Annotated in this window: 52 protein-coding genes (2 of these 52 only partly in view); 26 read left to right on the top strand and 26 right to left on the bottom strand. The window is 70.6% G+C overall.

Annotation, left to right across the window (positions count from 1 at the left end; translation table 11 throughout):
• The 6 genes from mltA to gmk all read left to right on the top strand — a co-directional run.
• Nucleotides 1-848, top strand: the 3' portion of a protein-coding gene (gene mltA, locus AC3IF1_RS07290) for a murein transglycosylase A (protein ID WP_489216872.1). 337 nt of this gene lie to the left of the window's left edge; the window shows 848 of its 1,185 coding nt (coding positions 338-1,185); the start codon falls outside the window, past its left edge; it ends in the stop codon at nt 846-848.
• Complete coding sequence (locus tag AC3IF1_RS07285; RefSeq protein WP_489216870.1) at nt 845-1,480, top strand: Smr/MutS family protein; 636 nt, start codon at nt 845-847, stop codon at nt 1,478-1,480. Before mltA ends, AC3IF1_RS07285 begins: the two co-directional genes overlap by 4 nt.
• 110 nt (nt 1,481-1,590) lie before the next feature.
• A complete protein-coding gene (gene mutM / locus AC3IF1_RS07280; protein WP_489216868.1) occupies nt 1,591-2,484 on the top strand; it encodes a bifunctional DNA-formamidopyrimidine glycosylase/DNA-(apurinic or apyrimidinic site) lyase in 894 nt (297 codons plus the stop codon).
• Nucleotides 2,485-2,635: 151 nt separating this feature from the next.
• Nucleotides 2,636-4,060, top strand: coding sequence for an endolytic transglycosylase MltG (gene mltG / locus AC3IF1_RS07275; protein ID WP_489216866.1), 1,425 nt, complete (start codon nt 2,636-2,638; stop codon nt 4,058-4,060).
• 149 nt (nt 4,061-4,209) lie between these two features.
• Complete coding sequence (locus AC3IF1_RS07270; RefSeq protein ID WP_489216864.1) at nt 4,210-5,085, top strand: YicC/YloC family endoribonuclease; 876 nt, start codon at nt 4,210-4,212, stop codon at nt 5,083-5,085.
• Nucleotides 5,086-5,134: 49 nt separating this feature from the next.
• The gene (gene gmk / locus AC3IF1_RS07265; RefSeq protein WP_489216862.1) at nt 5,135-5,797 is read left to right on the top strand and encodes a guanylate kinase; all 663 of its coding nucleotides are present in this window, start codon (nt 5,135-5,137) and stop codon (nt 5,795-5,797) included.
• Between the two features lie 21 nt (nt 5,798-5,818).
• Here gmk and AC3IF1_RS07260 read toward each other — a convergent pair whose 3' ends face one another.
• On the bottom strand, nt 5,819-6,103 hold the full coding sequence (locus tag AC3IF1_RS07260) for a hypothetical protein (protein ID WP_489216860.1): 285 nt from the start codon (nt 6,101-6,103) through the stop codon (nt 5,819-5,821).
• Nucleotides 6,104-6,304: 201 nt separating this feature from the next.
• On the opposite strand from AC3IF1_RS07260, the gene AC3IF1_RS07255 reads away from it, so the two are divergent.
• Nucleotides 6,305-8,476, top strand: coding sequence for a hypothetical protein (locus AC3IF1_RS07255; RefSeq protein ID WP_489216858.1), 2,172 nt, complete (start codon nt 6,305-6,307; stop codon nt 8,474-8,476).
• A 53-nt stretch (nt 8,477-8,529) separates the two neighbouring features.
• On the opposite strand, the gene AC3IF1_RS07250 is transcribed toward AC3IF1_RS07255, so the two are convergent.
• Complete coding sequence (locus tag AC3IF1_RS07250; RefSeq protein ID WP_489216856.1) at nt 8,530-8,976, bottom strand: DMT family transporter; 447 nt, start codon at nt 8,974-8,976, stop codon at nt 8,530-8,532.
• 99 nt (nt 8,977-9,075) lie between these two features.
• On the opposite strand from AC3IF1_RS07250, the gene AC3IF1_RS07245 reads away from it, so the two are divergent.
• A complete protein-coding gene (locus tag AC3IF1_RS07245) occupies nt 9,076-9,963 on the top strand; it encodes a LysR family transcriptional regulator (RefSeq protein WP_489216854.1) in 888 nt (295 codons plus the stop codon).
• 11 nt (nt 9,964-9,974) lie between these two features.
• Here AC3IF1_RS07245 and AC3IF1_RS07240 read toward each other — a convergent pair whose 3' ends face one another.
• The 11 genes from AC3IF1_RS07240 to AC3IF1_RS07190 all read right to left on the bottom strand — a co-directional run bounded on the left by AC3IF1_RS07240 (nt 9,975) and on the right by AC3IF1_RS07190 (nt 24,276).
• Nucleotides 9,975-10,574 (bottom strand): biliverdin-producing heme oxygenase, encoded by a 600-nt coding sequence (locus AC3IF1_RS07240; protein WP_489216852.1) that lies wholly within the window; start codon nt 10,572-10,574, stop codon nt 9,975-9,977.
• Complete coding sequence (locus AC3IF1_RS07235) at nt 10,571-13,189, bottom strand: histidine kinase dimerization/phosphoacceptor domain -containing protein (protein ID WP_489216850.1); 2,619 nt, start codon at nt 13,187-13,189, stop codon at nt 10,571-10,573. The genes AC3IF1_RS07240 and AC3IF1_RS07235 overlap by 4 nt, the downstream gene beginning before the upstream one ends.
• A 75-nt stretch (nt 13,190-13,264) precedes the next feature.
• Nucleotides 13,265-14,659, bottom strand: a complete 1,395-nt coding sequence (locus AC3IF1_RS07230) for a dihydrolipoyl dehydrogenase (protein WP_489220340.1) — start codon at nt 14,657-14,659, stop codon at nt 13,265-13,267.
• 102 nt (nt 14,660-14,761) lie between these two features.
• Nucleotides 14,762-15,778, bottom strand: coding sequence for a tRNA pseudouridine(55) synthase TruB (gene truB, locus AC3IF1_RS07225; RefSeq protein WP_489216848.1), 1,017 nt, complete (start codon nt 15,776-15,778; stop codon nt 14,762-14,764).
• Between the two features lie 66 nt (nt 15,779-15,844).
• The gene (gene rbfA / locus AC3IF1_RS07220; protein WP_243973622.1) at nt 15,845-16,270 is read right to left on the bottom strand and encodes a 30S ribosome-binding factor RbfA; all 426 of its coding nucleotides are present in this window, start codon (nt 16,268-16,270) and stop codon (nt 15,845-15,847) included.
• A gap of 105 nt (nt 16,271-16,375) precedes the next feature.
• Nucleotides 16,376-19,318 (bottom strand): translation initiation factor IF-2, encoded by a 2,943-nt coding sequence (gene infB / locus AC3IF1_RS07215; protein WP_489216846.1) that lies wholly within the window; start codon nt 19,316-19,318, stop codon nt 16,376-16,378.
• Between the two features lie 76 nt (nt 19,319-19,394).
• Nucleotides 19,395-20,117, bottom strand: coding sequence for an RNA-binding protein (locus AC3IF1_RS07210; RefSeq protein ID WP_489216844.1), 723 nt, complete (start codon nt 20,115-20,117; stop codon nt 19,395-19,397).
• A 25-nt stretch (nt 20,118-20,142) separates the two neighbouring features.
• Nucleotides 20,143-21,768: a transcription termination factor NusA gene (gene nusA / locus AC3IF1_RS07205; protein ID WP_489216842.1), complete on the bottom strand. Its 1,626-nt coding sequence runs from the start codon at nt 21,766-21,768 to the stop codon at nt 20,143-20,145.
• Nucleotides 21,769-21,831: 63 nt separating this feature from the next.
• Nucleotides 21,832-22,596: a ribosome maturation factor RimP gene (gene rimP / locus AC3IF1_RS07200; RefSeq protein ID WP_489216840.1), complete on the bottom strand. Its 765-nt coding sequence runs from the start codon at nt 22,594-22,596 to the stop codon at nt 21,832-21,834.
• Nucleotides 22,597-22,911: 315 nt separating this feature from the next.
• Nucleotides 22,912-23,181, bottom strand: coding sequence for a type II toxin-antitoxin system RelB/DinJ family antitoxin (locus AC3IF1_RS07195; RefSeq protein WP_243973627.1), 270 nt, complete (start codon nt 23,179-23,181; stop codon nt 22,912-22,914).
• Between the two features lie 84 nt (nt 23,182-23,265).
• Nucleotides 23,266-24,276 (bottom strand): aldo/keto reductase, encoded by a 1,011-nt coding sequence (locus tag AC3IF1_RS07190; protein ID WP_243973628.1) that lies wholly within the window; start codon nt 24,274-24,276, stop codon nt 23,266-23,268.
• A 201-nt stretch (nt 24,277-24,477) separates the two neighbouring features.
• Here AC3IF1_RS07190 and msrQ point away from each other — a divergent pair, with 201 nt between their 5' ends.
• The 3 genes from msrQ to AC3IF1_RS07175 all read left to right on the top strand — a co-directional run bounded on the left by msrQ (nt 24,478) and on the right by AC3IF1_RS07175 (nt 26,402).
• Nucleotides 24,478-25,425 (top strand): protein-methionine-sulfoxide reductase heme-binding subunit MsrQ, encoded by a 948-nt coding sequence (msrQ, locus tag AC3IF1_RS07185; RefSeq protein ID WP_489216837.1) that lies wholly within the window; start codon nt 24,478-24,480, stop codon nt 25,423-25,425.
• Nucleotides 25,426-25,477: 52 nt separating this feature from the next.
• The gene (locus AC3IF1_RS07180) at nt 25,478-25,852 is read left to right on the top strand and encodes a hypothetical protein (protein WP_243973630.1); all 375 of its coding nucleotides are present in this window, start codon (nt 25,478-25,480) and stop codon (nt 25,850-25,852) included.
• A 169-nt stretch (nt 25,853-26,021) separates the two neighbouring features.
• On the top strand, nt 26,022-26,402 hold the full coding sequence (locus tag AC3IF1_RS07175; protein WP_489216835.1) for a hypothetical protein: 381 nt from the start codon (nt 26,022-26,024) through the stop codon (nt 26,400-26,402).
• A gap of 11 nt (nt 26,403-26,413) precedes the next feature.
• Here the strand turns inward: AC3IF1_RS07175 and AC3IF1_RS07170 are convergent, their stop codons facing one another.
• Nucleotides 26,414-26,590, bottom strand: a complete 177-nt coding sequence (locus AC3IF1_RS07170; protein WP_243973632.1) for a hypothetical protein — start codon at nt 26,588-26,590, stop codon at nt 26,414-26,416.
• A gap of 215 nt (nt 26,591-26,805) precedes the next feature.
• The gene (locus AC3IF1_RS07165) at nt 26,806-27,201 is read right to left on the bottom strand and encodes a DUF4174 domain-containing protein (RefSeq protein WP_489216832.1); all 396 of its coding nucleotides are present in this window, start codon (nt 27,199-27,201) and stop codon (nt 26,806-26,808) included.
• Nucleotides 27,202-27,324: 123 nt separating this feature from the next.
• On the opposite strand from AC3IF1_RS07165, the gene AC3IF1_RS07160 reads away from it, so the two are divergent.
• Nucleotides 27,325-28,341 carry an NADP-dependent oxidoreductase gene (locus AC3IF1_RS07160; RefSeq protein ID WP_489216830.1) on the top strand — a complete coding sequence of 339 codons (1,017 nt, stop codon included), beginning with the start codon at nt 27,325-27,327 and terminating at the stop codon, nt 28,339-28,341.
• 168 nt (nt 28,342-28,509) lie between these two features.
• Nucleotides 28,510-29,073: a single-stranded DNA-binding protein gene (gene ssb / locus AC3IF1_RS07155; RefSeq protein WP_243973635.1), complete on the top strand. Its 564-nt coding sequence runs from the start codon at nt 28,510-28,512 to the stop codon at nt 29,071-29,073.
• A 126-nt stretch (nt 29,074-29,199) separates the two neighbouring features.
• Here the strand turns inward: ssb and AC3IF1_RS07150 are convergent, their stop codons facing one another.
• Nucleotides 29,200-30,078, bottom strand: coding sequence for an SDR family oxidoreductase (locus tag AC3IF1_RS07150; RefSeq protein ID WP_489216828.1), 879 nt, complete (start codon nt 30,076-30,078; stop codon nt 29,200-29,202).
• A gap of 289 nt (nt 30,079-30,367) precedes the next feature.
• Complete coding sequence (gene xth, locus AC3IF1_RS07145) at nt 30,368-31,177, bottom strand: exodeoxyribonuclease III (protein WP_489216826.1); 810 nt, start codon at nt 31,175-31,177, stop codon at nt 30,368-30,370.
• A 174-nt stretch (nt 31,178-31,351) separates the two neighbouring features.
• On the opposite strand from xth, the gene AC3IF1_RS07140 reads away from it, so the two are divergent.
• On the top strand, nt 31,352-32,086 hold the full coding sequence (locus AC3IF1_RS07140) for a lysophospholipid acyltransferase family protein (protein ID WP_243973638.1): 735 nt from the start codon (nt 31,352-31,354) through the stop codon (nt 32,084-32,086).
• Nucleotides 32,087-32,098: 12 nt separating this feature from the next.
• Here AC3IF1_RS07140 and AC3IF1_RS07135 read toward each other — a convergent pair whose 3' ends face one another.
• Nucleotides 32,099-33,010: a LolA family protein gene (locus tag AC3IF1_RS07135; protein WP_243973639.1), complete on the bottom strand. Its 912-nt coding sequence runs from the start codon at nt 33,008-33,010 to the stop codon at nt 32,099-32,101.
• A 212-nt stretch (nt 33,011-33,222) separates the two neighbouring features.
• Nucleotides 33,223-36,510 (bottom strand): DNA translocase FtsK, encoded by a 3,288-nt coding sequence (locus tag AC3IF1_RS07130; RefSeq protein WP_489220339.1) that lies wholly within the window; start codon nt 36,508-36,510, stop codon nt 33,223-33,225.
• Nucleotides 36,511-36,772: 262 nt separating this feature from the next.
• Here AC3IF1_RS07130 and AC3IF1_RS07125 point away from each other — a divergent pair, with 262 nt between their 5' ends.
• The 4 genes from AC3IF1_RS07125 to AC3IF1_RS07110 all read left to right on the top strand — a co-directional run bounded on the left by AC3IF1_RS07125 (nt 36,773) and on the right by AC3IF1_RS07110 (nt 40,926).
• The gene (locus AC3IF1_RS07125; protein WP_489216822.1) at nt 36,773-36,994 is read left to right on the top strand and encodes a hypothetical protein; all 222 of its coding nucleotides are present in this window, start codon (nt 36,773-36,775) and stop codon (nt 36,992-36,994) included.
• 434 nt (nt 36,995-37,428) lie between these two features.
• Nucleotides 37,429-39,567: an NAD(+) synthase gene (locus AC3IF1_RS07120; RefSeq protein WP_489216820.1), complete on the top strand. Its 2,139-nt coding sequence runs from the start codon at nt 37,429-37,431 to the stop codon at nt 39,565-39,567.
• Between the two features lie 116 nt (nt 39,568-39,683).
• Entirely contained in the window at nt 39,684-39,914 is a 231-nt protein-coding gene (locus AC3IF1_RS07115) for a hypothetical protein (protein WP_243970273.1), read from the top strand.
• A 604-nt stretch (nt 39,915-40,518) separates the two neighbouring features.
• On the top strand, nt 40,519-40,926 hold the full coding sequence (locus tag AC3IF1_RS07110) for a PilZ domain-containing protein (protein WP_489216819.1): 408 nt from the start codon (nt 40,519-40,521) through the stop codon (nt 40,924-40,926).
• A gap of 16 nt (nt 40,927-40,942) precedes the next feature.
• Here the strand turns inward: AC3IF1_RS07110 and AC3IF1_RS07105 are convergent, their stop codons facing one another.
• Nucleotides 40,943-41,380, bottom strand: coding sequence for an HIT family protein (locus AC3IF1_RS07105; protein ID WP_243965160.1), 438 nt, complete (start codon nt 41,378-41,380; stop codon nt 40,943-40,945).
• A gap of 173 nt (nt 41,381-41,553) precedes the next feature.
• On the opposite strand from AC3IF1_RS07105, the gene AC3IF1_RS07100 reads away from it, so the two are divergent.
• The 4 genes from AC3IF1_RS07100 (at nt 41,554) to AC3IF1_RS07085 (ending at nt 46,726) form a co-directional block, all read left to right on the top strand.
• A complete protein-coding gene (locus AC3IF1_RS07100; protein ID WP_243965162.1) occupies nt 41,554-42,513 on the top strand; it encodes a cation diffusion facilitator family transporter in 960 nt (319 codons plus the stop codon).
• Between the two features lie 650 nt (nt 42,514-43,163).
• The gene (locus AC3IF1_RS07095) at nt 43,164-44,105 is read left to right on the top strand and encodes a glycosyltransferase family 8 protein (protein ID WP_243965185.1); all 942 of its coding nucleotides are present in this window, start codon (nt 43,164-43,166) and stop codon (nt 44,103-44,105) included.
• 278 nt (nt 44,106-44,383) lie between these two features.
• Nucleotides 44,384-45,712 carry a UDP-glucose dehydrogenase family protein gene (locus AC3IF1_RS07090; protein WP_243965163.1) on the top strand — a complete coding sequence of 443 codons (1,329 nt, stop codon included), beginning with the start codon at nt 44,384-44,386 and terminating at the stop codon, nt 45,710-45,712.
• A 66-nt stretch (nt 45,713-45,778) separates the two neighbouring features.
• Nucleotides 45,779-46,726, top strand: coding sequence for a UDP-glucuronic acid decarboxylase family protein (locus AC3IF1_RS07085; RefSeq protein ID WP_489216815.1), 948 nt, complete (start codon nt 45,779-45,781; stop codon nt 46,724-46,726).
• A gap of 333 nt (nt 46,727-47,059) precedes the next feature.
• On the opposite strand, the gene AC3IF1_RS07080 is transcribed toward AC3IF1_RS07085, so the two are convergent.
• The 3 genes from AC3IF1_RS07080 to AC3IF1_RS07070 all read right to left on the bottom strand — a co-directional run bounded on the left by AC3IF1_RS07080 (nt 47,060) and on the right by AC3IF1_RS07070 (nt 49,613).
• Nucleotides 47,060-47,914 (bottom strand): SDR family oxidoreductase, encoded by an 855-nt coding sequence (locus AC3IF1_RS07080; RefSeq protein WP_489216813.1) that lies wholly within the window; start codon nt 47,912-47,914, stop codon nt 47,060-47,062.
• A gap of 10 nt (nt 47,915-47,924) precedes the next feature.
• Entirely contained in the window at nt 47,925-48,104 is a 180-nt protein-coding gene (locus AC3IF1_RS07075) for a DUF1328 domain-containing protein (RefSeq protein ID WP_243965167.1), read from the bottom strand.
• Nucleotides 48,105-48,233: 129 nt separating this feature from the next.
• Entirely contained in the window at nt 48,234-49,613 is a 1,380-nt protein-coding gene (locus tag AC3IF1_RS07070; protein WP_489216810.1) for a chloride channel protein, read from the bottom strand.
• Between the two features lie 272 nt (nt 49,614-49,885).
• On the opposite strand from AC3IF1_RS07070, the gene AC3IF1_RS07065 reads away from it, so the two are divergent.
• Both AC3IF1_RS07065 and AC3IF1_RS07060 read left to right on the top strand, forming a co-directional pair.
• Nucleotides 49,886-50,437: an RNA polymerase sigma factor gene (locus AC3IF1_RS07065; RefSeq protein WP_243965170.1), complete on the top strand. Its 552-nt coding sequence runs from the start codon at nt 49,886-49,888 to the stop codon at nt 50,435-50,437.
• Entirely contained in the window at nt 50,434-51,144 is a 711-nt protein-coding gene (locus AC3IF1_RS07060; protein ID WP_489216808.1) for an anti-sigma factor, read from the top strand. The genes AC3IF1_RS07065 and AC3IF1_RS07060 overlap by 4 nt, the downstream gene beginning before the upstream one ends.
• A gap of 90 nt (nt 51,145-51,234) precedes the next feature.
• Here the strand turns inward: AC3IF1_RS07060 and AC3IF1_RS07055 are convergent, their stop codons facing one another.
• The gene (locus AC3IF1_RS07055) at nt 51,235-51,804 is read right to left on the bottom strand and encodes a fasciclin domain-containing protein (RefSeq protein ID WP_489216806.1); all 570 of its coding nucleotides are present in this window, start codon (nt 51,802-51,804) and stop codon (nt 51,235-51,237) included.
• 168 nt (nt 51,805-51,972) lie between these two features.
• Nucleotides 51,973-53,361 (bottom strand): deoxyribodipyrimidine photo-lyase, encoded by a 1,389-nt coding sequence (locus AC3IF1_RS07050; RefSeq protein ID WP_489216804.1) that lies wholly within the window; start codon nt 53,359-53,361, stop codon nt 51,973-51,975.
• A 553-nt stretch (nt 53,362-53,914) separates the two neighbouring features.
• Here AC3IF1_RS07050 and AC3IF1_RS07045 point away from each other — a divergent pair.
• On the top strand, nt 53,915-55,033 hold the full coding sequence (locus AC3IF1_RS07045; RefSeq protein ID WP_489216801.1) for an NHL repeat-containing protein: 1,119 nt from the start codon (nt 53,915-53,917) through the stop codon (nt 55,031-55,033).
• Nucleotides 55,034-55,104: 71 nt separating this feature from the next.
• Nucleotides 55,105-55,602, top strand: coding sequence for a peptide deformylase (locus AC3IF1_RS07040; RefSeq protein WP_489216800.1), 498 nt, complete (start codon nt 55,105-55,107; stop codon nt 55,600-55,602).
• Nucleotides 55,603-55,642: 40 nt separating this feature from the next.
• On the opposite strand, the gene AC3IF1_RS07035 is transcribed toward AC3IF1_RS07040, so the two are convergent.
• Nucleotides 55,643-56,277 carry the 3' portion of a TRAP transporter substrate-binding protein gene (locus AC3IF1_RS07035; protein ID WP_489216798.1) on the bottom strand. Its footprint extends 493 nt past the window's final position, so the window shows 635 of its 1,128 coding nt (coding positions 494-1,128); its start codon lies off the right edge, out of view — the gene reads right to left on this strand; it ends in the stop codon at nt 55,643-55,645.

Raw genomic sequence — 56,277 nt, 5'->3', positions numbered from 1 at the left:
CGGATGCGGGGCGGACCGGCTTCCTGACCGGCTATTTCGAGCCCGAACTGACGGGCTCCCTCGAACCGGGGCCGGACTTCCCGACGCCGGTCCTCGCCCGCCCCGACGATCTCGTCTCCCTCGGCCCCGGCGAGACCCGTCCGGGCCTCGATCCCATCCTGCGCGCCGCCCGCGCGACCGCGGAGGGGTTCGCGCCCTATCCCGACCGCGCCGCCATCGAGGACGGGGCGCTGGGCGATCATGCCCGGCCGATCCTGTGGCTGCGCGACGCGGTCGATCTGCTGGTCCTCCAGGTCCAGGGCTCCGGCCGCGTCCAACTGCCCGACGGGTCGGCGGTGCGGGTGCTCTACGACGGGCGCAACGGGCGGCCGTATACGGCGGTGGCCAAGCTGATCGTCCAGGCGGGGCACCTGCCCCTCGAAGGCCTGACCCTCGCCCGCTGGACCGGGTGGCTGCGCGACCATCCCGAAGCGGCCAAGCCGCTGATCCGGGGGAACGCCGCCTACATCTTCTTCCGCCTCGCCGCCGTGGCGGATCCAGCCCTCGGTCCGCCGGGGGCGGCGAACGCCCCGCTGAGCCCAGGCCGCAGCCTCGCGGTCGATGCCGCCCTGTGGCGCTACGGGCTGCCGTTCTGGCTGGCCGGCCCGCTCCCGGGCGGAGCGCCCGACGAGGCCGGGCGCCTGGTGATCGCCGCCGATACGGGATCGGCGATCGTCGGCCCGGCCCGGGGCGATCTCTTCCTGGGCACCGGCGCGCCGGCCGGCGTGGCAGCGGGGAACCTCCGCGATGCGGTCGGCTTCGTGGTCTTCCTGCCGAAGCCCGCCGCTTCGGCCGGGGGGGCCCGATGAGGCCGCCGCGCCGCGGGCGCCGCCTCACCGCCGGGGAGGCCCGGCTCTGGGACGCGATCGCCCAGCTGGTGACGCCGCTGCCGAGCCGGGCGGCCCCGCCGCCCGAGGCCGCCCCCAATCCGGCGGCGCCCGCAGCGACCATGCCGCCGCTCACGGACCCGATCCTGACGCCGGGCGCGCCGCCGGTCACCAAGAGGCCGCGCCCGAAGCGTCCGCCGAAGCCGGCCATGGAGCCGCCCCACGCGCCGACCGCCGCACCCTATCAGGCCCCGCCGCAGCGCCACGGGCCGAGCCCCGGCCTGGACCGGACCGCCAAGGTCGGCCTGCGCCGCGGCCGTCTGGCGATCGACGCGCGGATCGACCTGCACGGGATGGTGCAGGCGCAGGCCCATGCCGCGCTCACGGGCTTCCTGCTCCGGGCGCGGGCCGCCGGGCATGCCTACGTGCTGGTCGTCACCGGCAAGGGCGGCCCGGATTATTCGGAGGCTTTTGCCGAGCGCGGCGTGCTCCGCCGCAGCGTGCCGCACTGGCTCCGGGGACCGGAGTTGCGCGGGATCGTCCTCGGTTTCGAGGAGGCCAGCCGCCACCATGGCGGGGGCGGGGCACTCTACGTCCGGCTGCGGCGGCGCTGAGGAGCCGCTGCGCGGCAAACCGCACCGGGCCCGCGCGGTTGCGGCCCGGCCCGATCCCGCCGATATCCAAAGCTGGCGCATCTGGCGCCCTGCACACAGCCGCGAGACAGATGCCGGAGCTTCCCGAGGTCGAGACGGTGCGGCGGGGCTTGGCGCCGGCCCTGGTCGGTGCCCGGTTCAGCCGGGTCACCCTGCGCCGGACGAACCTGCGCTTCCCGTTCCCGGAGCGCTTCGCCGCCCGGCTGGAGGGCCGTACCGTGACCGGCCTCGCGCGCCGGGCGAAGTACCTCACCGCGGCCCTCGATTCCGGCGAGACGCTGATCATGCATCTCGGCATGAGCGGCCGGTTCGACGTGGCGCTGGCGGACGGCAGCAACCTCTCGCCCGGGGATTTCTACCTCGAGGGCGCGCTGGGCACCCCCAAGCACGACCACGTGGTCATGGCGATGAACACCGGCGCCACGGTGACCTACAACGACGCCCGCCGCTTCGGATTCATGGATCTCGTCCCGAGCGCCGATCTCGCCGCCTGCCGCCACTTCGCCCGGATGGGGATCGAGCCCCTCGACGGGCAGCTTTCGGGCGCGGTGATCGCGGGGCTCTTCCGCCACAGGATCGCGCCGCTGAAGGCCGCGCTCCTGGACCAGCGCCTCATCGCGGGGCTCGGCAACATCTACGTCTGCGAGGCCCTGCACCGGGCGCGCCTGCATCCGGAGGCGCCGGCCGGGAGCCTCGCCCGGCCCGATGGCCGGCCGACGCCCAAGGCCAACGCCCTGGCCAAGGCGATCGTGCAGGTGCTGGAGGAGGCCGTGAAGGCCGGCGGCTCGACCCTGCGCGACTACGCCCATACGGACGGGAGCGCCGGCGCCTTCCAGCATGCCTTCCGGGTCTACGACCGGGTCGGCCTGGCCTGCAGCCGGCCGGGCTGCGGCGGCGCGGTCACTCGGATCGTCCAGGCCAACCGCTCGACCTTCTTCTGCGCCGCCTGCCAGCCCCTCGGCTGACCGGGACGATCCGCGCATCCCGGCGGGGCCGGACGGCATTTTCGCCACAAACCCGGCTAGGGTCGCAGCCCTCGACGTGCGCACCCGGCTGCGGGCAGCCGATCCCGGCCCGCGGCGCGTGGCGGGTCGCACGGCCCCAGACAGGATCCCGATGTTCTTCCGCCGCCCAAAGACGCCCGCGCCCGAGGTCATCACGCGGGATCCGACGGACGAGCCCGCCCTGCCGCAGCGGCTCTCGCCGCGCTCGCCCGGCGAGGCGATCAAGCCGACCGTCGCCCCCCCGCCCCCGGAGCGTCCCGAGCGCGAGCGGAGCGGCTTCATCGGCATCATCAGCGGAGCGCTGACCTTCGCGGTGGTCATCGCCATCGCGGCGATGATCGGGATCACCCTGTTCCAGCGGCAGGTGCGCGAGCCGGGACCGCTCGGGGCCGACAAGGTCGTGGTGATCCCGACCCACAGCGGCACGGGCGAGATCGCCGACACGCTGAAGCGCGAGGGCGTGATCGATCATACCGGCCTGTTCGAATTCGCCGCCCGCTTCGGCGGCCGTCCGGCGCTGCGGGCCGGCGAGTACGTGTTCAAGGCCCATACCAGCATCGCCGAGACGCTCGACACGATCGCCACCGGCCGGCAGGTCCAGCACGCGATCACCTTCCCGGAGGGCCTGACCTCCGAGCAGATCGTGGGCCGGCTCAACGACAACGACGTGCTCACCGGCGAGATCAACGAGATCCCCGCGGAGGGCACGCTCCTGCCCGACACCTACAAGTTCGAGCGCGGCGCCACCCGCCAGCAGATCGTCAACCTGATGAAGGCCAAGCAGCGCGAGGTCCTGAACCAGATCTGGCTCCGGCGCAGCGCCGACGTGCCGGTGCGGACCCCGGCCGAGATGGTCACCCTCGCCTCCATCGTCGAGAAGGAGACCGGTCGCGCCGACGAGCGGCCGCGGGTGGCCGGCGTCTTCATCAACCGCCTGAACAAGCGGATGAAGCTGCAATCCGACCCGACGATCGTCTACGGGCTCGTGGGCGGCCGGGGCACCCTCGGCCGCGGGATCCTGCGCTCCGAGATCGACCGGCCGACGCCCTACAACACCTACGTGATCGAGGGGCTGCCGCCGGGCCCGATCGCCAATCCCGGCAAGGCCGCCCTGGAGGCGGTCGCCAACCCGTCCCGGACCAAGGACCTCTACTTCGTGGCGGACGGGACCGGCGGCCACGCCTTCGCCGATTCCCTGGAGGCGCATCAGCGCAACGTCGCCCGCTGGCGGGCGGTGGAGAAGGGCCGTCAGGCGCCGCCGGACGCGGTCGACAAGGTCGAGCCGGGCCCCGATCCGGCGACCCCGGGGCGCGCCTCGGCCTACGCGCCGGGCGGCGTCCCCGCGGGCGCGGACGGCACCAACACGAACGCGGCCTTCGCCCTCGACACCGGCGCGCCGGCCGGCACGCGGGCCTTCGATGCCTCCGAGGGCACGCGCCTCGATCCGCTGAAGAACCGCAGCTACGACCTGGGCTCGCCCAAGACCGTGCCGTCCCTGGCCGATCCGGCGGCCCCCGCCCCGCGCAAGCGGCGGTAAGCGGCAGCGGCCGAGCTTCGCCCGGGTCGTGGGACGGCCTCCGCCGTCGCAGCCCGACAGCCTCGCCCGCCCCGGACCGCCCCATCACCGCTTCCCACCGAGGCGATCCGTGCTACAGGCCCCGATCTTCTTGAGGACGGGGGGTCGGCATGGCCCAGATCGCGAGCATGACCGGCTTCGCCCGGTCGGCGGGCACGACCGGATCGGTCCAGTGGGCCTGGGAGGTCCGCAGCGTCAACGGGCGCGGCCTCGACGTGCGCGTCCGGGTTCCGGCGGGCCAGGACGGGGCCGGTGAGATCGCCCGCGCAGCCCTCCAGAAGGCCCTCGCCCGGGGCCAGTGCCAGCTGACCCTGACGGTGACGAAGCCGGAGACATCGACGCGGGTCCGGATCAACGAGACGCTGCTGGCGAGCCTCGCCCAGGCCGTCGCGCGGGTGCCGATCCCCGCGGGCGTGGCCCCCGCCACCCTGGACGGGCTGCTCGGCGTGCGCGGCGTCGTCGAGATCGAGGACGAGGCGCCGGAGACCGGGGCGCTGGCCCAGGACATCGCCGCGGGTGCGGTCCGGCTCGTGGCGGATCTCGTCGCGGCCCGCCGCGCCGAGGGGCGCCAGCTGGAGCAGGTCGTCACCGCCCAGGTCGACCGGATCGCGGCGCTGACCCAGGCCGCGGAGGACAACCCGGCCCGGCAGCCCGCGGCGGTGCGCGCCCGGCTGGAGGCGGCCGTGGCGGCGCTCGGCGGCAGCGGCCTCGATCCGGACCGGCTCCACCAGGAAGCGATGCTGCTCGCCGGCAAGGCGGATGTGCGCGAGGAACTCGACCGGCTCCGCGCACACATCGCCGGCGCCCGCGAACTCCTGGCGGCCGGCGGCGCCATCGGCCGCCGCCTCGATTTCCTGGCCCAGGAATTCGGCCGCGAGGCCAACACCCTGGGCGCCAAGGCCAACGACATCAGCCTGTCGCGGATCGGGCTCGATCTGAAGGCCGTGGTCGAGCAGTTCCGCGAGCAGGTCCAGAACATCGAATGACGCGTCGAGACGGGAAGCTACGGATGCGCAACGCCGCGGAGCCACGCCGATGACCCAACCGGTGGGAAGCGCCCCGGAGACCATCGCCCGGCGCGGGTTGATCCTGATCCTGTCCTCGCCCTCCGGGGCGGGGAAGACCACCCTGACGCGGGCGATCGCGCAGGATCCCGCCTGGGCGCTCGACCTGTCGATCTCGGTCACCACCCGGGCCCGCCGTCCCTCCGAGATCGACGGGCGGCACTACCACTTCATCGACCGCGAGGCCTTCGAGGACCTGCGCAGCCGCGACGACCTGCTCGAATGGGCCGAGGTCCACGGCAACTATTACGGGACGCCCCGCCGGCCGGTGGAGAAGGTGCTCGGGGCCGGCCGCGACATGATCTTCGACATCGACTACCAGGGCACCCGGCAGGTGCGCGCCAAGCTCGCCGAGGACGTGGTGACGGTCTTCATCCTGCCGCCCAGCCTGGCGGAGCTCCGCCAGCGCCTGGAGCGCCGGGCCGAGGATTCGGCCGACACGATCGAGAAGCGCCTCGCCAACGCCCGCACCGAGATCCAGCGCTGGGTCGAGTACGATTACGTCATCGTCAACGATGACCTGCAGAACGCCTTCCGGGCCCTCCAGGGGATCCTGGCGGCCGAGCGGCTGCGGCGCGGGCGCCGGACCGGCCTCGCGACCTTCGTGGATGGGCTGCTGGCCAAGACGCCGTAGGGTCCGCCGGCGCTCGATCGCTCATCGTCCCCCGCCCAAGGGCATCAGGCTCTTGGGATCGATCTCCGGCATCTTCGCCATCTGGTCGAAGGGCACGACCGCCATCACGAGGCCGTCCGGCATCTTGATGAGGTTGAATCGCTTGCCGGTGGCCTTGTCGGTCGCCATCGCGACCATGAGCTGCATCGGCTCGAACGGCGTGACGACGAAGTCATGCCCCCAGGCGCCGACGAGGCTCGACAGGGACGCCGTGGCCACGCCCGTGCCGGCGAGGAGCGCGACAGCGGGCAGAAGTGCGCGCATCATGATGGATCTCCCCCGGTTCGACCGGGGGGACTTCGCCGTCCTGGGCGTGGCGGTTACCGGGACCGGATCACCGTCGCCTGCCACGTAACGGGGGGCCGACGGCGAACGAAGGGCGGCAGGGCGGAGGGAGATTGCGATGACGCCGTCTGCGGTCCGACTGAAGCGGCGACCTGCGGTGCCCGCGATCAGGATACGGCCGCGATGAGCGTGGGACGGGTGACCGCGCCGGGCGCACGGCGGCGCCTGGTGCGTCGGGCAGCCTTCAGGCTCCTTCGCGGGGTCTCGTACACGGTGCGCATCACCGCCCGGATGGCCGGCGCGCTCGTCCTCTCGGCGCTCGGGATCCTGTTCCTGAACTACGTCGTGCTCTCGACCGACAAGGCGCACGCCTATCGCAACCTCGACCCGAGCCTCGCCGAATGCCGCGACGGGCTTGCGAAGGGCTGGACGATCCTGGCCGATACCGGGCGCGAGACCCTGCGGGCGACGATGCCGTCCGACGGGGACGGCTGGGTCGATGCCAGCAACGATGAGGACGCGGTGATCGCGGCGGATGCGGGTTGGGCCACGCGGCTGCGCTGCGCCCTGCAGCGCCACGTCGTCCGGGCCCGCGATCCCGGCGGGCGGGACCTCGCCTACCACCTCGGCTTCATCGAGTTCCAAGAAGACGGCGAACCCTACGCACTGGTCTCGCGCGAGGGGGCGAGCGACACGGCCATCGACAGCGCGATGCTGCGCCACGCCATGGACAACGAGATGCGCGCCAAGGGCGTGCCTGCCACGATGGTCAAGCCGGTCATCACCCAGCTCGACGCCCTGAAGACGCATCTCTCGACCGGTTCGCACTACGTGATCGCCTTCGTTCACGGCTGGCGGCACGACGCGCGGATCGGCGACGGCAACGTGGCGGACCTGCGCCTCTACGCGGCCCACGCCGCCCGTTTCCTCGCGCAGCGCTGCCCGAGCGACCCGAGCGTCTGCGACATGGACGTCACGGCAATCTATATCGGCTGGCGCGGGGCGCGGGTCGACGAGCGCGGCCTGCGGCTCCGGTTCGGCGACGCGATCGGCGGCTTCTTCGGCAACCTGTCGGCCGGTGCCACCCTGTTCGACCGGAAGCCCGTGAGCGAGGCGATCGCGCCCGCGGCGATCTCGGCACTCCGCACGATCGAGACCACGCTCAGCGCGCCGGGCGCACACAACAAGCTGATCGTCGCGGGACACAGCCTCGGCGGCAACATGCTCGCGAGCGGGCTCAAGGACGACCTGGTCAAGGCGGTGCGCCGCCATCGGTTCGGCGACACGCTCCCGCCGGTGCTCGGCAATCTCGTGGTCCTGATCAACCCGGCCTCCGAGGCGAGCAAGTGGACCGCGATTCAGCGCGAGGTCTGGATGAAGCTCGCCGACCATGCCGACGCGCATACGCCGGCCTCCGAGGTCGTGCGCGACGACGGGTACTTCCCGGCCGACCAGCGGCCGGTCCTGATGTCGGTGACCGCGGCTCTCGCCTTCCCGGCCGGCGGGCTGAGGCCCGGGGATTGCGCGTGGATCGGCCTCGATGCCGAGGATCGCTTCGCCGCGGCCCGTCGAAAGATCCGGAGCCGGCTCGCCGCCACCGACAGCATGTTCGATGCGGGCGTCGACTACGATTGGGCGACGCACGACCTGTTTCCGACCTTCAAGTTCGATTTCCGGCCGGCCGCCAGCTTCCTCGACCGAGTGGCGGCGCGGTTCGAGGGCCGTCAGCCCCGCGGCGAGAGCTGCACCCCGCCGCCGCCCGTCGACCTGCTGGCGGGATTGCTGACGCTGCCGCTCCGCACCCTGTCGCTGCTGGCCGCGACCTTCCCGTTCCAGAACAGCGCCCGGGAGGATTCGCACACCATCGGCAACCTCGACCCGCCGCGGCCAGCGGCCGGCGTGCTCGCCGATGCCCAGCCGTCGGCCGCCCCCTTCGGCACGACCCACGAGCTGCTCGGACTCGATGCTCCGGGCCTCGAACGGCACCACCCCTACGCGACGCTGGCCGACGCCGCCATCGACTGCCCGCGCTCCGATCACTGGCTGACCCGGGCCCGGCTGGCGCGTGCCGACCGGCGCGGCAACTTCTGGGACAGCACCGACCTCGCGCCCGGCGGGTCCGGCGAGAACGGACCGGCCGCCCGCTTCCTACACGGCCTGCAACTGACCGGCCTTGCACCGATTACCCGTCCCAACGACCCGTTCTGGAACGTCCGGGCTTTCGACAACGCCCTCTCGCGCCACGACGGCTACCGGCTGTCGTCGTTCATCTGCGCCCTGAATCAGCTCGTCATGGACGACATCACCGATGCACCGTCGTCGATGAGCGATCACCGGGATACGCAGATCCCGTAGGGCTTCCGTTGAACGTCCGGATTTCCAGCCTGGGCCCCGAACCGGCCCCTCCCCTACCGTCGGATCAGCACGACGCCGCCGATCAGCAGCCCGATCCCGGCGAGGCGCGGCAGGTCGATGGGCCGCTGCGCGAGGCCGAGCAGGCCGACGTGGTCGAACACCACCGAGGCGAGCATCTGGCCCGTCACCAGGAGGGCGAAGAAGGTCGCCGCCCCGAGCTTCGGGACGAGCAGGATGGCGAGCCCGATGAACAGGGCGCCGAACAGGCCGCCGCTCCAGGTCCACCACGGGATGCGCCCCGCCGCGCTCGCCGCCGGCAGGGGATCGCGCAGGGCGGCGGCCAGGAGCGTCATGCAGGCGAGGCCGACGAAGTAGCTGGCAAACCCAGCCCAGGCCGTCGAGGCGAGCCCCGCGCGCAGGTTCGCGTTCAGGATCTGCTGCACCACGAGGCCGGCGCCCGCCAGCACGGCGAGGAGGGCGGAGAGCGCGAGGGCGAGCATGGGCGGGCCTGTTGTCGAAGTGAAACCGGGCTGTGATTGACAGCCCCTCCGCGTCATGCCGTCAAATGCCGCCCTTTCTTGACTCCATGCAGGATCGGCATGACCAACCCGGCCCATCTCGATCTGTTTCGCGCCGTGATCCGGCATGGCGGCATGACGCGGGCCGCGGAGGCGCTGGGCGTCGGGCAGCCGCATGTCAGCCGCGCCATTGCGCAGTTGGAGGCCGATCTCGGTTTCCCGCTCTTCGTCCGCGGCCACGGTAGCGCGGTCCCGACCCAGGAGGGCGAGGCCTTCGCCCACGAGGTCGCGCAAACCTTCGCCGGCCTCGACCATCTGCGCCACGCCGCCCGCCGGATCCGGGACCGGGGCACCGGCGCCCTGCGCGTGGCCTGCCAGCCGTCCCTGGCCGCCCGGCTCCTGCCCCGGGCGCTCCGGCGGCTCGATGCGGAATGCCCGGGCCTGCGGGTCTCGGTCCATGTGCCGAGCCCCGACACGATCTGGTCCTGGGCAGCGTCGGGCCAGTGCGACCTCGGCCTGGCGCGGCCGCGATCCGGCTATACGGGGGTGACCGCGGAGCCGTTCCTGACCGTGGCGGCCGTCTGCGCGCTGCCGCGGCGCCATCCCCTCGCCCGCAGGCGGGTCGTCACCGCGGCAGATCTCGCCGAAATCCCGCTGATCTCCGCGGGATCGAGCCCCGTCCAGGCGGCCACGGAGGCGGCCTTCGCGGAGGCCGGCGTGAGCCCGCGCTTCGTCCTCATGGCGGAATACACCGCCGCGCGCTGCGGGCTCGTGGCCGAGGGTCTCGGCGCCGCCCTCGTCGATCCCGTCCCGGCGCGCGACATGACCGGTCTGGCGATCGTCCTGCGCCCGTTCCAGCCCGGCATCCCGATCGAGACGCACCTGCTGTACCCGGGCGGGCGGCCGCCGGGCCGCCTCGCCGGGCGGCTGATCGCCCATCTGAAGGCGGAGCGGGACGCGCTGGGCTGAGCCCGCGCGGGTCAGTCCGCTGCCGGCGCGGTGCAGAGCCAGTCCCGCATGGCCGCGAAGGTCGCCACCGCCGCCGCGGTGAGGGTGGCTTCCGCGACGGGATCCGCGGCGAAATCCTCCAGCCGCAGCCGGAAGGCGCCCCACATCGCGCCGGCCCGGGGGCCGTGGGCCCGGTAATAGGCGAGCCCCGTCTCGCTGAAGCCGTGCAGCCCCGCGATGTGCCGACCGATCAGTTGTCCGCCCAGGGTCGAGCCCTCGAGCACGTAGAGTGCCCCCATCGCCGCCGCAGGACCGTCGAGAATGACGGGCGCGGGCCGCGGCAGAGCCGCGACCGTCGCCGGCGTGAAGCCGAGATGGTCGAGATCCGCGACCAGCAGGGCGAGGCGCCGCCGGGGCCCGAGGAACGGCTCGTCGGAGAGCTGCGCCCCGATCGCCGCTTCCCAGACGGCATGGAAGCCGTGGAGCCGGGCCAGAAGATCGCGGTAGCCCGCGCGGCTCGCGACCCGCGCCCGCCAGTCGAGCCCCGCCTCCAGCGCTTGGTGCGCCGGATCGGTGGCCATGCGCAGGCGGGCATGCAGGCCGTCGCGGCGCGTCGGAGTGACGGCGGTCACGCGGTGATCGTGAAACAGGCGCCCGGCGTGTTGGCGACGTCGAGCCGGGCGTTGATCTGGTCGAGCATCGCCCGGATCAGCTTCATCCCCAGGCCGGTGCCCCGGCTGCCGCGGGCCTTGGCGTCGGCCCAGTCGTCCGGCAGGCCGGCGCCGTCGTCGCAGACCCGGAGCTGCACCTCGCCGGGGCCGGAGGCCGAGACGGTGACCTCGACGCGGCCGCCGCCGGCCGGGTTGGCGGCGTATTTGAAGGCGTTGGTGACGAGTTCCGTGGCGATCAGCGAGAGCGCCACGGCCTTGCGGTAAGGCACCATCAGGCCGGGCTCGGCGGTGAGGTCGACGGCGTGGCCCTCCCCGGCCAGCTCGGCCAGATCGTTGCACAGGCTCTCGAGAGTCTGTCCGAGATCGACCTCGTCCACGCGTTCGGCCTGGTAGAGGCTGTCGTGGACCCGCGCGACGCTCATCACCCGGGCCGAGGTGTCGGCGAAGGCCTGACGGGCTTCGCCGTCGGCGATCTGCCGACGCTGCATCTGCAGGAAGGCCGAGACGATCTGCAGGGAGTTCTTGACCCGGTGGTCGATCTCCCGCGTGAGCAGGTCCTTCTGCTCCAGCAGGCGCTCCTTCTCGGCCAGCAGGCTCGTCAGCTCGTCGATCTTGCGGCGCTGGCGCAGCACGACGCCCTCCACCGCCTCCGCCAGGGAGGCCGCGAGCTGGGTCTGCCATTCGGCCCAGGGGGTGGCGAAGCCGGTGCGCTCCTCGACCCAGCGCTCGAAGGAGCGCCGCGGCAGCACCGCCACGGGGCCGCTGCCGGCCAGCACGGGCTTGCGCGGATCGCCGCCCCAGGTGACCGTGCTGGGCACCTCCGGGCGGAACCACAGGAGCAGGGTCTCGCGCGACTGGTCCACGAAGGCGGCGAGCACCCCGCTGGCGCTCTCGCGGTGCGGGGCGGCCTCCGGGTACTCGGCGGTGAAGCAATTGCTGCTGTAACTGAACTCGCCCTCCGGGATGCGTGCCCGCAGCCAGGCGGCAATCGCCGTCACCCTGTCCGGCGGAGGCGTGCGGCCGATCAGCGTGACCCGCTCCCCCGCGACGATGCCGGCGCCGGTGGCGCTGAACAGGTCGAGCAGCGTGGTGTCCCCGGCGGTCAGCGCCGCCACGAAATCGTCGGAGCGGGTCAGCCCGCGCACGAGCCGGCCCTCGACGTCGAGATGCGCCTGCCGCTCGGCCCAGAGCCTGCGGGATTCGATCTCCTGCACCCGCATGGCGAAGGCGTCCGTCAGCACGGTCGCGGCCGAGCGGGTCTCCGGGGTGACGTAGTGCGGGCGGCGATGGTGGCCGATCATCAGGCCCCAGAGGCGGTCCTCGACCATGATCGAGATCGACATGGAGCCGTTCACGCCGAGATTGCGCTGGTACTCCAGGTGGATCGGCGACAGCGTCCGGTGCTGGGCGAAGGTCAGGTCGATCGGGCCGTTGCCGGCGCCCGGCGCGGCCACCAGCCCCACCGGGACGCTGTCGCGATCGATCACGAAGCGGCTCTTGGCCTTGGTGTAGAGCGCGCGCGCCTGGGCGGGGATGTCGGAGGCCGGGAAGCGCAGGCCGAGCAGGCTGCGCGACCAGTCGCCCGCCTTGTCCTCGGCCACCGCCTCGCCGTTCCAATCCGCATCGAAGCGGTAGACCAGCACCGCCTCGAACCCGGTCAGCGCGCGGATCTCCAGGGCCGCGATCCGGGCCGCATCCGCCAGCGTCTCGGCCTCCCGCAGGCGCCCGACCGCGAGTTCGGTATCGACCTGGCTGGCGGTGGCGAAATCGTCGGGCGAATCGGGCTCCTGTTCCAGCTCGACGATCAGCCGTCCGGCATGGGTGTGGGCGACGGCGTAATAGCGCGCGTCGCAGCCCGGGACGGTGAGCCGGGCGCGGACCGAGCGCCCGTCGCTCAGCGTTCCCTCGGCCAGCCGGCTCTTGATCCGCTCGACGAAGGCGGTCGGCAGCACCTCCGCCAGGGGGCGGCCCGCCAGCGGCGGCTCGGCCGGGTCGACGATCTCGGCGATGTTGGCCGAGTGGGCGAACACCAGGAGGGTGCCGATATCGGCCGCGATCATCACCGCATTGGGCTGGATCGAGCCCGGGATGTGGATCGGCTCACGCGCGCACAGGCTGGCATCCACCGGCTCGGCCCGGACCCGGTGCCCGATCGCCGCGAGCACCGCCTCCCGGGGCAGGCCGGCGCCCAGAGTTTCCTGTGGATCGATCGTCAGCCACGTGACCGGAGGCCCGCCCGCGATCGTCCCGTGGCGCATGTGAACCCGGGCCCGCAGGGGCTGCGGCACGCGGCCGAACACGTAGTCGAAGCGCTCGTCCAGAGCGCCGCGGCGGGCGCCGGCGAGGAAGCGCCCCCGGAAACCCGGGACGTTGGCCCCCGGCATCACGTCGCGGAAGTAGTCGCGTCCGAGCACCGCCTCACGGGCAAGTCCTGAGATCGTGCTCGCGCCCTCGCTGAAGGCCACGACCGCGCCCGCCGCATCCAGACCGATGACCCCCTGATCCAGGCGGTCGATCGCGTCGGGCGCGAGCGCGTCGAGGTCGATATCGCTATCGAGCACCGGACCCGGCATCATCAGGAACCAAACCAGCTCATGCTTCGGGTATGGCGGTGAGATCGGGGAAGCGCAATGCTGGGGATTCCGACACGATCAGCACTTGCTTGTCGACTGAACGATCTTCGACATCGCCGTTTTTAATCCCTCTTCAACTGTAGGATGATAAATCGGTCGCTCGACCGCATCCCGGACCGTGAGTCCGTCCGCGACCGCGTCGGCGAGGCGGTGGGCCAGATGCTCCACGGCGGGCCCGAGCATCTCGCCGCCCAGCAACCGCCCGTCCCGATCGGCCCAGACCCGGATGCCACCCCGGTTGTGTCCCTCGACCCGGGCGCGGCCCTGGTCGGAGAAGTCCGTGGCGCCGATGAGGCGATCGCCGGCCTCCGGGGCGTAGGGCGCGCCGATCGCGGCGGCCTGCGGATGGGTGAACACCATGGCGAGGCGCGTCCAGGGCGTGACCGCCTGGACCGGACGCCCCGCGGCCAGGGCGGCGGCGTTGGCCCCGGCGATCCTGCCCTGGCGGCTGGCCTCGTGAAGCACCGGCCGCCAGGCATCGGCGTCCCCCGCGATCAGGATCGGCCCCCCCGGACAGACCAGGGTGCGGTGGTCGAAATCGGGCACGCCGTTCTCGCCGGGACGCAGGCCCGCGGCGGCGAGATCGAGGTCATCAAGATTCGGTGAGCGTCCCGCGGCGGCCAGCACCCGGCTCGCCCGCGTCACCTGTGCGCGCCCGTGGCGATCGGTCCAGTCGAGGCGCACGCCGTCGCCCTCCGGTATGGCGGCCCGCAACCGGGCGCCGAGATGCAGGTCGAGTTCCGCGCCGAAGATCGCGGTGGCCTGGCGGGCGAGGTCCGGCTCGCGCAGGCCAGCCACGGTCTCACCGGCGTCGATCACCGTCACGGCGACGCCCAGCCGCGCCATCGCCTGGGCGATCTCGATCCCGACCGCGCCAGCCCCCAGAACGGCCAGGGAGGGCGGCAGATCGGGAATCTCGAACAGGCTGTCGGTGGTCAGGACGCGGGCGCCTAGACCGCGCAATGGGTCCGGCACGATCGGGCTCGACCCCGTGGCGATGATTGCGGCGCGGAACCGGATGCGCGCGTCCTCCCCGACCAGGAGTGTGCCGCCGTCCGCGAACCGGGCGCTGCCGGCGATCCGGCCGTCCTCGGGCAGCGCGTCCACGCCCTCGAGGACGCCGCCGACGAAACGGTCGCGTTCGGCCCGGACGCGCGCCAGCACAGCGGGTCCGTCCACCGAGACCCCCGACACCCGGATCCCGAACAGGTCGGTGTTGCGCGCGGCATGGGCGGCGGCCCCGGCCGCGATCAGCAGCTTGGAGGGCATGCACCCGACCCGGGCGCAGGTTGTGCCGCCGGGGCCGCGCTCGATCAGGACGGTGCGCGCCCCGGCCGCGGCGGCGGCGCGACGCGCGGCGAGACCGGCCGTCCCGGCCCCGATCACCGCCACGTCGCACGCGAGTTCGCGCATCATTCACCCCGGACCATCCGCCGGGCAAAGCGGCACGGCTCAGGTTCGGTTCCCCCTGCGCGCACGCGTCTCAGACCGGTGGGACCCCGGGGGCCCCGCGCCTCAGGCCCCGCGGCCCGGCGCCGTACCGCCAAGGTGGAACACCCGGTGCGGCACCAGCTCGCCGCGCTCCACGTCGCCTACGGCGACCAGGATCCCCGCGCAGGTGGCGAAGGCCTTCCCCTCCACGGGGGCGTCCCGGCCGCGCAGGATTACCGGCTGGCCACGCATCAGGCGCAGGCCGAGGTCGCGGGAGACCGCGACCTCGGGGATCGCGTCGAGGGCGGTCTCCACCGGGCGGAGATGGGCCAGCGCGGCCTCGGGGGTTCCCTCGGAGAGGCTGGCGACCGAGCAGGAATCCGCCTCGGCGAAGGGCCCGACCCGGGTCCGGCGCAGGGCCGCGACGTGGCCGTAGCAGCCGAGCATCCGGCCGAGATCGCGGGCGAGCGCGCGCACGTAGGTTCCCTTGCCGCATTCCGCCTCGATCACCGTGCGCGCGCCGTCATGCTCCATCACCGCCAAACGGTCGATCTGCACCGGCCGGGCGACCAGCTCCACGATCTCGCCTTCCCGGGCGAGGTCGTAGGCGCGCTCGCCCTGGATCTTGATGGCCGAGTAGCGCGGCGGGACCTGCTCGATCGCCCCGACGAAGGCCGGCAGGGCGGCTTCGACCGCCGCGCGGTCCGGCCGGGCCTCGCTGGTCGCCACGGGGCGCCCCTCGGCGTCGTCGGTGTCGGTCTCGACACCCCATTGCACGGTGAACCGGTAGGCCTTGCGGCCGTCCATGACGAAGGGGACGGTCTTGGTCGCCTCGCCCAACGCGATCGGCAGGATGCCGGAAGCCAGCGGGTCGAGGGTGCCGGCATGGCCGGCCTTCTTGGCGTTGAAGGCGCGCTTCACCACCGCGACCGCGTGGGTCGAGGTCATGCCGACATGCTTGTCGAGGATCACCCAGCCGGACACGTCCTTGCGCTTCGGCCGGTCGGGACGCGGCCCGCGCTGCGGACGGCGCTCCTCCGGGGCCCGGCGCTCGGCGCCCGGCGCGGGCGCCGCGCGCTCGGCCGGCGGCAAATCTTCCATGGAAACCGTCATGTCCGCGTGTCCCCCGGGGTCGATGCCCCGTCCAAGTCCGTCCGGTTCCGGGACTCAATGTCCCGTCCCGGTCTCCGGTTCGTCGTCGGGTGCGGAATCGAGGTCGCGCTGCACGCGCTCGTTCCGCAGCAGCCTGTCGATGCGCGCCGCCTCGTCGAAAGTCTCGTCGCGGCGGAAGCGCAGTTCGGGCGCGAATTTCAGGTTCACCCGCCGCGCCACCTCCTGGCGCAGCACCTTCCGGTGGCGCTCCAGCGCGGCGATCACCGGCGCCTCGTCGAGGCCGCCCAGCGGCATCACGTAGGCGGTGGCGAGCTTCAGGTCCGGCGACATCCGCACCTCCGGCACGGTCACGACATGCGTGCCGAGCACCGGATCCTGGATGTCGCCGCGCTGGAGCACCTCGGCCAGTGCGTGGCGCACGAGTTCGGCCACGCGCTGCTGGCGCTGCGAGGGGCCGGTGGAGGTCGGTTTCTGGGCCATTCTGTCTCGGGCCGGCTTCGCCGGGGCGGCCGGTTCACGTCCTGAAAAAAGAAAAGACGGCCGCGGCAGGTGCCGCGGCCGCCCGGTCCGGATGAGTCCGGGTTCTCAGAGCGTGCGGCGGATCTCCTCGACCCGGTAGCACTCGATGACGTCGCCGGCGCGCATGTTCTCGAAGTTCTCGAAGGCCATGCCGCATTCCTGGCCGGAAGTGACCTCCTTGGCGTCGTCCTTGAACCGCTTGAGCGTCTTCAGCTTGCCCTCGTGGATCACGACGCTGTCGCGGATCAGGCGGACATGGGCGCCCCGCTCCACGATGCCGTCCTGGACGCGGCAACCGGCAACCTTGCCGACCTTCGACACCTCGAAGACCTCCTGGATGGTCGCCTCGCCGAGGCGCTCCTCCCGCAGGGTCGGCGGCAGCATCCCCGACAGCGTGGCTTTGATGTCGTCCACGAGGTCGTAGATGATGTTGTAGTAGCGGATCTCGACGCCCGCCCGCTCGGCGGCCTCGCGGGCCTCCTTGAGGGCGCGCACGTTGAAGCCGATCACCACGGCCTTCGAGGCCTGCGCCAGGGTGATGTCCGATTCGGTGATGCCGCCGACGCCGGACAGGAGGATGCGGGCCGCGACCTCGTCGTTGCCGAGCTTCTCCAGGGCGCCCGAGATCGCCTCGACCGAGCCCTGCACGTCGCCCTTGATGACGACCGGCAGTTCCTTGCGGCCCGCGCCTTCCTTGAGGTCGCGCATCATGTCGACCAGCGAGCGGTTGGCACCGCCGGTGCGGGCATTCTGCCGCTCGCGCTTCTGACGGGCGCGGTACTCGGTGACCTCGCGGGCCCGCGCTTCGCTCGGCACCACGGTCACCCGATCGCCGGCATCGGGGGTGCCGTTGAAGCCCAGCACCTCCACGGGCACGGACGGACCGGCGTATTGGACGTTCTCGCCGAGATCGTCGATCAGGGCGCGCACGCGGCCCCACTCGGCGCCGGCCACGACGATGTCGCCGGTGAACAGGGTGCCGCGCTGGACCAGGATGGTGGCCACCGGGCCGCGCCCACGGTCGAGCTGGGCCTCGATCACCGTGCCTTCGCCGTCGCGCTTCTCGTTGGCGCGCAGGTTCATGATCTCGGCCTGGATCTGGATGCCCTCCAGCAGCTCCGGCAGGCCGTCGCCGGTCTTGGCCGAAACCTCGAATTCCAAGGTCTCGCCGCCCATCGACTCGACCTGGATGTCGTGCTGGAGCAGTTCCGTGCGGACCCGCTGCGGGTTCGCGTCCGGCTTGTCGATCTTGTTGACCGCGATGATCATCGGGACGCCCGCCGCCTTGGCGTGCTGAATGGCCTCGATGGTCTGGGGCATCACGCCGTCATCGGCCGCCACCACGATCACCACGATGTCGGTGACCTTGGCGCCGCGGGCGCGCATCGACGTGAAGGCCGCGTGGCCCGGGGTGTCGATGAAGGTGATCATGTCGCCGGACGGCGACGCGACCTGATAGGCGCCGATGTGCTGGGTGATGCCGCCGGCTTCGCCCTCGACCACGTTGGCCTTGCGGATCGCGTCAAGCAGCGAGGTCTTGCCGTGGTCGACGTGGCCCATGATGGTGACCACCGGCGGACGGGGATCGAGATCCTCCTCCAGATCCGGCTCGTCGGAGGACAGGCCCTCCTCCACGTCGGACTCGGCGACGCGCCGCACCGTGTGGCCGAGCTCCTCGGCGATGAGCTGGGCGGTGTCCGAGTCGATCACGTCGGTGATCTTGTGGATCTGGCCCTGCTTCATCAGCATGCGGATCACGTCCACGGCCCGCTCCGACATGCGGTTGGCGAGTTCCTGGATGGTGATCGTCTCGGGGATCGTCACCTCGCGGGACAGCTTCTCCTTCTGCTCCACGTGGCCGCGGCCGCTCATCCGCTGCTGGCGGCGGCGGAACGAAGCGACCGAACGCGTGCGCTCGTCCTCGCCCGACGTGGCCGTGGCGATGGTCAGGCGACCGCGGTTGCGGTCACCGCCCGGCGACTTCGGCGTCTTGGGCGGCGTGATGATCTTGAGCGGCATGCCGGGACGGCGGATCACCCGCTTGGTCTCGGACTCGTCCTCGTTGGTCTGGGCGCCGCGGCCGGCCGGGCGCGCGGCGGTGGCGGCACCGGCGGGGCGGGCGGCGGTGGCGGGCGTCGCGCTCTTCTCCGGCTCGGGTGCCGGAGCCGGGCGCGCCATGAAGTTGAGGTCGCGGGGCTTGCGCGTGTCGGCCGTGATCGTCTTGCGCGGCTCACCCGTGGAGGGGCGCGGCGTCAGCGGCGGACGCGGGGCGGCCGCCGGAGCGGCGGATGCCGCCGGGCGGGCGCCCTCGGGCCGGCGCGGCGACGCGGCGGCCGGGCGGGGCGGCGCAGCTGCCGGGGCGGGCTGGGCGGGCGCCGGGGCCGGACGGGGGGCTGCTGCGGCGGCGGGCGGCGCCTCCGGGGCCGGTGCCTCGGCGGCCGGAGCCGGAGCCACCGCGGCAGGCGCCGCGGCTGCGGCCTTCGCGGCTTCCTTCGCGGCGTCCTTGGCAGCCTCCTCGGCGGCGCGTGCGGCCTCGGCGGCGGCGGCCTTGCGGGCCTCCTCCTCGCGGCGGCGGGCCTCGGCGGCCTCGCGTTCACGACGGGCCTGCTCCTCGGCCTCCCGGCGGCGCGCCTCGGCCTCGGCCTCGGCGTTGCGGCGGGCCTCGGCCTCCCGGCGCTGCGCGTCGGCGAGGGCTGCCGCGCGGGCCGCGCTCTCCTGCTCGCTCAGCGTGCGCAGCACGACGCCGGAGGCGGAGCGCTGGGCCGGGCGCGGGGCCGGCGCCGTCGGCGCGGGGGTCGCCGGACGGGGCGCCGGGGCGGGCTCGCGGGCAGGGGCGGCCGGCGCCGCGCCGATGACGCGGCGCTTCACCGTCTCGACCACGACCTGCTTGGAGCGGCCATGGGAGAAGCTCTGACGCACCGTTCCCGCCTCGATCGGCCGCTTGAGGGACAGCGGCTTCGGGGAAGTCCTGTTCAGAGTCTTGTCGCCCGGGTTGTTCGTATCGCTCATTCAGCCTGAACCCTGAGGGTTTCCATCGTCCCGTGAACCGACGCCCGGTGGCGCCGGTCAAATCATTCCTGCGTCGTCAACGTGAGGCTTCGTCGATCCCGCCGATTCGGGCTGGATCGGGCTCCCCGGTCGCCGCGGCGGCGCCCTCGAAGGAGCGTAGCCGACGCCAACGCGACAGGCAGCCGGCGGCCCCGGCTCCTGCGACGAGCGCAGCGTGTATCACATGATCCCGACCTAAGGCCATGTCCAATTCATCTTCGGACAGGTCGTCGATGATCGGTATCCTCGACATGGTCTCACCGTGGCGCCGGTGCAAGGCCGCGGCGATCTTGCGCCGCCCGTCCGCGGTGGCCTCGGCAGCATGGATCACCGCGACGGCCCCGGGCTGGCCGCCGATGGCCGCCTCGACCTTCGAGAAGCCCGCGACCAGGCAGCCCGCCTTGTTGGCCAGGGCGATGGCCTGCCGCAGATCCTCGCGCAGCGCGGCAGCGATCCGGTCGGGCAGGTCGGGATCAGTGGGGGCCGGCCCCTTGAACGCCCGTGCGAACAGGTTTTTTCGGACCGCCGTGGCGACGGCCTCGCGCCGGGCGCTGATCCAGGCCCCGCGCCCGGGCAGTTTCGCGCGCAGGTCCGGCACCACGGCGCCGTCCGGGCCGCGCACGAATCGGATCATCGCCTCCGGCGGCTGGGTGACGCGGCTGACGATGCAGGTGCGCGTGGGCGCGCGGCGGCCGGGGCCGGCATCGAGCCCCCCGGCCTCCGGCCCGTCCTCGGGCAGAATCGTCTCGACCGCGACCATCGCGCCTCCGCCGCCTTCTCTCGGCTCAGGCCTCGGCCGGCGCGGGGGCTGCGTCCTCGCCCTCGGCCGCCTCGGCGCCCTCCTCGGCCTCCGGCTCCGGCAGCGCCTCGATCCAGCCGGCCTTGAGGCGGGCGGCCATGATCAGGCCCTCGGCCTCGGTTCGCGACAGGTCGAACCCGTCGAGATAGCCGGCGTGACGCACGGCCTCCGGACCGCGCCCCTCCGTGTAGCCGACGAGATCGTCGGTGGCGCAGCCGGCCAGATCCTCGACGGTCTTCACGTCGTTCTCGCCGAGGGCGACCATCATGGGCGTGGTGATGCCCTCGATCTCGCGCAGCTCGTCGGCCACGCCGAGTTCGGTCCGGCGGGCGTCGTGCGCCTGCTCGATCCGGGCGAGGTGGTCCTGCGCGCGGGCCTGGATCTCGGCCCCCGTCTCCTCGTCGAGCCCCTGGATGCCGGACAGCTCCTGGGTGTCGACATAGGCGATCTCCTCGACGTTGCGGAAACCTTCCGCCGCGAGCAGCTGGCCGACGGTCTCGTCGACGTCGAGCGCCTCCATGAACACCTGGGTCCGCTCGGCGAACTCCTTCTGGCGACGCTCCGATTCCTCGGCCTCGGTCAGGATGTCGATGTCCCAGCCGGTGAGCTGGGAGGCGAGCCGCACGTTCTGGCCGCGCCGGCCGATGGCCAGCGACAGCTGGTCGTCCGGCACCACCACCTCGATGCGGTCGGCCTCCTCGTCGAGCACCACCTTGACCACCTCGGCCGGCTGGAGGGCGTTGACGATGAAGGTCGCCTCGTCCTCCGACCAGGGGATGATGTCGATTTTTTCTCCCTGCAGCTCACCCACGACAGCCTGCACCCGGGATCCCCGCATGCCCACGCACGCGCCGACCGGATCGATGCTGCCGTCGCGGGAGATCACAGCGATCTTGGCGCGGGAGCCCGGGTCGCGGGCCACCGCCTTCACCTCGACGATGCCGTCGTAGATCTCGGGGACCTCCTGGCCGAACAGCTTGGCCATGAATTGCGGGTGCGAGCGCGACAGGAAGATTTGTGGCCCGCGCACCTCCGAGCGCACGTCGAACAGGTAGGACCGGATCCGGTCCCCCGGCCGGAAGGTCTCGCGCGGGATCATCTCGTCCCGGCGGACGATGCCCTCGCCGCGGCCCAGATCGACGATGACGTTGCCATACTCGACCCGCTTGACGATGCCGTTGAGGATCTCGCCGATGCGGTCCTTGTACTCGTCGAACTGGCGGGCGCGCTCGGCGTCGCGCACCTTCTGGACGATGACCTGCTTGGCCGATTGCGCGGCGACCCGGCCGAAATCGAAGGGCGGCAGGGTGTCGGAGATCACGTCGCCGACGAGCGCGCCCGGATTGTAGCGGCGGGCCTGGTCGAGGGTGATCTCCCGGGCGTCATTCTCCACCTGGTCGACCACCAGCAGGTGGCGTGACAGGCGGAGCGCGCCGGTCTTGTTGTCGATCTCGGCATGCACGTCCGTCTCGGCGCCGTAGCGGGAGCGGGCCGCCTTGGCGATCGCCTCTTCCATCGCGTCGATCACGATGGAGCGGTCGATCACCTTCTCGCGGGCGACCGCGTCGGCGATCTGGAGGAGTTCGAGCCTGTTGGCGCTGACCACGGCCATCGGTGTCGGTCCTTCTCTTCCGTCAAATCTCAGGGCCGGCCGCGCGGCGGCCGACGCGGGGTCTCAGTGCAGCGAGTCGCGGTCCTTGAGCCGGGAGGCTTTGCTCACCACCGGCTTCCTGGGCCCGGTCCGCGCCGGTTTCGTGGGCTTGGCCGCGGGGCTGGCCTTCTTCGGCCCCTTGGGGCGGAAGGCGCTGCGCGCGGGCGACGCCTGCGGCTCCTCGGCCGGCTCGTCGTCCTCGACCTCCTCGGCCTCGTCCCCGGCGGGCGGCCCACCGCGGCGGAGCGACTCGCGGATCAGCTCGTCGGTGAGGACGAGATGGGCGTCAGCGAGGGTCTTGAGCGGCAGGTCGATGCGACTCGGCAGACCTTCCTTCACGTCGGGCAGGTCGATCGGGACGGTGAGCGTCTCCGGATCCGGAACACCCAGAATCCCGCGAAACCGCTTGCGCCCGTCGAGCGGCGGGCTCAGCTCGACCTTGGCCTCGTAGCCGGCCCAGCGGGCGAAGTCCGAGACCCGGACGAGCGGCCGGTCGATGCCGGGCGAGGACACCTCCAGATTGTAGGCGCCGCCCACCGGATCGTCGACGTCGAGGATCGGCGAGATCGCCCGGCTCACCGCCTCGCAATCGTCGATCGAGAAGGTGCCGTCCGGCCGCTCCGCCATGATCTGAACGGTGCAGCCGTTGACGTTGGACATCCGCACCCGGACCAGCCGGAAGCCCAAGCCCGCGAGAGGCCCCTCGATCGCCTGAGCGACGCGCGCGGCAACCCCGGCCTCGCGGACGAGGCGCTTCTCGGACAGATCCGCTTCGATCTCGGACGACATGTGTGGTGGTGCGCAACCTTCGCGGCGTTCTGCGTGGCTCGCCCACGGCGTGCGGCGAAAAAAAAGAGCGGACCCGGTGGGGCCCACTCCCGAACCGCAGCCTCTCGACTGCCATCAGAACTGTTGAGCGATAGATAGCCGCGGTCGGTCGCGAGTGCAAGGTCGATCAGCGCGCGTCGTGACGGCTCGCAAACATCGCGGCGTACGGCAGCCTTCGCAAAACTGCCGTTTCGCACGCGAGCCGGTACACGGCAGGCGCGAAAGCTCGGTCCCAGCGCAGACCATCTCTATGCCCTGTTGGATCCGCGGCGTCCCTCATGGAGCGAGTTCGCTATGCGAACCGATGCGGACCCAGTGCAGTTTCGGTCGATCTGGCTCCGTATGCGGTTTTGCCGGTGGCGGGTCGAAGGGCAACCGGCCCTCGGCAACGACCCGTTGCAGCATCAAGCGGAATGCGTCCGACAATGAGAGGCCGACCGCACCGAGAACAGCCGCGGCTTCAGGCTTCACCCCTGGATCGACCTGCGCCCGGACCGACTTGGTCTTGGTCGCAGGTCTGACCTTTTCGTGCGTCCGAGCGGCCATTGTCGCCCGCCCTCTTGCCAGCCCGACATGTCGCACGGCGCATCGGCGCCACCATGGATGGCCGGGCGCAACATGCGGCCGAGATCAGCCGCCCCGCGGCACCCGCCCCTCCAGCGGATAGGCCGGGTCGTTGTAACCGGGCGTGGTCGGGTGCCCCGCCGCCACGAAGCCGTCGACCAGGGCCTCGTCCTCCGGGGTGAAGGCGTAGTCGAGGGCGCCGAGATATTCCTGCCATTGCGCCTCCGTCCGCGGCCCGGCGATGACGCCGGTGACGAGGCGGTTGTTCAGCACCCAGGCGGTGGCGAACTGGCCGGCCGTGATGCCGCGGCCCTCCGCGTGCTCCTTGAGCGTCCGGGCGATGCGCAGGGATTCGGGCCGCCACTCTGTCTGCATCATCCGGGTGTCCTGGCGGCCGGCGCGGGATTCGGCCGGGGGCGGGGCGTCGGGATCGTACTTGCCGGTCAGCACGCCGCGGGCGAGCGGCGAGTACGGGACGACGCCAAGGCCGTAATGGGCGCAGGCCGGCAGGTGCTCGGTCTCGGGCATGCGGTTGAAGGCGTTGTAATAGGGCTGGCTCACCACCGGCCGGTCGATGCCGGCCTCGTCGCAGAGCCGGCAGATCTCGGCGACCCGCCAGGACCGGGTGTTCGAGACACCGAAATGGCGGATCTTGCCGGCGCGCACCAGATCGGCCATCGCCCGCACGGTCTCGGCGAGCGGCGTGTCGTGATCCTCCTTGTGGAGGTAGTAGATGTCGATGAAATCGGTGCCGAGCCGGCGCAGGCTGTCCTCGGCGGCCTTCATCACGTGGACCCGTGACAGGCCGCGATCGTTGACGCCGGGACCCGTCGGGTTGGCGACCTTGGTGGCCAGGATCCAGGCGTCGCGCTCCGCCTTGATCGCCCGGCCGGTGATCTCCTCCGAGCGCCCGTCCGTGTAGACGTTGGCCGTGTCGATGAAGTTGATGCCTACGTCGCGGGCGCTGCCGACGATGCGGCCCGCGGTGGCCTCGTCGGTGGGGCCGCCGAACATCATCGTGCCGAGGCAGATCGGCGAGACCTTGAGGCCGGAGCGGCCGAGAGTGCGGTACTGCATGGGATCCATCCGGTGTCCGTCGCCCTGCTATCTCGGCACGGGGCGACGGAGGTCAACACAGGGAGCGACGGAACGCTGTAACCCGCGCGCCGCCGCGGCGAACCGACCCGCGGCGGCACCGATGGCCGGAGGCGATGGTTCTCGTCGCGGGCGGTCCGGATCGCCGAGTCTCCCCATCCGACGGAACCCTGTCCGAGACCCATGATGGACCGTCTGACCGTTCCCCTTGGAATCCCCCTCCCCTGGCGCGACCGGGCCGGGCGCCTGTCCGGGCTGAAGCTCGCGGTGTTCCTCGCCTGCGTCGCGCCGGCCCTGTACCTCGCGGCCGCCTACCGACTCGACGCGCTCGGCGCCAAGCCGATCACCGCGCTGATCCACGCCACCGGCGAATGGGCGGTGCGCTTCCTGCTGTTCTCCCTGGCGATCTCGCCGCTGCGCCGGATCGCCGATTGGGGAAAGGTTCTGGTGGTCCGGCGCATGCTCGGCGTCACCGTGATGGCCTATGCGGTGGCGCATCTCACCCTCTACGCTGTCGACCAGAACCTGATCCTCACGAAGGTCGCGTCGGAGATCGCCCTGCGGCTCTACCTGACGATCGGCTTCGTGGCGCTGATCGGGCTGATCGCCCTGGGGTTGACCTCCACGGACGCGGCGATCCGCAACCTGGGGCCGAACTGGCACCGGTTGCACCGGCTCGTCTACACGATCGCCGTGCTGGCGCTGGTCCACTATTTCCTGCAATCGAAGATCGATGTCAGCGACCCGGTCTTCTCGGCGGGGCTGTTCCTGCTGCTGATGGGCTGGCGGGCGATGCGTCGGTTCAAGTGGCCGGAGCGGCCGTGGTCGCTCCTGCTCCTTGCGATCCTGTCCGGCCTCGCCACCGCGGCGCTCGAAGCCGCCTGGTACGGGCTCGCCAGCGGGGTCCCGGCCAGCCTCGTGCTCGCGGCCAATCTCGACTTTTCCGGTCCGATCCGGCCGGCTTGGTGGGTGCTGGCGACCGGGCTGCTGATGCCCGCCATCGCGCTCCTGCGCGGCGCGCGGACCGCCGGCAAAGCAGCCAGTCCGGCGCCCGGCCGGCAGCGCGCGGGCGAGGCGCGCGGGACGACAGGAAGAGCCGCCGCCTCGGAACCCTTGTCGCCGCCCGCCTGATGCCGCAGAACCCGCCGCCGGCGGACCTCGCCGCAGCGGAGTGACCTGGGCTATGCGCGGCACGCTTCTCCTCATCGCGGGCATGCTCGCCCCGGCCATCGCCCTGGCGGCGCCCGCCAAGCCCGGGCCCGACAAGGCAGCCCCGGCGGCCACCGCCCCGATGGCCGCGGTCTGCAAGCCGCCGGAGCCGCCGCCGGCCGCGATGCGCCCGAGCAAGCCCGCGCTCCCCGAGAAACCGGCCTGCCTCGACGCCAAGGGCGGCTGTCCCGGCTGGGAGGCCTACAGCTTCAACGACGCGGTCAAGGCCTACAATCTTCAGGCGCAGGCGTTCCGCCCGATCGCCGAGGCCTACGCGCAGAAGCTCAACGCCTACGTGAAGGCGAGTGCGGAATACGCGCAGTGCGAGATCAACGCGATGCAGAACTGACGCGTTCTGCGGCACGGTGGAAACCGGTTTTCGGGGATCCTGATGCGATAACCGAAGCGCCGCCTGAACGGCGGCCAACGGCCGACGCGGCAGGGGTTCAGCCGGCGCGGCGCAGTCTCCGGCATCGACGGCCGCGATCCCCGCCGCCGCTTCCTGCCGAGGCCGTACAGTGCCCCTCCGTCATGTCATCGGGCGCGCCGGGTTCTGCGCGCTGCTCCTCGCCGTCGGCCCGGCACACGCCGCCGATTTCGACGGCCCGTTTCCGCCGGCACACGGCTATGGCGGCCCGCCCGATGGTTACGAGCGGCGGCGGCCGCCGCCACCCCCGCCGCCCGAGCCGGAATTTCGCGGACCGCGCTTCTCCGCGGCACCGCCCGAGGCGTGCCGCGAGTTCGTCCGGCGCCGGTTCGATCCGGACGGCGCGCCGGTGGTGCGCCGGGTGCGGGTCTGCGACGCGCCGGCCTTCGACCGCGGGCCGCCGCCCCCGCCGCCCGACGAGGAGCCACCCCACCGCTGGGGCGGACCCCGCTGGGGGGGACCGCGCTGGTAGGACGGCCCGGCTCAGATGCGGGCCGGCGCCTTCTTCAGGACGGCCGCGAAGGCCTTGAGCTGGCGGTTCAGATCCGCCAGTTCGTTCAGCGCGATGGTCTTGTGGCCGTCGCGGACCGCGCGCTCGATGTCCTCGACCTGCGCGGCGACGATGCGGCGGATGGCGGTGGCAACGTGGTGTCGGTTCATCGGTCTCGAGCGTCTCGTGGAGCGTCCTGGTGGGCCTGAAGGGACGGCCGTGACGCGGCCGTCGACACGATCCGGTGATAGGCCGGTAGGCTTAACCGTTGGTGTCGGTCGCTCGGCCCGGGCGCGCCCGATCACAGGATTCCGCGCCTATAGCGCACGTCACCGGAGCGGATACGGGTCCGGCGTGCGCGTGCACGTCAAATGAATGAACGGCTCTAGCGCCGCCCCCGCATCTCGGCGCGCCGCATCGGCATCGCGTCGATGGTCGCAAACAACCGCGCGGGCGCGATCGGCGTGGCCGAACTGAGCTTGGCGCCCCCGTCCTTCCCGATCAGGACGGCCCGGAAGCCCTCCGCCGGGAGGTCGAGCCGCGCGCGCAGGGCCTGCGCCTCGGCCCCGGCCCCGACGGCCTCCAGCACCACGAGGTCGCGCTCGGCGAGGCCATCGCGGTCCGAGTCCAGGGCCGCGCGCTGTGCCCGCAGCCGCGCGTCCGCACCATCGGGCGCCGAGAGCACCAGGACCCGGGCGCGATCCCGATAGCCGTCGAGCGGGCCGGCCGCCGCAGCCGCCGTCAGCATCGCGAGTCCGAGACCGAGCACCGTCCTCAGCATGGGTTTCTCCGCGTTCAGGCGACACGACAACGCCTGAGTTCCCCGGGAGATCGCATCCGCACCTTTGCCGCCGCGGCCCGGAGCCCCAGATCGGGGCTGGAAGCCAGTCACCGGGAATCCACCATGACCGCCATGAACCGCCGCATCGTCCTGGCCTCGCGTCCCCATGGGGAGCCGCGCCCTGAGAATTTCCGCCTCGATGAGGTCCCCGTGCCGCAGCCCGGGCCCGGGCAGGTGCTCCTGCGGACCCGGTGGCTGTCCCTCGACCCCTACATGCGCGGCCGCATGAGCGACGCGAAATCCTACGCGGCCCCCGTGGAGATCGGCGCGCCGATCACCGCCGAGACGGTGGGCGAGGTCGTCGCCTCGAACCATCCGGATTTCGCCGTCGGCGAGCTGCTCACGGCCTTCGCGGGCTGGCAGGCGTATTTCGTGACGGACGGCAAGGGGTCGCGCCGGGTCGATCCGGAGGCCGCTCCGCCCTCGACGGCCCTGGGCGTGCTCGGGATGCCGGGCATGACCGCCTATACTGGCCTCCTCAATATCGGCCGTCCGAAATTCGGCGAGACCGTGGTGGCCGCCGCCGCCGCCGGCCCGGTGGGGTCGCTGGTCGGGCAGATCGCGAAGCTCAAGGGGGCCCGGGCGGTCGGGATCGCGGGCGGCCCGGACAAGTGCCGCTACCTCACCGAGGAACTGGGCTTCGACGCCGCGGTGGATCACCGGGGGCCCGACCTTCCGGCGGCCCTGGCCGCCGCCTGTCCGAAGGGGATCGACGTCTATTTCGAGAATGTCGGCGGCGCGGTCTTCGCGGCCGTGATGCCGCTGCTCAATCCCTTCGCGCGGATCCCGGTCTGCGGCCTCGTCTCGGCCTACAACGCCACCGAGGTCCCGCCCGGCCCCGACCGCCTGCCCGGGCTCATGCGCTCGGTCCTGACCAACCGGCTCCATATCCAGGGCTTCATCGTCTGGGACTTCGCCGACCAGGCGGAGACCTTCCGGACAGAGGTCGGCGGCTGGATCCAGGACGGCCGGATCCGCTACCGCGAGGATGTGGTCGAGGGCCTGGAGAACGCCCCCGAAGCCTTCATCGGCCTGCTCAAGGGTCGGAACTTCGGCAAGCTCCTCGTCCACGTATCGTGAGCCCGGCTTGCCGCCTTTTGTGAACAGATGTAGAACAAACGGACTCGGCGACGATGCGGATATCGGGCACAAGCTCCATCCGCAGGTTGTCGCCTCGGAGGCCCGGGCGCATGGTTCGCGCGACGGCGGGCTGGTGCCCTGTGAGATCGGTACGATCAGGAGAGAGCGATGGCGGGCAGCGTCAACAAAGTGATTCTGGTGGGCAATCTCGGGCGCGACCCCGAGATGCGCCGCCTGGGCTCGGGTGATCCGGTCTGCAACCTGCGGCTGGCGACCTCAGAATCGTGGAAGGACAAGGCGAGCGGCGAGCGCAAGGAGAAGACCGAGTGGCACTCGGTCGTGATCTACAACGACAACCTCGCCCGGGTCGCCGAGCAGTACCTGCGCAAGGGCTCGAAGGTCTACATCGAGGGCCAGCTCCAGACCCGGAAATGGACCGACAATTCCGGCGTCGAGAAGTACACGACCGAGGTGGTGCTCCAGCGCTTCCGCGGCGAGATGACGATCCTCGACGGGCGGGGCGGCGGCGGCGACATCGCCGGTGAGGACGAGGGCGGCGGCCAGATCAGCCGCGGCGGCGAATCCGGCGGTGGCCGGGGTGGCGACCGGGGCGGTGATTTCGGCGGCGGCCGTGCCCAGGGTGGAGACCGGCGTCCGGCGCCGGCGGCCTCAAGTGGCGGTGGCGGCGGTGGCCGCGGCGGCTACGATCTGGACGACGACATCCCGTTCTAGTTTCTAAGGGCTCATCGGACCCGCCGCTCCGCGCGGCGGGTTTCGATCTACGGGGCAGAGGGCGCCCGGATCCACGCCGTCCGTGTGAGCGAAGCGACGGCTGCTGGGTCCAGCCATCGTTCCCTCTCAGTACATCGGCATGCCGCCGGTCACCGGCACCAGGGCGCCCGACATGTAGCTGCCCTCGCGGGACGCGAGCAGGACATAGGCCGGCGCCAGTTCCGCGGGTTGGCCGGCGCGCCCGAGGGGCGTCTGCGCGCCGAGCTGCGCGATCTGCTCCGGGTCCTTCACGATCGGCTGGATCGGCGTCCAGATCGGGCCGGGGGCGACGCAGTTCACCCGGATACCCTGCGGCGCCAGCAGGTTCGACAGGCCGATCGTCAGGCTCGCGATGGCGCCCTTGGTGGCGGCGTAGATCAGCATGGTCGGATCGGCGACCTTGGCCTGGACGCTCGTGCTGTTCACGATCGCAGCGCCCGGCTTCATGTGCGGCACCGCCGCCTGGGCGAGGTGGTACATCGCGAAGACGTTGGCCCGGAACGAGCCCTCAATGTCGGCGGCCTTCAGGTCGTCGAGCCCCTCGTTCACCACCTGCGCGGCGGCGTTGTTCACCAGAATGTCGAGCCGGCCGAAGGCCGCGACAGTGCGAGCGACGAGGTCCCGGCAGAGGTCCGGGTCGCGGATGTCGCCGGGCAGCAGCAGGCAGCGGCGCCCGGCCTTCTCGACCCAGGCCTTCGTGTCCTCGGCATCCTCCTGCTCGACTTCGAGATAGGAGATCGCCACGTCGGCACCCTCGCGGGCATAGGCGATGGCCACGGCCTTGCCGATGCCGGAATCGCCGCCGGTGATCAGGGCGGCCTGCCCGGCGAGCAAACCCTTGCCGACGTAGCTGGTCTCGCCGTGGTCGGGCCGCGGCGTCATCTTGGTGGTCAGACCCGGGCGGGTCTGCTGCTGGTCTCCGGGATAGGGCGGGCGCGGCCCGGCCTCGCGCGGATCCTGAGTCATGGGGGGGCGGCTCCTCGGCGGGTGTGATCGCCGCCAACGAGGGCCGCGCGGGATGGGGCATCCTGCGCCCAGCCATCACAGCCGGACACCGGAGCGGGCGTCGTCCTAAGACAGTCTCAGAACGCGCGGCCCCGGGTCGGGTGCGGGTTGCCGTACCGGCGGTGCAGGAAGGAGACGACCTTGGGAAGCAGAAGGGCGATCAGGATCTTGCGCATGGGGCCAGCTCGCATCACGACGTTGCGAGCGGGCAATGCCCGGCTACGGTCGCAGTTCCGCGCCGCGCCCCGGATCAGAGGTCCAGCGTCAATGTGACCGGCGCGTGGTCGGAGGGACGCTCCCAGCCCCGGGCGTCGCGCAGCACCGCGACCGCGCGGATCGTGCCGGCGAGATCCGGCGACACCCAGGCGTGGTCGAGGCGCCGACCCTTGTCGGCCGCGGCCCAGTCGGGGGACCGGTAGCTCCACCACGTGTAGATCTTCTCCGACTCCGGGGTGAGGTGGCGCGCGGTGTCGATCCAGCCCGCCTCCCCGCGCAGGGTCTCCAGCGCCGCCGTCTCCACGGGGGTGTGGCTGACCACGTCGAGGAGTTGCTTGTGCGACCAGACGTCGTGCTCCAGGGGCGCCACGTTGAGGTCGCCCACCAGGATCGCCGGTCCGGAGGCGCGCTTGCCGCCCCAGGCGCGCAGCTCGGCCAGGAAATCGAGCTTGTGGGCGAATTTCGGATTGCGGTCGCGGTCCGGGACGTCGCCCCCGGCCGGCACGTAGAAATCGTGCAGCACGATCCCCGCGGCCGCCCCCGCCTCCGGCCCGAGCACCGCCGAGATGTGGCGGGCGTCCGGACGCTCGCAGAAGCCCATCACGCCGCGGGTGTGCAGGGGGAACCGGGACAGGATCGCGACGCCGTTGTAGCCCTTCTGGCCGGCGAACATCACGTGCTCGTAGCCCGAGCCGCGCAGGGCCTTAAGGGGGAAGGCGTCGTCCGGGCACTTGGTCTCTTGGAGGCACAGCACGTCCGGCCGGTGCTCGGCGAGGAAGCGCAGCACGAGGTCGATGCGCAGGCGCACCGAGTTGATGTTCCAGGTGGTGACGGTAAACTGCACGGGCGGGGCCGGGGTTGGGACGGCGGGGTTGGAACGGCAATGTGTTCCGATAGCCGATTTCGCGCCCCGCGACAGTCCGATCACCGCCGCCGGCGCGAAATGCCGTGCGCACCTGACCGGCAGGCGCTATGCCCGTCTCTCTGCCCTCTCCGGGGCCCCTCGTCGAGGCCCCGCATGGCCCATGCCCGCTCGCTCCTGTTCGCCGTCTACTGGGCGGCCTGGACGACCTTGTTCCTCGCACCGCTGGCGATCTTCCTCCTCGCCGGGGCCCCGGAACGGCCGATCCGCCGGGCGACCCGCCTCTGGGCGCGCGGCATCCTGGCCGGGCTGCGGCGCATCGTCGGGCTGCGCTACGTCGAGGAGGGCCGCCAGCACCTGCCCGCCGAGCCCTGCCTGATCGTCGCCAACCACCAATCGACCTGGGAGACCCTGGCCTTCCTGGTCCTGGTCCCGGACGTGGCGATCGTCGCCAAGCGGGAGTTGCTGGCCATCCCGGTGGTCGGCTGGTTCCTGCGGCGCTCGCCGATGATCGTCATCGACCGGGCCAACGGCACCCAGGCCCTGCGGACCATGATCGACGGGGGCCGGGAGGCGGTGGCGGCCGGCCGGTCGGTGCTGATCTTCCCCGAGGGCACCCGCGGCGGGATCGAGGATCCGCTGCGCTTCAAGCGCGGTGTCGAATTGCTCTACGGCCGGCTCGGCCTGCCGGTGGTGCCCGTGGCGGTGAATTCCGGCCTGTTCTGGCCGGGGGGCGCGGCGACCCGGGCCGGGACCGTGGTGGTGAGCTACCTCGCAGCCCTCGCCCCGGGCCTGCCGCCCGCGGAGTTCCTGCGCGGCACCGAGGGTGCGATCGACCGGGAGCTGAACCGGTGGCGGCCCGGCGGCGCGGCCGGGCTCAGCGCGACCTGAGGGCAGGCCCCGTCACGGCTGCGCCTGCTGGATCTGCTGCTGCATCGCCTTGTCCTCGGCGCGCCCGTAATTGATGAAGAACAGGCTGCCGTCGACGCTCTTGCCCTTCTGCAGGTTCGAGAGGGTCACCGTGGTGATGTAGCCCTGCGGATCGGTGATCCGCCATTGCGACAGGGTCTTCATCTCGGAATCGAAAAACAGCTGGATCTTCGAGGTGCCGCCGAGCGTGGCCCGATCCTCCAGGCTGATGCGCACGCCGCCGGGGTCGTTGGCCACATCGATGACGGTGAGGTCGCGGGCGAGGTCGATCTTCTCGCGCAGGAGGAATTTCAGCGGCGTCTGGGCGATGAAGTAAAGGTCCTGGGTGTTGAGCTTGCGGTCGCGCACCGCCACCGAGGTCCCGTCGGCGACCACCTGCAGGGGCGAGGGCTGCTCGTAGTCGAAGCGCAGGCGGCCGGGCTTGGCCAGCGTCAGCTTGCCGCCGATCCGCCGCCCGTCCGCGCCGGTCTGCATGAAGCTGCCCGTCAGGGTGTCGATCCCGTTGAAATAGGCGTTGGCCTGGGCGAGAAGGGTCGCGGCATCCGCCGGCTCGGCGGGGTCGATCGCCGCGGGGGCGCCGACCGCCGCCACCTTGGGGTCGCGGGCCTTGTGCTCGGCCTTCTCGGTCGGCTTGTCGACGGCCTTGCCGGGCTTGGGAGTGCCGGGCTTCGAGGCCTCCTTCGCCGGGTCCTTCGGCTTGGGCGCGGCCTTCTTGGCGGGCGCGGGCGCCGCCGGGGCGGCCTCCGGCTGCGGGGCGGGCTCGTCCTTGTGGCCGAACAGGCTGTCGATGAAGGCGCCGACCTGCGCCTGAGCCGGGTCGGCGGTCGCGAGCCACAGCCCGGCGGCGATCACGGAGCCGGCTGTGCGGATGCGGCGGCCGATCATCGGCAGAATCTCCTGCGGACCCGCTGGGCGGGTTCCGGCGGCCAAATGAGGGCGGACCATGACGTCGGCAGGCCGCCGCGGACGTTGCGGCACGCCGTCCTCGCGAGCGGGGCGAGGACGGGACGGGTTCGCGGCGGCCGTTAGACCCCCGCCCTGTGGCGAAGATGCGACGCCCCGGGCCGCCCCAAGGGGAACGGCCCGGGTAGAGGGCCTCACTCGTCGTCGTACATCCCGCTGCCCATGCCGCTCGACTGGTGGGCTGCGCCGGCGACCAGGATCTCGCGCTTGCCGGCGTGGTTGGCCGGGCCGACGATCCCCTCGATCTCCATCCGCTCCATGATCGAAGCGGCACGGTTGTAGCCGATCTGCAGGCGGCGCTGGATGTAGCTGGTCGACGCCTTCTGGTCGCGCAGCACGACCTCGATCGCCTGCTTGTAGAGATCGTCGGATTCGCCGCCGGTCGCCGCCGCGAAGGCGCCGATATCGAAGACGGGGGCCTCCTCCTCGGGCTCGTCGGACCGCTCGGCCTTGTCGGCCGCGGCCTTCGAACCCCGGCCGGACCGGCCGCCCTCCTTGGCGGGCTCCTCGGCAGCGTCGTCCGCCGTGACGGCGTCGAGGTAGCTCGGCCGGCCCTGGCGCTTGAGATGGGCGACCACGGTCTCGACCTCGCTGTCCGAGCAGAACGGCCCGTGCACCCGGGTCGTGCGCCCGCCCCCGGCCATGAACAGCATGTCGCCCTGACCGAGCAGCTGCTCGGCGCCCATCTCGCCCAGGATCGTGCGCGAGTCGATCTTGCTGGTCACCTGGAAGCTGATCCGGGTCGGGAAGTTCGCCTTGATCGTGCCGGTGATCACGTCCACCGACGGGCGCTGTGTCGCCATGATCAGGTGGATGCCGGCCGCGCGCGCCATTTGGGCGAGCCGCTGGATCGCCCCCTCGATGTCCTTGCCCGCCACCATCATCAGGTCGGCCATCTCGTCGACCACGATCACGATGTAGGGCAGCGGCGTCAGGTCCATCGCCTCCTCGACGAACACCGCCTCGCCGGTATGCCGGTCGAAGCCGGTCTGGACCGTGCGGGTGATGGTCTCGCCCTTCTCCCGGGCTTCCTTCATGCGGGCGTTGTAGCCGTCGATGTTGCGCACCGCGATCTTGGCCATCTTCTTGTAGCGCTCCTCCATCTCGCGCACGGCCCATTTGAGGGCGATCACCGCCTTCTTGGGGTCGATGACCACGGGGGAGAGCAGGTGCGGGATGCCGTCGTAGACCGACAGCTCCAGCATCTTCGGATCGACCATGATCAGCCGGCACTCCTCGGGCTTCAGCCGGTAGAGCAGCGACAGGATCATGGTGTTGATCGCCACCGACTTGCCCGAGCCGGTGGTGCCGGCGACCAGCAGGTGCGGCATGCGCGCGAGGTCGGCGATGATCGGCTCACCGCCGATGTTCTTGCCCAGGCACAGGGCCAGCTTGTGCTTGCTCTCGGCAAAGTCGGCCGACGAGAGCAGCTCCCGGAGATAGACCGTCTCGCGGGTGTCGTTCGGCAGTTCGATGCCGATGACGTTCCGGCCGGGCACCACGGCGACGCGGGCCGAGACCGCCGACATCGACCGGGCGATGTCGTCCGACAGGCCGATCACGCGGCTGGACTTGGTGCCGGGGGCGGGCTCGAGCTCGTACAGGGTCACGACCGGACCGGGCCGCACCGCCAGGATGTCGCCGCGCACGCCGAAATCCTGGACCGTCTGCTGCAGGTTGAGGGCGTTCTGCTCCAGCACGTCGGCATCGACCTCCTCGCTGCCGCCGGGGGCCGGCAGGGCCAGGAGTTCGAGGGAGGGCAGCTCGTAATCGGCGTTCTCGATCGGCGCGATCTCGAGATGGCGGCCGGCCGGGATCAGGTGCGCCCGCGGCGCGACCAGGGGGAGTGCCACCAGTGCGGGGGCCGGCACGGCGGCGACCGCCTCGGCCGGCTCGACCGCCGGAGCGGCCTCGACCGCGTCCTCGGACGGGGCCGGCTCCGGCTCCGCCTGGGGCGCCAGCTTGCCCCGGAGCAGGACCGGGCGCGGGATCATCGGGATCACCACCCGCTCGATCTCGGCGCGCTCCGTCATCGGCACGACGACCATCGGGGCCGAGTCGGGCTCGGGCTGGACCGGAGGCGCCGGCGGGACAGGGCTCGGCTGGCCGGCCGCGCGGATCGCCGCCCGGGCCGCCATGGCGCTGAGGACCGGGGCGCGGCGCGGCGCCTCGGACGCGGGTTCGGCGGAAGCCACGGTCGCGGCGCTGCCGGGACCGAAGACCAGCGCCAGCCCGGCGGGCGCCGGCAGGGATTCGGCGGTCGGCAGGAAGGCGCTGCGGATCGCCGCGGCCGCGTCGGTCCGCTGGCCGCCCTCGGACGCCGCTCCGTTATCCTGCCCGTCGGCGGGACGCGGCGGCTGGTCGAACCGCACGAGCCGGTCGAGGACGTAGACCGGCCGCGGCGGCAGCGCGCGCAGGTCCGTGACGTCCGGGAGCATGGGGACGGCGGGCGTGTCGGGGGCGGTCTCGGGTGCCGGCGCGGCCTCCGTGGCCTGGGCCTCCAGCGCCGTCCAGGCCTCCACGGACGACCAGTCGCCGCCGTCGAACCAGGGCTGGACCCCGGACCAGTCCGGCAGGTCCGACCAGTCGCGGGCCGGAATCTCGACGGGCGCGGCGATCATCTCTTGCGCCGCCTCCAGGACCAACGCGTCGACCACATCCTGGACGACGGCTGCGACCGCCACCGGGGCGATCACGGCCGTCGACGCGGACAGCTCGACCGCGGGCCGGACCGGGCGGCGGTCCGGCGTGCGGAAGAAGCGGACGCCCGGCGGGGCGACGAAGGGCTGACGCCACAGGGGCACCGCCTCCGCGTCCGGGGCATCGGCGGCCGGGACGGCCTCGTCGGCGGCGGGCTCGGGCTCCGCGACGGCGATCCCGGCGCGCTCCGCCCGCTCGCGCTCCGCGCGCTCGGTCTCCAGGGCGAGGGCCGCCGCCTGCGCCTCGGCGCGGGCCCGCTCCAGGGCGACGCGCTCGGCCTCCAGGGCGCGCTGACGGCGCTCCTGCAGCACCGAATCGGGGGTCCGGGTATAGCGCACGGCCGAGGACGACGCGGCGGGACCGGCTGCGGCCACCGGCGCGCCGTCCCGCGCATCGTCGGGCGCGATGGCGGCGGGGCGGCGCGGCTGGCGCACCAGCACGCCCGGCGAGGAGGCACTGCGGTCGATCCGGCTCTCGACGGCCAGCGGCTCGAGCGCGTCGAGGCTCGCCCGGTCGTCGAAGACCTCGGCCGGCCAGAGCTGCTCGGGCGGCGCGGCGCTGCGCGGGCGCGCGGCGCGCTCCGGCATCTCGCGCCCGACCAGGGCGGCCGGCGCGGTCAGCCAGCTCGGCTCCCGGCGTCCGGGGACGCCGTAGGCCGGCCGCGCGGGCAGCCCGGCGGACGCGCCGGACAGGCGGCGGGTGAGGCTCACGCGGAGCGCCATCAGCCGGTGCGCCAGGGCTCCCAGGGAGAGGCCCGAGCGGTCGCCGCCACGCACCGGGCGGGCGGGGTCACGATGGGAGTACGGAGGCCGTCCCGATGCGCGCATGGGTTCTCGAACGATACTCGAAACAGGGATCCGCCGATGCGCGGCGGCTGTCCTGAGTTAGGCCATTCGTCGTTAATGGAGGCTTGCCGCGGGGCCATCCGCCGGAAACCATGCGGGCACGCATTGAAGCGCCTGCGGGTTCCGCCGACGAAACATCGTGGTGGTGCCGACGCCGGTGCGCGGATCGGCGCAGGGCCCCAAACTCTCGCTGTTCTCCGGATGCGCCGGCGCGCGCGGTCTCGCCTCCGACCACGGGGCGGGACCGGGCGACCACATCCATCGCGGCGACCTGCAACCAGCTCCCATCGTCACCACGGTCGAGCCGCTGGTCGCGGACTTCCTCAGCGAGCTCCGCCTGCTTGGCCGAGGATCGCCATGAACAAGGGTCCCCTCATCCGGATCGGCGGCTCGGCCCAGGGGATCGGCGCGGCGTTCATCGCGGCTCGGCACCGCGCCGCGGCTGGCGATCGCGCACCCGAGCGGTCCGTTCCCGTCTTCGAGAGCCGGAAGGGCTTCAAGGCGGCGTTCTCGGACGCGCGGAAGCGCCGGCACCGTCCATCACAGCGCGCGCCGGCCGCGTCGGACGGCCCGACAGGCGGGTCCACGACGACGGGGCCGCGCCCGCATCGACCGGCGCCATCCGCTGGTCCGGGCGGCAGCCCACTTGGGCCGCGTCGGAGGCGACCGTGACGGTCAAATTCAGCCGCTCCAGGACAGGGAGCGTGGTTGGAACGCGGAGAGCCGATCCTGTGGCCTGAGGAGGCCTTGGAGGGCATCCACGGCGTCTCGGTTGTCTCTGATGTATCCAGCCCCATGGTCGAGCCCCATATAGGCTGGAGAGTCCCCTCCCCCGGACCGGTGCCCGTGCCTCAGCCCCCCTCCCCGCCGCGCGCCGATCCCCGGGCCGATGGACCGGCCCGCTTCCGCTCCCTCTATCGCCACGGCTTCGCCCGGGTCGCGGCCTGCACCGGGCGCAGTCATCCGGCCGAGCCCGGGCGCAACGCCGACGCCATCCTCGCCCTGGCGCAGACCTGTCATGATTCCGGTGCAGCGCTCGCGGTCTTCACCGAACTCGGCCTCTCCGCCTACGCGATCGAGGATCTGCTACTCCAGCAGACCCTGCTGGACGCGGTCGAGGAGGCCGCTGCCCGGGTGATCGCCGAATCGGCATCCCTGCGGCCGCTGCTCCTGGTCGGCGCGCCCCTGCGCTGGCGCCACCGCATCTACAACTGCGCCCTGGCGATCCAGGGCGGCCGCCTGCTCGGCGTCGTGCCCAAATCCTTCCTGCCGAACTACCGGGAATTCTACGAGAAGCGCCACTTCGCCGCCGGCGCCGGCGTCGTGGGCGAGACCATCCGGGTCGCGGATCACGCGGCGCCCTTCGGCACCGACCTGCTGTTCCCGGCCGAGGATCTGCCGGGCCTCGTGGTTGGGGTCGAGATCTGCGAGGACCTGTGGGTCCCAGAACCGCCCGGCATGCGCGCGGCCCTCGCCGGGGCCACCGTGCTGGCGAACCTGTCCGGCAGTCCGATCACGGTCGGCCGGGCCGAGTCCCGGGCGCTCCTGTCGCGGGGCGCCTCCATGCGCGGCGCCTGCGCCTATGTCTACGCCGCCGCGGGTCTCGGCGAATCGACTACCGACCTGTCCTGGGATGGCCAGACCAGCATCGACGAGCTCGGTGCGCGCCTCGCCGAGGGCCAGCGCTTCCCCGAGGGCCCGGTGGCGACGCGCGCCGATATCGACCTCGACCTGATCGCCCAGGAGCGCCTCCAGGCCGGCAGCTTCGACGACGACGCGCGGCGCCACGCACTCGCCTATCGCCGCGTGCCCTTCCGGCTCGACCCGCCGGAGGCCGATCTGGGGCTGATGCGACGGATCGAGCGCTTCCCGTTCGTCCCCGCCGATCCGACGCGCCTCGCGCAGGATTGCTACGAGGCCTACAACATCCAGGTGGCGGGTCTCGCCCAGCGCCTGGAGGCCACCGGCACCCGCAAGGCCGTGATCGGCGTCTCGGGCGGACTCGATTCGACCCATGCGCTGATCGTCATCGCCAAGGCCTTCGACCGGCTCGGCTACCCGCGGTCGGACATCCTGGCCTACACGCTGCCGGGCTTCGCCACCTCGAACGCCACCAAGGCCAACGCCCACGCGCTCATGACGGCCCTGGGCTGTACGGCCGCCGAGATCGACATCCGCCCGGCGGCCCGGCAGATGCTCGCCGACATGGGCCATCCCTTCGCCAGGGGCGAGGCGGTCTACGACGTGACCTTCGAGAACGTTCAGGCGGGCCTGCGCACCGATTATCTGTTCCGCCTCGCCAACCACGCGGGCGGACTCGTGGTCGGCACCGGCGACCTCTCGGAATTGGCGCTCGGCTGGTGCACCTACGGGGTCGGCGACCAGATGAGCCATTACGCGGTCAATGCCGGCGTGCCCAAGACCCTGATCCAGCACCTGATCCGCTGGGTGATCGGCACTGGCGAGGTCGGCCCCGAGGAGGCACGCACCCTCCAGGCGGTCCTCGACACCGAGATCTCCCCCGAGCTGGTGCCGGTGGACCCGGACGACACCCCGCAGAGCACGGAGGCGACGATCGGCCCCTACGCGCTGCAGGACTTCAACCTGTTCTACACGCTCCGCTACGGGTTCCGGCCCTCGAAGATCGCCTTCCTGGCACTCCACGCCTGGGGCGACCGGGCGCGGGGCTCCTGGGCGCCGGACTTCCCCGAGGCCAAGCGGGTGGCCTACGATCTTTCGGAGATCCGCCGCTGGCTCGGGGTGTTCCTGACCCGCTATTTCGGCTTCAGCCAATTCAAGCGCTCGGCCCTGCCGAACGGCCCGAAGGTCTCCGCCGGCGGCTCCCTGTCGCCCCGGGGCGATTGGCGCGCGCCCTCGGACGGGTCGGCGCGGATCTGGATCGCGGAGCTGGACCGAAACGTCCCCGAAACTTGACCGTCACAAACTCGACCGATTGTGCTATTATGAACACGGTCAAGCCGTTTCTTGGCAGCGCAGGGTTCCGTGCTTCCAATGTTCGGCGTCGAGGGCGGTCAGGCGGAGGACTTCGGATGCGAAGCTACAACCTGTTCCAGCTCAAGGGCGAGGCAAGCCTCTGCTGCGCGGTGCCCGAGGCGAGCACCGTTCCGCCCTTCATCGGCGCCGGCCGATGGACATACGGCGGCAAGCTCTGCGATGGCAGCCGGCAGCCCCTCGACTTCGACGACCGGGCCGCCGACACGGCGGTGCGCTTCAACGGCTTCTACCTGTTCCAGACGGTGGACCGGCGCTTCGTCGCCTGAGCGAGCCCACCGCCGCGCGCTTGGGCTAGCGGTGTCACCGATCTCAGTTCGCGCATCGGCAGTTCCGCCTCTTCCCTCTATGGGCTGCCGGATTCACACATCGCTGGCCGACACGTTCTCTCCTCTCCCTTGCGGCTACGGGCGACACAGGTTTGAGGTCTCAGCGAGTTCGCCGGTCAGATCGGCGGGGCGCAGGTCCCCTCTCCCGTCCGGGAGAGGGGGCCTGTCGCGCTGCGTCATGAGCCGCGTGCCTTGAGCCCGCGTCGCCCGTAGCTCGTGCGGGGAGGCGTTGGAGGTGGGGGTCGAGCGGTGCGGTGCCGTCTGCACCACCCCCACCCCTGACCCCTCCCCGCAAGGGGGAGGGGAAAAGCGCTCTGCTTTCAAGAAGTTGGTGTCAGCCTGAGACGTGTGCATCCGGTAGCCCGCAGAAGGGGGAGGGCGTGCCGCTGAGCCGGCGGCCAGTTCCGAGCCATCATGTCCCTTCACCCGCCTCTCTATCGATCTCCGTTCGCGAAATCGGCCGCGAATCCGGTATCCGGACGAAGGTTCTTTAAGAGGTGGCGTGCAGAGTTCGCGGCATCGTCAGCGTTCCGGAGCCGCCCGCATGTCGGAGCATCGCAGAGAGACGCGCCAGAGGGTGTTCCTCAAGGGCCGCATCGTCTTCAACAACGGGTCGTCGAGCTTCGACTGCCTGGTGCGCGACATGTCCTCGTCCGGCGCCCGTCTCATCATGAGCGACGCCACGACGCTGCCCGAGGCGTTCGACCTGTACATCCCGCAGAAGGACCGGACCTTCCGCGCGACCCTGCGCTGGCGGCGGGAGGACGGGATCGGCGTCACCTTCGAGGAACCCGCCCGGGCCGCCCCGACGAAGGCATCCGAGATCGCCGCGACCGAGGCCTCCGTGACCATGCTGCTGCGGCGCGTGGGCGAGTTGGAGACCGAGAACGCCGCTCTGCGGCGGCTGCTCGCCGGCATGGCGCAGCCGGGCGATTCGGCGAGCGCGGCCTGAGCGTCACTCGTCCGCGTCACCCGTCCGAATCGAGGGCCGCGCGGATGCGTGCGGCGTGCGCGGCCAGGACCGCGTTGTCGGCCATGCCGCCCTCGTGGCGCGTCAGCGGGACACCCTCGCGCCGCGGGATGACGTGGACGTGCAGGTGGAACACGGTCTGGCCGCCGGCCGGCTCGTTGAACTGAAAGACCGTCAGCCCGTCCGCCTGGAACGCCGCCTTCACCGCCCGGGCGACCCGCTGGACGCTGGCCATCAGGGCGGCGAGCGCCTCCGGCTCGGCGTCGAGCAGGCCGCGGGCCGGGGCCTTCGGGATCACCAGGGTGTGGCCCTCGCCCTGGGGCATCACATCCATGAAGGCCAGCGTCTGCGCGTCCTCGTAGACACGGTGGCAGGGGATCTCCCCGCGCAGGATCTTGGCGAAGATGTTGTCGGGGTCGTAGCGGGCGTCGACCATGCTGCCTCCGGGCTTCCTTGGGCGGGCGCAGGTTGCACGGGCCGGCTGGCCGCGTCCACATGGGAACCGGCCGCGCGCCGGAACGCTTGCATCGCCGCAATCGAAGCATCGCGGCGCCCCGGGTTCCGGCAGGCGGGGCTCGCCCGCGCGGATCGGGTCAGGGGGTTTTTCGGATGGCGCACGAGAGTACGGGTGCGATCTACGCGGCGGCGGGGGCGAACCTCGCCATCGCGGCGGCCAAGTTCGTCGGCGGGGCGCTGACCGGCTCGACCGCGATGCTGGCCGAGGGGGTGCATTCGCTGGTCGATACGGCGAACCAAGTGCTGCTGCTCGTGGGCATGAAGCGCTCGGAGAAGCCGGCCGATGACCGCCACCCGTTCGGCTACGGGCGCGAGATCTACTTCTACGCCTTCGTGGTCGCGCTGATGATCTTCCTCGGCGGCGGTGTCTTCGCGGTCTACGAGGGCATCGAGCGGATCCGCCATCCCGCGCCGGACGCGGACGCCGAACTGTTCGGCTTCCGCCTGCCCGGGATCTGGGTGAACGTCGCGATCCTGGGCTTTGCCATCGCCGCCGAGGGCACCTCCTTCTTCGTGGCGATGCGCCAGTTCTGGTCCGAGAAGGGCGACCATTCGGCGGTGCGGGCGATCCGGCGCAGCAAGGATCCGACCCTGTTCACGGTGCTGGCCGAGGATACCGCCGCGCTGATCGGACTGCTGATCGCGCTCGCCGGCATCACCCTGAGCCATGTCCTGGAGATGCCGAGCCTTGACGGCTGGGCCTCGGTCGGGATCGGGCTCGTCCTCGTCGGTATGGCCCTGTTCCTGATGATCGAGACCCACGGCCTCCTGATCGGCGAGGCGGCCGACCCCGCGATCATCGCGGCGATCTCCGAACTGGCCCGCGCCGAGCCGGGGGTGCTCCACGTCAACGAGGTGCTCACCCAGCATCTCGGCCCCTCCGACATCCTGGTCAATCTCAGCATCGACATGGCCGACGACCTGAGCGCGGGCGAAGTCGAGAGCCTCGTGACCCGCCTCGACCGGGCGCTGAAGCAGCGCAGCCCAGACGTCACCCGCGTGTTCATCGAGATTCAGCAGCAGGGCGACCACATCGTTCGGGCCGCGGCCTGACCGGCCGTTCCCGACGAGAAAGCCCCGCTTCCCCACGCTGCTGGGTTCGCCTCCCCGGCTCCACTCGACCTGCGAACCGCCACCCCCTGTACGGGCGGCTTAGACCCTGGTAGGCGACGTCCGCCTTCCTGAGAGCGCCGGTGATGCCGTTGCCGTGCGCCATGTGTACCGTGATCCGGTGCAGCGTTTGCACCATCCGCTCCGCATCCGGTGGCTATCCCGCGCGTTCGCTCAGTCCTCCGGTCTGCGCTGATCCGCTCAATCGGCGCAGTCCGGGACGGGTCGACCGGGTCATTCGATGAGATGGTTCATTCGAGCGATCTCAGACAAGAGCCGGACTAAAAAACTACATCCCGAGTTTTACGGGATAAATTCGATCGAAAGGCTGTGTATAACATCTGCCATATTAGCAAAATTACTATATCGCGCAGCTTTTTTCGTTACAGACCCAAGCTGTACCCGCAACCATTATTAAGATTTTTTTCCCCCGTTCCGCAAAAATCGAGACATTATAATTAATCACTCGCGTCAGCTCGAACTAACGCTCGTAAGTAGTATAAGCAAAAATCCGCAAAAAATTTATTCGCATCGACGAATGCTTTCTGCTAAGTTTTATAAACCGTCTATCATGCCAGACAGCCGAGGTGGTGATGCAGGAAAATTGCATTTGCTATGCGGTCGACTCGAACTACTTGTTTCCAGCAACTTTGAGCGCTGTGCAAGTTAGAAACAAGACGCCACAGAGCAGCGCCGATGTCGTTATCGTATGTTTTGATGATTCCAACGACAACACGCGGTTAGCCTCCAGCATCGCCAAGGCGCAGGGGATAGAATTTATTCAGCTGCCACAAGCTGAACTCGAGGGCATGTCGCTCGCCTACGCACGGCTGTTCCTAGATAAAGCACTGCCCACTCAGTACAAAAAACTTGTTTATGTAGATGGGGATACGCAGGTCACCAGTTCTCTCGGGGACCTGTTCGATCCATCCCTGGCGCAGTACGACTTCATCGCGGCGCGCGATGCCATGACCATGGTCGTCAACGACAACACGCGGATGGGAAAAAGAATAAAGCGCTATTTCAGCGCGCTCGGACTTGATGAAGCGGACCATGAGCGATACTTCAATTCCGGCGTCATCAAGCTTAATAGAAGTCTTATAAGCGATCTACGGTCAGACATTAAAAAATTGATTGATCGCAAGAAGTACGATTTCACGTTCTTTGATCAGGATGCTTTAAATATTATTTTAGCCGGCAACAAAAACAGGATGTCTCTAAAATGGAATTTTCCGACATTTCTCATGAACTATAGTCATTTCCGAGAGATTCCGGCTCATCTGCTGCATTTCTGCTCGAACCCCCGGCCGTGGCATGGCCCTTTCACCCCTTGGGGAGAGGCATACTTTCAGGTATATACCGATTTCGCGAAATCATTCCCGAACACCAATCATAAAACACAGCCCCTGAGCGGGATGAAAAAGGCGAAATATATTCTACAGACGCGATACAAAAGTATTATCGAGCCTTACATGTGGGACAATGCCCACACGAGGCAAAAGCGGACTGAACAAGAAAAAGAGACGATTGTTTAAATAATATAACTCGACGCATCTTTGAGGTGGAAATTTTTGGACCAGCACCGCGGCTGGAAATAGAATGCTATGATATCGCCGACGCCTCATCTTCTGGCAATGGTCGCACGGCGACGAATGGACGGAGCTACACTGGCTGCGACGATGGAGGACACGATTATTGAGTGGGCGGATGTTGGTGTTATTAATAATGTTAACTATTTATTAAATTACAGTCTAGCGATGGCGGCATAGATCCGATTATACATGCCTGCAGAGAGATGCCCGAGGAGGGACGTATGCGTTTAGCGGTTATCGGATCAGGATATGTCGGGCTGGTAACCGGGGTCTGTTTGGCAGACTTCGGCCATTCGGTCGTCTGCGTCGACAAGGATCCAGCAAAGATTGCAGCATTGAATGACGGCCGGATGCCGATCTACGAGCCGGGCCTGAGCGATCTCGTGGCGGAAAACGTGAGCCAGGGGCGGCTGTCATTCGTGACGGAACTCGGCCCGGCGGTCGCGCAGGCCGAGGCGGTCTTCATCGCGGTCGGCACGCCGTCGCGCCGCGGGGACGGCTTCGCCGATATGACCTATGTCCGCGAGGCCGCTCAGGAAATCGCCAGGTCCCTGACGGGATTCACGGTCATCGTGACCAAGTCGACCGTTCCGGTGGGCGAGGGCGACGTGGTCGAGCGGATCGTGCGCGAGATCGCCCCCGAGGCGGATTTCTCGGTCGTCTCGAACCCCGAGTTCCTGCGCGAAGGAGCTGCGATTTCCGACTTCAAGCGGCCCGATCGGATCGTCATCGGCGTGGGCGATGAGCGCGCCGAGGCTGTGATGCGCGAGATCTATCGGCCCTTGTACCTCAATGCGGCACCGATCCTGGTGACGGGCCGGCGCACGGCCGAGCTCACGAAATACGCCGCGAACGCGTTCCTGGCGACCAAGATCACCTTCATCAATGAGATCGCGGAACTGTGCGAATCCGTCGGTGCGGATGTGCAGGCCGTGGCGCGCGGGATCGGCCTGGACGGCCGGATCGGGTCGAAGTTCCTCCACGCGGGTCCGGGCTACGGGGGATCCTGTTTCCCGAAGGATACCCTGGCGCTCGTGAAAACCGCGCAGGACAACGGGGTGCCGTTGCGGATCGTCGAGACCGTCGTGGCGGTCAACGACAGCCGCAAGCGGGCAATGGCGCGCAAGGTCATCCGCGCCTGCGGCGGGTCGGTGAGGGGCAAGACGGTGGCCCTGCTCGGCCTCACCTTCAAGCCCGACACCGACGACATGCGCGAGGCACCGTCCCTGGCGATCGCGACCGGCCTGCTCGACGCGGCCTGCCATGTGCGCGCCTACGATCCCGAGGGGATGGAGCAGGCACGCCCGCTGATGCCGGGCGTCGACTTCGCGGACGATGCCTATGCGTGCGCGGAGGGTGCCGACGCGGTGGTGATCGTGACCGAGTGGAACGCGTTCCGGGCCCTCGACCTCGCCCGGTTGCGCGCCATCATGGCGGCGCCGGTCTTGATCGATCTACGCAATATCTACGAACCGGAGATGGCCCGGCGTCACGGGTTTTCCTACACCAGCATCGGGCGGCAAGGGGACGGTCCCGCCATCGGCGCGTGAGGATACCGAATGTTGACGGCCGCACCCGGACGGGCGCGGAGCGTAGGGTGTCAGGAGGGCTCGAGATTGCGCTACGATGATACGAAGAAGATCCTCGTAACCGGGGGGGCCGGCTTTCTCGGCTCACACCTGTGCGAGCGCTTGCTGGCCGACGGGCATGAAGTTCTATGTGTCGATAATTTCTACACCGGCACACGGCGCAATGTCGCCCATCTGCTGAGCAATCCGCGCTTCGAAATCATGCGTCACGACGTGACGTTTCCGCTCTATGTCGAGATCGACGAGATCTACAATCTCGCCTGCCCCGCTTCGCCGGTGCATTACCAGTTCGATCCAGTTCAGACGACGAAAACGAGCGTCATCGGCGCGATCAACATGCTCGGCCTGGCCAAGCGCCTGCGTATCAAGGTGTTCCAGGCATCGACGTCGGAGGTCTACGGCGACCCGGAAGTGCATCCGCAAGTGGAAGAATACGTCGGCCACGTCAATCCAATCGGCTTCCGATCGTGCTACGACGAGGGCAAGCGCTGCGCGGAAACATTATTCTTCGACTATCATCGTCAACATAATCTGCCGATCAAGATCGTACGCATCTTCAACACCTACGGCCCGCGCATGCACCCGAACGACGGCCGTGTCGTGTCGAACTTGATCATGCAGGCGCTCCGCGGGGACGAAATCACGCTCTATGGCGACGGAGAGCAGACGCGCTCGTTCTGTTACGTGAGCGACCTCATCGAGGGTTTTGTTCGACTGATGGACAGTGGGCCCGAGATCACCGGGCCGATCAACATCGGCAATCCGAACGAGTTCACGATCCGGGAACTTGCCCATTTGGTGATCGAACTGACCGACTCGCGGTCGACGATCGCGCATCGCCCGCTCCCGCCTGACGATCCCCGGCAGCGGCGACCCAATATCGAGAAGGCGAAAACCCATCTGGATTGGGAACCCACCGTGCAGCTCCGCGAGGGCCTGGAGCGGACGATCGCGTACTTTCGCTCGACCTTCTAAGAGCCAGTTCGACGGCGCGATGGCGGTCGCGCGCTGGTTTCGGCTGGCGTGTCTCCCCGTCGTCTCCTCCTCCTGGGGTGCCGGAGCGCAGCGGACGCCGCGAAGGGGCCCTCCTTCGAGGCCCGCTGCGCGGTCTCCTCAGGTTGAGGGTGAGGATCGGAGGATCCAGTCAAACAGGCTCAGGGAAGCGCACGATGGTTTCGTGCCGATCCCACCGATGAAGACCTCGGGTATTGGCCGTGTCGATGGAGAAGACCCGAGCGGCCGCCGCAGCGCCATGGCGCGGGCGAACCGCACTGAACGGCGTTCATTGCGTTTCGGTATGAGACCCGGTCAGACGCTCCGCCCCACCTGCGCGAGGCTCAGCGCCCAGACCCGTTCCTGAACGGCCTCGTCGCGACTCTCGGCCGACGAGGTCTTCGGCCGGGAATGCGAGAAGTAGCGGCCGGTGACCCCGTCGAGCGCGGGGTCGCTCGCTACGTAGAGCGAGGTCTCGGCCCCCTTCTCCGGCGTGGTCAGGAACGGCCGCATCAGCGACCAGGCGGTGCCGAACAGGCCGCCGGTGTTCTTTGCGAAACCGGTGTTGATCACCCCCGGATGCAGGGCGTTGACGGTGATCCCGTCGGCCCGCAGCCGTCGGGCCAGGGCATAGGTGAACAGCACGTTGCCGAGCTTGGCCTGGGCATAGGCCCGCATGGCGCCGTAGCGCCGGGCGCCCTCGATATCGTCGACGTCGATATGACCGCGATAATGCGCCGCCGAAGCGACGTTGACGATGCGCGGCTTACCCCCGGCCGCCGCCGAGGCCTTCAGCGGCGCGAGCAGTTCAAGCGTCAGCAGCACGTAGCCCAGATGATCCAGCGCCCAGGTCCGCTCGATGCCGTCGACCGTGAGGGTCCGGTGGTCGAAAATGGCGCCGGCGTTGTTCACCTGCACGTCGAGGCGCGGATAGGCATCGCGCAGCGTCCCGGCGAGGCGCCGGATCTCCCCCTGTGCTGACAGGTCGGCGACATGCGGATCCACCCCCGCACCCGGCACCGCGGCGCGGATCCGCTCGGCACAGGCCCGCGTCTTCCCGGCGTCGCGCCCAACGATGGCGACCCGCGCGCCGAGGCGCGCGAGGCCGAGGGCGGTCTCGTAGCCGATTCCGTTGGTCGCCCCGGTGACGAGGCAGGTCTTGCCGCGCACCGGGCCGGCCTCAGAACACCGCCTGCCCGACCGCGAAGGCGATGACCACGATCACGACGGCGATCAGCAGGAACAGGCCGAACAGGATCCGGGCCAGGGAGCCGGCGCCCGAGGCGATGCCGGTGAAGCCGAGGCCGCCGGCGATCAGCGAGATCACGAAGCAGATGAGGGCCCATTTCAGAAGGGTCATGACGTCACTCCGGGTGGGCCCGGGAGGCGGGCCGGCTTCGCTGCCTCAACCGACGCCAAGCGAGACCGTTCCGCCGATTCCGCACCGGTCCGCTTATATTCTTAACCGGAGCCGCGCGGCCGTCGAACATCATGCGGTTTTGGCAACCGGCTGGGCCGGTACGTCGGCGCGCTCCAGCATGATCTCCGCCAGGGTGTGATAGAGGCCGCCCCGGCAGACCGCCTTCGAGGCGGCATCGGCCACCAGCGCCGCCACCATCAGCGGGATCACCATCGCGTGGTTCTGGGTCATCTCGGTGACGATGACGAAACTGGTGATCGGCGCCTGGAGCACCCCGGTCAGGTAGGCCACCATGCCGATCAGCACGAGGGCGCCCACCGGCATGTCCGGCAGGAGCCCGTGGACCGTTCCGCCGAGGCCGGCCCCCACCGCCAGGGACGGCGCGAACAGGCCCCCCGGGATGCCGCTGATCGAGCTGAGCACGGTGGCGGCGAATTTGAGCGGCGCGTAGGTCCAGCTCGATGCCGTGTCGCCGTGAAGGATCGCCCGGGCCTCCTCGTAGCCGGTGCCGTAGGCGGTCCCCCCGGAGGCGAGGCCGCAGAGGGCGACGCACAGGCCGCAGGCGGCCGCGAACACCACCGGCCGCGTCCGGATCAGCCGGCCGGCCCGCCCCGGCAGGCCCCGGGCGAACAGGATCACCACCCGGCTGAACAGGCCGCCCGCCAGCCCCCCGGCGAGGGCAATCAGGGGCACGATCCAGCTAGCCGCGAGGGGCAGCTCGTCCTGGGTGGTGCCGAAATAGGTGTAATTGCCCAGGAGCCACAGGGAGGTCAGGCCCGCCGCCACGATCCCGGCGACGATCAGGCCCGAGGAGCGCGCCTCGTAGGCCCGGCCCAGCTCCTCGATGCCGAACACGATGCCGGCGAGCGGGGTGTTGAAGGCCGCCGCGACGCCGGCCGCGCCGCCGGCGAGCAGGAGGCCCGGCAGGCGGTCCGGCGTCAGGCGGCCGAAGGCCGCCATGATCGCCGCGCCGACCTGCACGGTCGGCCCCTCGCGGCCGGCCGAGGCCCCGCACAGGAGCCCGAGGAACAGGACGATCACCTTGCCGAAGGCGACCCGGGGGGAGATCAGGGCGTAGCGGAAGCGCGCGTCCCGGGCGTGCCGGGCGGCGATCACCTGCGGGATGCCGGACCCTTGCGAGTTCGGGAACACCGTGCGCGCCAGGAGCGCCGCCAGGGCGAAGCCCGCCGGCGTCAGCACCAAGGCGATCAGCGGCGAGGGCGCGACGAGCCGACGGAAGCCGTCCTGGGCGAGGTCGGCGCCCTTGGCCATCAGCACGGCGGCGAGGCCCACGCAGATGCCGCCCACGAGGAACAGCAGCCGCCCCCGCCACAGCGGGTAGGCCTCCAGCGAGGCCGAACGCAGACGCAGGATCGAGCGGCGGTAACGGGAGCGCCGCGGACGGGGGGCGTCGATCGTCTGCCGCACCGCGTCCCGCATCTCGGCCATCTCCACGCCACTCCCCCGCATCGCTGGAGCAAGCGCTATACCGCAACCGGTCTGGAATGGCCCGCGGGACGCCCCGCAATCCCCACGTCGCTGGATCCGCTGCGGCGTGCCGCGGAGAACGAGGCCTCGACGGACCGAGCCGCGCCGACGCCTTTCGCCGCCGCCGCCCTCGCCCGCACGCACAGGGTATCGTCACGGTCACGAAGCTTGGGCTAAAGCTGCATCCGGGTGGGCGTCGATGGGAGGCGCCCCGGAGTTCGCGGGGAGCCATCTTGGCCGACGACGCCATGCTGCGCCGGCTGCTTGCGGGGATCGCCCGCGGCGAGGCGGACCGGCTCGCCGAACTGTACGATCTCACGAGCCCGAAACTTTACGGGCTGATCCTGCGTATCCAACGCGACCGAGGCTTGGCCGAGGACGTGCTTCAGGACGTCTACATGCGGATCTGGCAGGCAGCGGGCGCCTATCGGCCGGAGGCCGGGCCCCCGCTGCCCTGGCTTGTCACCATCGCGCGCCATCGCGCGATCGACAGCGTGCGTCGGAAGCGCGAGGTGCAGGGGCCGGAACTGGAAAGCGGTGAGGATTGGGTGGCGCGGCTGATCGATCCGCATGACGCGGCCGGCGCGTTCCAGGACCGCGAGGCCCTCGCGGCCTGCCTCGGCCGGCTCGAGCCGCTGCACCGGGATTGCGTGCTGCTGGCCTATTGCGAAGGCCGCTCGCGCGAGGAGCTGGCCCGCCAGTTCGACCGCCCCGTCAACACGATCAAGACCTGGCTGCATCGCGCGCTCGCCGCCTTGAAGGCCTGCCTGGAGACCGTGTCGTGACCGGAACGGGCGCCCCGGACCCCGACGATCCCGATCCTCACGCGCCCGACCTGCGCGCGGCGGAGTACGTCCTCGGGACGCTCGACGCCCCGGAGCGTGACGTCGTGGAGCGCGAGGCGGCCCGGGATCCGGCCGCGGCGGCGCGGATCCGGGCCTGGGAACGGCGCCTGGACCCGCTGACCACCCTGGTCCCTGCTGAGGTGCCGCCGCCGCGCGTGCGCGCCGCATTGCTGCGGGCGCTGCCGGCGTCGGAGCGGGCGGTGCTGCCGCAGATCCAGGCCCTCCGGGCGCAGCTCCGGCGCTGGCGGATCGCCGCCGGGGGCGCCGGGCTGCTGGCCGCCGGGCTCGCCCTGTTCCTGGCCGTCGGACCGTCGCGCGCGCCGTCCGGTGGTCGCTATCTCGCCGTGGTGCAGGGGGGCGGCACGCTCCCGGCGCTGATCGTGCAGGTGGACATGCGCACCGGCCTCGCGCAGGTCAGACCGGTCGGCGCCGAGGCGCCCGCGGATCGCAGCCTGGAGCTCTGGTATGTCGGCACGCAGGGGCCGCGGCCGCTCGGCCTCGTCGGCGCCGGAACGAGCCAGGTGCGGCTGCCGGCGGGGACGGCTCCGGATGGCGTGATCGCCGTCTCGGTGGAGCCGCCCGGGGGCTCGCCGACGGGCCAGCCCACGGGGCCGGTGGTCTATACCGGCAAGCTCATCGCAGAATGACCGGGTTCCGGCGTCCCGCCGGTCCCGATGATCGACGACGCGGCCCCCGCAGCCGCACTGGGGCTGCGGGGGCCGCGTCGCTCGGGTCGGTCAGGGCATCAGCACGCCGTTGACGACGTGGATGACGCCGTTCGACTGCATCACGTTCGGGATCGTCACCGCGACGGTGTCGCCCTTCACGTCGGTGATGTAGACCTTCTTGCCCTGCGCCGAGACGGCGAGCGGCTCGCCCTCGACGGTGGTGAGCTGGTTCTGCCCGCTGGGCTTCTTGGCCAGCGCCATCAGCTCTTGGGCGGTGTAGACGCCGGGGACCACGTGGTAGGTCAGGATCTTCGTCAGCGTCGCCTTGTTCTGCGGCTGCACGAGGTTCTCCACCGTACCCGGCGGCAGCTTGGCGAAGGCGGCGTTCGTGGGCGCGAACACCGTGAACGGGCCCGGACCGTTCAGCGTGTCGACGAGGCCGGCCGCCTTCACGGCGGCGACCAGGGTGGTGTGATCCTTCGAGTTGACCGCGTTCTCGACGATGGTCTTCTGCGCGTACATCGGCGCACCGCCGACCATCGGGTTCTTGGCGTAGGCGGCGCCGCTCGCCCCGAGGCCGAGCGCGAGGGTCAGGGCGAGGGCCTTGGCCGTGCGTCGGCCCATGTTCCTGGTGAGCATCGTGTTTCCTTCCGTCCGACCCCGAAGAGCGGGGCAGCGCGCGTCCTTACGGAGCCGCCGGAGGAAAAGTTTCGCCGCGCGGGATCGAATCGACGGAACGGTCGCCTCGGCCGCGACCCATTCAATGTGGGTTGGCGTGCCCGGGGCGAAGGCCACCCGTCACCGGGCTCACCCCTCGGCGTCGCAGAGCGTCTCCACCGCCCGCACATACGCCTTGGCGTCGAACTTCTTCAGAGAGTTCTCGCTCTGATAGCGGACCGTCCCGAAGACCTTGCGTTTCTGCCACGGGCGGTCGTGCAGGCCGTACACCCAGGCGACGTTGGTGAAGGAATTCGCGTCGCGCCCGTCGAGGAAGTAGCGGTTGTTGAGCCGGAGCGTGCGGGCGAACCCCTCCTCGGGCGAGGGCGACCATTCCAGGATCTTCTTGCCCCAGTACATCCGCAGCTGGTTGTGCATGTAGCCGGTCTCGCGCATCTCGCGCATGGCGGCGTTCCAATAGAGGTCGTGGGTCTCCCCGGCCGCGAGCTGCGCCTCGGAATAGGCGTGCGGGCGCGGATCCTCGGCATGCTCGGCCAGGGTCTTGCGCGCCCAGTCCGGGATCGCCTTGTCGTAGGCGTCGTAGCCCTCCGTGTAGAAGACGTGGTTCATCGCGAGTTCGCGCCGGACGATCAGTTCCTCCAGGTAGGCGCCGCGGTCGTCGGCGTCGCCGCTCCCGTTCTCGCGCACCGCGAGGGCGATCTCCACCGGCGAGATCTGCCCGAAATGCAGATAGGGGCTCATATGCGAGGCGGCGGCCGCCTCCGGCCTGTTGCGGCCGGCGCCGTAGCCCTCGAAGCCGTCCTTCAGGAACGCCGTCAGGCGCTTGCGCGCCTCGGTCTCGCCGCCGACGAAGCGCCGCACCGGCCCGACATCCCGGTCGAGGTGCATCCCGGCCAGCACCGCTTCGGGATCGGAGACGTCGATCGCGCTCTTCAGCTTGAGCGCACCGGCCGGGTGCTTCGGCTTGCGCGGCTTCAGCTCCGCGATGAACGGGTCCCACAGCCGATTGAGCTTCGGCCGCAGGGTCCGGGCGGCATATTCGTGCTTCGGCGAGGCCGTCTCCACCGGAACCACCACGTCGCCCTCGACCTGGACGATCCGCGTTGTCACGGCTTCGGCGATCTCCGCGTACCAGCCCTTCTGGATGGCGAGGTAGCCGCGATCGAGCACCAGGAGCGCGGCCTCTCCGGCGAGGTCGATGGCGACCCGCGCGGGGGAGCCTTTGCGCATCACGAAGCCGATCCCGCGCTTCTCCAGGCCGGCCTTCGCGTCCGCGAGACCCTGGAGCAGGAAGGCATAGTGCCGGGCATTGGCCTCGGGGAAGCCGCTCGCGCCGTCGAGCAGGCCGAAGCAGGCGACCACCGGCAAGCCCAGGTGGTTCGCCTCCTCGACGGCGAGTTCGAGGGCCGGATTGAACGTCGCCCGGTTGGCCTGCTGCAGGAGATACAGGACGTAACGCCCGTCCTCGCGCGGCGCGACATCGTTGAGGACCCGGACCCGCTCACCCTGAATCGCCATGCTCACCCTGACCCTTGCTGGACGCGTCGCCCCCGAGACGTTCCCGTCGGCCTGGCCGGACAGCTAGAGCGGGCGATGCATTCGTCTCTGCGCCAAACGGTGTCGAGACGGCGCAGTCGAACGGCCCGGCGGGCAGTGAACCGATCGGGCAAAGACCTGCCTCATCAGCCACTTGCACGGCGATAAAGCGGGACTGAACAGACCAAACCTGTCTTCGTCGGCCCGATGGACGCCTGCGACATTTTCAGCACAGCACCCGATCGATGCGTGTGCGGGCGCACAAAAGGACAGCCCTGCTGTCCTGACGCCCTTGAATTTTTCTCCCATGGGCGCAGATTGTGCAGCGCGGGATGGCGATGGCGTCGCGATCCCGCTGCCCTTCTTGGGCGTTTCCTCCCTAGACTTCGGGCCGCTCCTTCGGGAGTGGCCTTTTTTCTGTCCGGATCGTCTCCGGGCCGCCTCTGTCACCGAAGCGGGCCCGATCGGCTGGATCCCGCCCGGACCTGACGTCATGCTGTCGCTGAGCGCCGGGACAGGCGCCGGAGGACACGCCATGAGAATTCTTTCCACCGCGCTGCCGGCGCTCGCCTGCCTGCTCGCCCTGGCGGGCTCGGTCCTGGCCGCAGAGGTCCCGCGCTTCGCGGTCGACCCCGCCTGGCCGAAGCCGCTCCCGAACGACTGGATCATGGGCCAGGCCTCCGGCGTCGCCGTGGACGCGCAGGACCATGTCTGGGTGATCCAGCGGCCGCGCACCCTCACCGACGACGAGAAGGCCGCGAGCCTCGATCCGCCCCGGACCAAGTGCTGCAAGCCCGCCCCGCCGGTCCTGGAATTCGATCAGGCCGGCACCCTGCTGCGCAGTTGGGGCGGCCCCGGCGCCGGCTACGACTGGCCGACCAACGAGCACGGCATCCAGATCGACGGCCAGGGCTTCGTCTGGATCGCCGGCAACGGCGACGAGGATGGGCAGCTCCTGAAGTTCACCCCCGAGGGCCGATTCGTCCTGCAGATCGGCAAGTCCGGCCCGCAGACCGACAGCCGCGACACCAGCCGCCTCGGCAAGCCCGCCAACGTCGATTTCGACATGGCGGCCAACGAGGTCTACGTGGCGGACGGCTACTACAACCACCGGATCATCGTGTTCGACCGCGACACCGGGGCGTTCAAGCGGATGTGGGGCGCCTACGGCAAGCCGCCCACCGACGACAAGCTCGGCGCCTACGATCCGGCGGCAGATCCGCGCCGGCAATTCGCCAACCCGGTCCATTGCGTGCGCATCGCCCAGGACGGGCTGGTCTATGTCTGCGACCGCACCAACGACCGGATCCAGGTCTTCCACAAGGACGGCAGCTTCGTGAAGGAGTTCTTCGTCGAGACGGCGACCCGCGCCAACGGCTCGGTCTGGGAGCTGGCCCTGTGGCCGGACGCCGACCAGACCTACCTGCTCAACGCCGACGGGGCCAACAACGAGGTCCGCACCCTCGATCGCGCCACCGGCGCGGTGGTCGGGGCCTTCGGCCGGAACGGCCGCATGGCGGGCCAGTTCCACTGGGTCCACAACCTCGCGGTCGATTCCCAGGGCAACGTGTTCACCACCGAGGTGGACACCGGCAAGCGGGCGCAGAAATTCCTGGCCCTGGGGAATGTCGGGCTGCGCAAGCGGGTGCCGTGACCGCGCAGGCGCGCCACAGGTCGGATAGAGAGGGGCGGAATTCCGCACCGACGCAGGTGGACTGATCGACCATGCCGGCCCGCCCCCTCGTCCTGTTCCCCGATCCCCGCCTCGCCCGCCCGGCCGCGCCGATCGACGCGTTCGGGCCGCTCACGCAGGCCCTCATTGAGGATGTGTGGGACACCCTGCTGGCCGCAAGCGCCATCGGCCTGACGGCTCCGCATATCGGCGTGCCGGCCCGCGTGGTGGTGATCCGGATGTCTCCGGAGGAAGACCGGTGGATCTACCTGAACCCGACGATCCTCTGGGCCTCCCCCGAGACGGCGACCCACGAGGAGGGCAGCGTCAGCATGCCGGGGGTGCGCGAGCGGATCACCCGACCCGCCCGCATCCGGTTCGGCTACCGCGACCGCGACGGCGCGGCCCATGAAGAGGAGGCGGAGGGCTTTCCGGCCGCGGTCGTCCAGCACGAGATCGATCAGCTCGACGGCGTCTTCTGGATCGACCGCCTGTCGCGCCTGAAGCGGGAACGTCTCCTCAAGCGGTTCGACAAGCGGCGGTCGGCGTAGGGCGTCGTCCCGAAAGCCGGCGCCCAATCGGGATTATGTCCTATCCCCGCGCCCGCGCCCGGATCATGAAGTTGTCGTAGGTGTATTCCGCCACCTGGAACCAGAGGTACTCCTCGTTCCGGAAGGTGCGCATCGCCTCGTAGACGCGGCGGAAATCGCCGTTCTTGGCGGCGATCTCGGCGTAGACGTCGTTGGCGTTCTTGAGGGCGGCTTCCATCACCTCCTGGGGGAACGGCCGCAGCTGCGCGCCGCCGGCGACGAGCCGGCGCAGGGCCTGGGGGTTGCGCGCATCGTACTTGGCCTGCACCTCGGCGCCGACCTGGGCGGCGGCGGCCCGCAGGATCGCCTGGTAGGATTTCGGCAGCCCCTTCCACGCCTCGGCGTTGAACCAGAAATGCAGCATCGCGCCGCCCTCCCAGAAGCCGGGATAATGGTAGACCGGCGCGACCTTCTGCAGGCCGAGACGCTCGTCGTCGTAGGGGCCGATCCACTCCGCGGCGTCGATCTTCTTCGCTTCGAGGGCCGCGTAGATCTCGGCGCCGGGAAGCGTCTGCGGCTGGACGCCGAACTTGGCGAGCACCTGGCCGCCCATGCCGTCGATCCGGAACTTGAGACCCTGGAGATCGGCGAGGCCCTTGATCTCGCGCCGGAACCAGCCGCCCATCTGGGCGCCGG

The sequence above is a fragment of the Methylobacterium sp. E-012 genome (genome assembly GCF_057836545.1).
The sequence above is the reverse complement of the archived record's forward strand: the minus strand, read 5'-3'. Positions and strand labels throughout refer to the sequence as shown.

Coding starts and splice junctions, on each gene's coding strand:
- AC3IF1_RS07075 (WP_243965167.1), bottom strand. CDS start 48,104: ATGACCCTTCTGAAATGGGCCCTCATCTGCTTCGTGATCTCGCTGATC.
- ssb (WP_243973635.1), top strand. CDS start 28,510: ATGGCGGGCAGCGTCAACAAAGTGATTCTGGTGGGCAATCTCGGGCGC.
- AC3IF1_RS07160 (WP_489216830.1), top strand. CDS start 27,325: ATGACCGCCATGAACCGCCGCATCGTCCTGGCCTCGCGTCCCCATGGG.
- AC3IF1_RS07190 (WP_243973628.1), bottom strand. CDS start 24,276: ATGCAGTACCGCACTCTCGGCCGCTCCGGCCTCAAGGTCTCGCCGATC.
- rimP (WP_489216840.1), bottom strand. CDS start 22,596: ATGTCGTCCGAGATCGAAGCGGATCTGTCCGAGAAGCGCCTCGTCCGC.
- AC3IF1_RS07285 (WP_489216870.1), top strand. CDS start 845: ATGAGGCCGCCGCGCCGCGGGCGCCGCCTCACCGCCGGGGAGGCCCGG.
- AC3IF1_RS07040 (WP_489216800.1), top strand. CDS start 55,105: ATGCCGGCCCGCCCCCTCGTCCTGTTCCCCGATCCCCGCCTCGCCCGC.
- AC3IF1_RS07135 (WP_243973639.1), bottom strand. CDS start 33,010: ATGATCGGCCGCCGCATCCGCACAGCCGGCTCCGTGATCGCCGCCGGG.
- AC3IF1_RS07130 (WP_489220339.1), bottom strand. CDS start 36,510: ATGGCGCTCCGCGTGAGCCTCACCCGCCGCCTGTCCGGCGCGTCCGCC.
- AC3IF1_RS07100 (WP_243965162.1), top strand. CDS start 41,554: ATGGCGCACGAGAGTACGGGTGCGATCTACGCGGCGGCGGGGGCGAAC.
- AC3IF1_RS07140 (WP_243973638.1), top strand. CDS start 31,352: ATGGCCCATGCCCGCTCGCTCCTGTTCGCCGTCTACTGGGCGGCCTGG.
- msrQ (WP_489216837.1), top strand. CDS start 24,478: ATGATGGACCGTCTGACCGTTCCCCTTGGAATCCCCCTCCCCTGGCGC.
- AC3IF1_RS07260 (WP_489216860.1), bottom strand. CDS start 6,103: ATGATGCGCGCACTTCTGCCCGCTGTCGCGCTCCTCGCCGGCACGGGC.
- AC3IF1_RS07090 (WP_243965163.1), top strand. CDS start 44,384: ATGCGTTTAGCGGTTATCGGATCAGGATATGTCGGGCTGGTAACCGGG.
- AC3IF1_RS07250 (WP_489216856.1), bottom strand. CDS start 8,976: ATGCTCGCCCTCGCGCTCTCCGCCCTCCTCGCCGTGCTGGCGGGCGCC.
- AC3IF1_RS07255 (WP_489216858.1), top strand. CDS start 6,305: ATGAGCGTGGGACGGGTGACCGCGCCGGGCGCACGGCGGCGCCTGGTG.
- truB (WP_489216848.1), bottom strand. CDS start 15,778: ATGGAAGATTTGCCGCCGGCCGAGCGCGCGGCGCCCGCGCCGGGCGCC.
- AC3IF1_RS07235 (WP_489216850.1), bottom strand. CDS start 13,189: ATGATGCCGGGTCCGGTGCTCGATAGCGATATCGACCTCGACGCGCTC.
- AC3IF1_RS07095 (WP_243965185.1), top strand. CDS start 43,164: ATGCAGGAAAATTGCATTTGCTATGCGGTCGACTCGAACTACTTGTTT.
- AC3IF1_RS07170 (WP_243973632.1), bottom strand. CDS start 26,590: ATGAACCGACACCACGTTGCCACCGCCATCCGCCGCATCGTCGCCGCG.
- AC3IF1_RS07150 (WP_489216828.1), bottom strand. CDS start 30,078: ATGACTCAGGATCCGCGCGAGGCCGGGCCGCGCCCGCCCTATCCCGGA.
- infB (WP_489216846.1), bottom strand. CDS start 19,318: ATGAGCGATACGAACAACCCGGGCGACAAGACTCTGAACAGGACTTCC.
- rbfA (WP_243973622.1), bottom strand. CDS start 16,270: ATGGCCCAGAAACCGACCTCCACCGGCCCCTCGCAGCGCCAGCAGCGC.
- AC3IF1_RS07110 (WP_489216819.1), top strand. CDS start 40,519: ATGTCGGAGCATCGCAGAGAGACGCGCCAGAGGGTGTTCCTCAAGGGC.
- AC3IF1_RS07105 (WP_243965160.1), bottom strand. CDS start 41,380: ATGGTCGACGCCCGCTACGACCCCGACAACATCTTCGCCAAGATCCTG.
- mltG (WP_489216866.1), top strand. CDS start 2,636: ATGTTCTTCCGCCGCCCAAAGACGCCCGCGCCCGAGGTCATCACGCGG.
- AC3IF1_RS07045 (WP_489216801.1), top strand. CDS start 53,915: ATGAGAATTCTTTCCACCGCGCTGCCGGCGCTCGCCTGCCTGCTCGCC.
- AC3IF1_RS07210 (WP_489216844.1), bottom strand. CDS start 20,117: ATGGTCGCGGTCGAGACGATTCTGCCCGAGGACGGGCCGGAGGCCGGG.
- mutM (WP_489216868.1), top strand. CDS start 1,591: ATGCCGGAGCTTCCCGAGGTCGAGACGGTGCGGCGGGGCTTGGCGCCG.
- AC3IF1_RS07165 (WP_489216832.1), bottom strand. CDS start 27,201: ATGCTGAGGACGGTGCTCGGTCTCGGACTCGCGATGCTGACGGCGGCT.
- AC3IF1_RS07270 (WP_489216864.1), top strand. CDS start 4,210: ATGGCCCAGATCGCGAGCATGACCGGCTTCGCCCGGTCGGCGGGCACG.
- AC3IF1_RS07055 (WP_489216806.1), bottom strand. CDS start 51,804: ATGCTCACCAGGAACATGGGCCGACGCACGGCCAAGGCCCTCGCCCTG.
- AC3IF1_RS07070 (WP_489216810.1), bottom strand. CDS start 49,613: ATGGCCGAGATGCGGGACGCGGTGCGGCAGACGATCGACGCCCCCCGT.
- AC3IF1_RS07180 (WP_243973630.1), top strand. CDS start 25,478: ATGCGCGGCACGCTTCTCCTCATCGCGGGCATGCTCGCCCCGGCCATC.
- AC3IF1_RS07230 (WP_489220340.1), bottom strand. CDS start 14,659: ATGCGCGAACTCGCGTGCGACGTGGCGGTGATCGGGGCCGGGACGGCC.
- AC3IF1_RS07120 (WP_489216820.1), top strand. CDS start 37,429: ATGGTCGAGCCCCATATAGGCTGGAGAGTCCCCTCCCCCGGACCGGTG.
- nusA (WP_489216842.1), bottom strand. CDS start 21,768: ATGGCCGTGGTCAGCGCCAACAGGCTCGAACTCCTCCAGATCGCCGAC.
- AC3IF1_RS07245 (WP_489216854.1), top strand. CDS start 9,076: ATGACCAACCCGGCCCATCTCGATCTGTTTCGCGCCGTGATCCGGCAT.
- AC3IF1_RS07115 (WP_243970273.1), top strand. CDS start 39,684: ATGCGAAGCTACAACCTGTTCCAGCTCAAGGGCGAGGCAAGCCTCTGC.
- AC3IF1_RS07050 (WP_489216804.1), bottom strand. CDS start 53,361: ATGGCGATTCAGGGTGAGCGGGTCCGGGTCCTCAACGATGTCGCGCCG.
- gmk (WP_489216862.1), top strand. CDS start 5,135: ATGACCCAACCGGTGGGAAGCGCCCCGGAGACCATCGCCCGGCGCGGG.
- AC3IF1_RS07195 (WP_243973627.1), bottom strand. CDS start 23,181: ATGGCCGCTCGGACGCACGAAAAGGTCAGACCTGCGACCAAGACCAAG.